Genomic DNA, 57,671 nt, shown 5'->3' on the forward strand with positions numbered 1-57,671 from the left:
CTGAATACAAAGCCTCGGTTTTCCCAGATAAAATTCGCATAGATACGATTCCAAGAGCGGGAGTTTGGTTGACTGCGACCGTTAGATTGATGGGAAATCCCAAGTACAAAGGCCATCTCATCGCCCCACAGCACGTTTTCATCATCTAAAAAGTTAATCCAAAAGATTTCTGGCTCATAGTTGGTTTCACGAAATGGCGAAGACACATCTTTGTTGTACAGCTGCCAATACGATTGCAGCGTAAAAGCAAAATAGATTGCCTGATCTTTATCCGAAAAGTTTTTATAAATAGGCGCTTTTAACGAGATTTGGTATTTGGCTTCAAAGTTGTCGATTGGCTCGCCGTCTTCATCGTCAATGGCTTTTAGACCGTCGAATGGTCTGCTGTTGACGTTGGTCATATAAGAAACTGGCAAAATATAGTTACGTTTATGTGGTGTTAATACATTACGGTTCTTTTCCGTTACACGTTCACGCGCCATGCGTTTATCTAATTGGCTTAAGGTTTTATCTGCATCAGCCTCGGCACATTCGGTACGGACCTGCTCTATGGTTTTATCTTTTTCTCCAGTTAATACCGCGTTTAGCACGCACTGTTTGACTAAATCGATTTCATCTTCCTGTTGGGCTTCTTGAGCGTAAAGTGGCAAGGTAAGTAAGGCCAAAGCCGGTATTGATAAGTGTGTAAGTTTCATCCTGTGTGCGCCGAGAGTAAGTACAATTGATTACATTATTAACCAATGATAATGAAAGGGAAATGAATCTAGAAGGTCAAAAATGTCAGAAAGAAAAATACGTACGGATAAGAAAAAGGTGGCGGCTATCGCCGCCATACCTTAGTAAGCGTTAAGCTAAACAAGCAGAGCTTATTTGCTTTGACTTACTCTCACGCAATAAAAGTACTCAAGTCAAAGTGTTTCAACTTGAGTAAAAAACTTATAAAGCTCAGTGCCTTGATTCACACTAGCAGAGGCAAAGTGCAAAATGGCGATGGCATCTTCGTCCAACTTGATCTCATTTAAAGGCGTTTCTGATAAATAGCGCTCCATTCTGAGAATTTTGGCGATGGTTTGGCCCGCCTTGATATGCTCTCCAAGCTTTGCCGTATATTCCACCATGCCTCCCATTGGGGCATAAAAGGCGCGATAATTTTCTAGTCGACAGACGTAACGGGTGATGTCTTGTGGCATAAAGTGCGCGTCTTGAAAGACCTGTTTATGGTTCAGGTAGCTCAAAATGCTATTAGCGTCATTCAATGCTTCCGCTAAATCAATTTTTTCTTGAGAGCCAAGCTCAACCGTAAACGCTTCGGTTAATACTGGGATCTCTCGGCCTACAGCCTGATAGGCTTGCTGTAAGTTCCACCATGGACAAAAACTGGCTTCATCCATTGCTCCATCAAAGTCATTTGGAATAAGTAACACATGTGGGATATCAAAATATCGAGCGCTGTCTTTTGCATACTCAGGACAATACAGGTGTTTTGCTGAAATTGGTCCCGTATGAAGGTCTAAAACAATGTCAGCCTCATGAGCTAGACGCTGTAAATTCAAGGCGATGCGCTTACCCGTTGTCAACCTATCTAAGGGCCCATCAAGTAGCGCTTGGGTGTGCTCAACTAATCGTTGGCGAAATTGCTGAGTGATTTCTGTAATTGAAAGCGTCGGATTTTGCTCCACAAACTCCGCAACCAACCCGGAATGGTTGATGTACATCCGATTCCAATTCGTGCCTGTAATTGGATCGAATCGACCTAAGGTAAACTCACCGGATTTCTGATTACAACCAATCGGGTTTGCGTAAGGCACTAAGGTGATGTCCGCTTTTAATGACAATTGCTTTAACTGTTCCAGCAGTTGATAAATTACTGCATTACCTTGCACTTCGGCGCCATGCATATTCGCTTGAATATACACCTTAGGCCCACTGCCATCGCCTTTGATGCGATAGACCGGAATAGTCAAGGGCAGGCCATTGGCAATTTCACCAACCTGAATATGTTGTTGTGTAATGGTATTCATGTTTACCTCAAATAACTTGAAGCGGGCTCTGCTTCACGGACACAGCTAATTTCTCCACCTGAGATGATGTACTCTGCTGGGAGCTCATGACATAAAAAGAACGGCATACTTTCGGTGTACCCGTAGGCGCCACACTGACTGAAAACAAGCCAATCGCCATCGGCACAGTCGCTTGGTAAGGCTAGAGTGCCTAACTTATCCAATGCTGTGCAAAGTGGGCCATGAATATGAAAATTTATGGTCTCAGCTTGAGACTGGCGTAACAATTCCGCTGGGAAAGCTTGTCCGGTAACGGCTGGACGCAGCAGATGATTGACACCACCTGCGACAATCAGTTGTTGTTCACCATAGTTTTGCTTTTGTTCCACCACAGGGTTGAGATAAAAACCACATTCGCCAACCGCATAGCGGCCTAACTCCATCCATAATTCTTCCACTTGCGTGGCGGATTTTATCAATGCGAGCGCGCCTAATAATTTCTGCCAATTGAGAGAAGGGCTTTGCCTATCATAGGGGATGCCAAGACCACCGCCTAAGTCGAGCACCTTTAGAGTAATACCTAAATCAGCAGCGAGCTGAACTAAAGGTGCAACCATAGCCTGCCAAAGTTCTGCTAGTGTATTGCTACAGAGCATGTTCCCCCATTGGAAAATATGCAGTCCGACAAAGTCTAGGTGGGTGTAGTCACTTAAGGTTAGAGCTTGCCACTGCTCAGCGCCAAGACCAAAAGGAGTCAGCGTATTGCCACCAAGTGGATTGTGCTCTGCTTTATCAAAGCGTAATTGCACTCGCAGTAAAACTTCAAATTGAAGCTCAAACTCTTCGGCCACTTGATTTAACCAGCGTATTTGATTGTGACTTTCAGCCACGAAAATACGTACGCCTTGTGTTGCAAAATGACGGATCTGATTTAGCGATTTGGCAGGACCGGTGTTGAGCACGCGTTCAGGTGCGATCCCTTGAGATAACACCTGATCAAGCTCGCCGCTAGATGCCACATCAAAGTTAAACCCTGCGTTATCTAGGGTTTGAATTATATGTGATAACGGATTCGCTTTTACGGCATACCAAAGCTTAACGATTTGCTGATCAACTAAGGGCTTAACATGCGCACTGAGCTTATCTAAATCGTAGCAAAAGAATGGCGTATCTTGATGCTGGATCAATGCCTCAGCTGCAGTTCGCTGTGACGTGCTCAACCAAGTCATTAGCGTAGAACCTCTTCCAGCGCCAGTGATGCATCACTTTGTTCATCACGATATTTTACGATAAGTGCACATGACATACTTAGTCCTTGCTCGCGTGCCCACTCACTTGAGGCTGGGCGGGAGCCTGGGATCACTATCGCGTTTTCAGGGATGGCTTCACCTTTGTCGAGCAAGCGCTCGTTCACGCAGTCATAGACAGGAATACTTGCTGAAAGGCGCACACCCGGTGCTAATACGGCACCGCGTTTAACAACAACCCCTTCAACCAATACACAGCCTGCACCAATAAAGGCATCGTCTTCAACAACAACAGGACTTGCTCCAACTGGTTCTAATACACCACCCACTTGCACTGCTGCGCTAAGGTGTACATTTTTACCAATTTGCGCGCAAGAACCAACCAACGCATGACTATCTACCATAGTACCTGAATCAATATAGGCACCAATGTTGACATAAGCCGGTGGCATAATGATTGTGCCCGCTGCGACGTAAGCGCCACGTCTTACACTGCTTCCGCCAGGAACCATACGAACGCCATCTTGTGCAGCAAATCCGCGTGGTGCTAAGTTGTCTTTATCAACAAATCCACCTGGGAATTCTGTATTTACGCCATTTCTAAATGCTTCAAGGATCCCTTGTTTTACTTCTACGTTAGCATGCCAATGGCCTTGCTCATCCTGTGTTGCAGCACGTACTGTGCCATTTTCTAAATCGTTTAGTAGGGTTAACCAGCTCATGTTTACTGCCTTAGTTCCAAGATAAAATCGTTTCGTTCGCGCGAGTAATCGCATCGGTATGGGTGAGTTCCAAATGTGTCAGTGGCGGGCGCAAGTTTGGACTTGTGAGCTTGCCTTGTAAGTGCATTAACACTTTGACCGGAATGGGGTTTGCCACTGCAAATAAGCTATTTGCAGCTTCTGACCAGATGGTAAATAAATTAGGAGAGGTGCCGCTTAACGAGCGCCTTACAAATTCCGCGGTTTGCTGTGGCCATGCGTTTGCTGCAACAGACACCAGACCCGTTGCACCTGCTTGTGCAAAGTAGGGCATTAAGCCATCGTCGCCACTATAGATTGCGACATCAGGCGCTGCCTGACGAAATGCTTCAAAGGTGGCAATATCACCACTGGCTTCTTTTAGTGCCCACAGATTAGGGTGGCAAGCTAGCTCGCCGAGTAGTTCAGGGGCGATAGCAACGGCACTGCGACCAGGTACATTGTAGAGCATGCAAGGGTTGTGGCTCTCATCTAGTAGTGTGCTAAACCAATGCGCCAGACCAACTTTGCCGGGCTTTGCGTAGATTGGTGAGCCAAGTAAGAGCGCATGAATGGGCTGCGTATTACAAAAGCGCACCCACTGTGTTTGCTGCTCAAGGTTACTGCCGCCAACGGCAACCATGAGCGGTACGCTTGGGGCGAGCTGGCAAACAAACTCAACGATTTGTTGCTGCTCTTGTTGGGTAAGCGCAAGGCCTTCGCCGGTACTGCCAAGTAAAAGAATACCGTTACGAGCTTGCTCTTGATCGCGTACAAGCGCCGTTAATGCGCCAAAATCAACCTGATTTTCAGCATCAAAAGGCGTTACTAAGGCCGTCCACAACGGATAGTCAGATAAGTTGAATTGTGATTTCATCTCTACCGAACTTAAATCATGTTCGGAGCTAGGAGGATGTCCAAACTTCGAACCGTTAAAATTCGAAGAGCAATGGACTTAAAAAGGATAAGGCAGCCAATGGCCTTATTTTTCTAAGACCAGAAGCTCTCCACCAAGTATGTTGGTGACAGTCGCTGGGATTCAGCCCAGTCGCCCGAAATGAGTATTAGCAAACAATACTCAATTTCTCGGCGTGTACTCCCCTCACTAAGCTGCAACGGAGTTTGCTCTCCTTCACTTAGCTACCTGAATAACGCACCTCTTCCAGCCCTCAGTTTGACACCGTAGCATCAAACTATCTAAATAGGGTGAATGCGCATTGAAACATTTTGGCCGTCTAGGTGTCAAGTATTGGACTGTAAATAATACGATTGTTAACTACACTTAACACTGCAACTGAGACAATGCTATGAGATGCAAAACAAAAATATGTCGTTAATAAATAAAGTTAAAAATCGTTATATCGGGGCATTACTAGCTATGGCTATATTGCTGTCGATGGCGATGGGGGTTATGCAGTATTTACTGTATCAGCAAAGCCAAGATGCACACATAATTAATATTGCGGGTATGCAGCGGATGTTGTCCCAGCGTATTGCGCTTTATAGTGCGCAAGGCAATCAAGGGGATAGGGAGGCGCTGCGTCAAGCCATTGATAAATTTGAGAGTAATCATGAGTTTTTAACTAAAACAGAGAATGGTGAGGCCATTTATCTGAATGAGGCGCTTGCAGCGCTTTATTACCAAGAGCCAGTGCAGTTGAATTTGCAAAGTAATACTTTTGTCACTTTATCAAGGTCTCAGTTACAGCAGCCAACTCCTCAATTGGTGACGCAAATTTTTACTGCATCTCAGCATTTACTTCCAAACCTGAATGAGGCCGTTTCACTATTCGAACAGCATGCGCGGAAAAAAGCAGAATTTGTGAGAAAAATAGAGCTGCTAATTTGGTTGCTTGGGTTGTCGCTATTGTTTATTGAAGCGAAATTTGTATTTCGCCCAATGGCGCGAGAAATTGCTGAAACACTTGATAAATTAGAGGCCGCAAGAAAGCTTGCGGATGAGGCACTACACTCAAAATCGCGATTTTTAGCACGTGTAAGTCACGAGCTAAGAACGCCATTGCAGGCCATTCAGGGGTATTTAGATGAATACCTGAATAACAAAGACATCCAGCAATTACAGCATGTGAAAAGCGCAGCAAATCAATTGGATGTATTGCTTTATTCCGTTCAAGACTTTAATAATCTTTCCGAGCAAGAAGTGGTAATTGAGCGCCATCAAGTCGCGTTGCGAGAAATAATAAAATCAGCCTGTATTGCCTTTCAATTAACCGCACACAAGAAATCTCTCGCTTTTAATTTGGCTTTGAGTAATGAGTTAGATGTGACTTGTTATTGTGATGGTAAGCGTGTTGGTTGGTTGATCAGTGAATTGGTCAACAATGCAATTAAGTTTACTGAGCGTGGCTGTATTCAGGTGTTTGCTGATCTGGTTGTGGATGAAGAAGTGCCATATTTAGAGTTTGTTGTTGAAGATACAGGACCTAGGTTTGACTATCAGCAGTTACGAGAATCTATGCATAGCGAACATTTTCAAGGCACGCAGTTAGGGCTGAAGCGTTGCCAATTACTCACCTCAGCGCTTGGAGGACGATTAGATTTTATTGCGAGGGAGCCAACCGGTACAAGAGCAACCTTGAGAGTCCCCATTGAAATTGACAATCAACAGACGCGGGCTCGTAAAATGGAGCCGGTGTCTGCTAGCATTTTACTGGTGGAAGATAATTTACTAAATGCGCGCGTGATTGAAAAAATGCTTCAGCCCATAGCCAAAATGGTAACGCATGTCGAACATGGTGAACGTGCCCTTGAAGTATATGAAGTGGGTAAGTTTGACATCGTGCTAATGGATTTAAATATGCCAGTGATGGATGGCTTTGAAGCCACTCAGCGCTTAAGAGCGCTAGATCCGACCATTCCTATTTTGGTCGTGACCGCAAATACTAATGCGGAGGATTTGGATAAGGTCTACGCACTTGGTGCAACGGCTCATTTGTATAAGCCGTTGCAACCGGATGTGCTGCATAGTAAAGTGGCGCTATTACTGAATGAGTGTGGAGATTTAGTCTCGTCTTAAACGAATATTTCCAACCCCGACTTCTGCATCGATGGAATACTGGCCTTGACCACGATAGCCTGTTGTCGAGCCAACCATACTCTTTTCGGAAGTTTCTACGTTGCCAAAACCAGACATTGCCGTTTTACCAACACCTGAATCTAAAGACACCTTTTTGAAATCGGTGGCGGTAGTCTCAATTTTAATTTTTCCTACACCTACCTCTAAATCAGCAGAGTTATTAAGATCTTGAATATCAATTTTGCCAACACCAACCTCAACATCTAAGGCTAAATTAACAGGCACCTTAACTTGCCAAGATAGTTCATAATCATCAGAATCGATCTCGAGTGATAATTTATCCCCTGATGTGTTGCTGTTTAGGGTAGCTTCACTCACATCTGGTTTACCAAACCAACTGTCTGACTCTTTCGGTTCAACCAAAATTTCGACCTCTATGGTGTCGCCGTTGTAAGTTTGTAGATCGATTTTACCTACAGCAATATCCACTTCTAACTCGGCTAGGCTATTGCTTGGAAATGATGCTGTAATGGTTTTTGAATCTTTTGCTTGTGCAGTCATTGCAGCTGCACTTAATGCTAAAACTAACGCTAACTTTTTCATTATTTTTACCTTCAACGAGAGTGTTTGAAAGGTAAGTCGCAAATAAAAATGAAAAGGTTTAAAAAGATTTTTATTTTTTAGGGCGTGTTGATGGAAGTACCTGTTTAACACGCCCACAAAGTAAACTACTTACCTCTTAGCAAGATAACGCTGAGCGTTATAGTCGGGTGACTGAATAGCCGTTATTTTTAAGTTGCTCAACAAGGCCATATTTTTCAACAAGATGTAATGCACCAACGGCAATAAACGTTGATTCATTAGGAAGCTGTTTTTTAAGCATTTGCACCCAGTTATTATTGCGTTCAATGATCATCAGTTGCTCGGCTAATTTGCCGTATTTATCATCCGAAAAACTTACCTGGTAGTAATGCGATAACTTCTCCAAATCGCCGCTTCGCCATGCGGAAACTAAATCCAAGAAGTAGGTATTCAAATCAGACATCTGTGCAAATGTTTCCTTGAGCATAGCGTCACTGTGAATACTCAGCTGACTGAACATTTCAAGCTGATATTCTAAGGTTTCAAATTCACCAATTGGGATCTTCTTTTCGTTTGCGTAGGCTATTACTTGTTTATCGATGCCATTGGTATCGGTAAATCCAAGCTTTTGATATTCCAGTTGTAGCATAGTTATCATCACGGCCCATGGCGCATAGCGTTCAAATAAGGCGATATCTATTTGCTTTTTGGAAAAGTAATCTTGTAGCTTCTGATAGATTTCTGCAGAGAGCTGGTCTTTTAGTGTTTGGTTGTTTTTTAACAGCATAAATGGCATGGAGCGCTGTTGGATCGCAAATGGAGAAAGTGCCTCTAAATTCACTTCAACCATGACTCTATCACTGCTCGCAATGGCGTTTTTTACCTTGGCTGGTAAACCTTGCATGTGTTTGTCACCGACGTGCACGGTACCAAATAAGTACGACGTTTTGTTGTCCTTTTCTATTTTCCACAGGCCAACTTCTGCGTTGGCGAGATTACTGAAAAGGCTTAAGCAAAGATAAATAAATAACAATGGTGAAAAGACTTTAACCATAGTAATGATCCCTGTTGGTTTTAAAGGGCCAGTCTGCGATATCGAAATGTGAATGTCACTAAAAAATGAAGTGTGTCGAGGCGGTAGAAAAAATTTCATATAGACAAATCGAGAAAGTAAATTTTTCGTTATATCGAAACTGAACCAATAGAAAATTCGCATTTTAAAATGTATGGTTGTTTTAATTCTTTAACTTTTGGTTTTTTGGTTTTTTTATGCGAAAAACTCAGGTTTTTAATTTTAAATAGCATAGTTTTTTGTGTTGACTTAAGTGTGCAAGGCGCGGTATTAATAGAAAAAGAGGCAGCACAGTGCTTACACTGAATGATTGCCAAGTTTAAATTTACGGAATTCAAGCAATGTTACTAACAGCAACTCTACTAGTCGTGATTATCAACGTGGTGATTATTATTACCGCGGGGGCTAGTTAGTGCTGTAAGAAAAGTATCAGCATAAACGCCCCCCGCACCAAAAGGTTCGGGGGGCGTTTTCGTTTTAGGGCATAAAAAAGGCAACTGAGAGCAGATCATGAGCAATTCAACAACCGGCGCACAACTTGTTATCAAGGTGCTAGAAGAGCAAGGCGTTAAACACGTATTTGGTTACCCAGGTGGTGCCATCATGCCCATTTATGACGCTTTGTATGGCGCGCCAGTTAAGCATTATTTGACTCGCCATGAGCAAGGTGCTGGTTTTGCTGCGGTTGGGTATGCTCGCAGTACGGGTAAGCTTGGGGTGTGTTTTGCCACTTCTGGACCTGGCGCGACGAATCTTATCACCGCACTTGCTGATGCCATGATGGATTCAGTTCCGCTATTGGCTATCACTGGGCAAGTGCCGACCGCTGCTATCGGTTCGGATGCCTTTCAAGAGGTGGATGTACTGGGCATGTCCTTGTCATGTACTAAGCACAGCTACATGGTTGAGCGCGCCGAAGACTTGGCTGAAGTATTACAAGAAGCCATGTACTTAGCGCAGTCTGGGCGACCTGGTCCTGTGTTGGTCGATATTCCCAAAGATATCCAGCTAGCTAAAGTACCTTTTCATCCTTTTGCTGCGCCAGAAGACGAACAGCCAAGGGTTTCGCAAACTGAAGTAGCAAAAGCCAATCAATTATTATGTGAAGCTAAACGACCTGTTGCCTACATTGGCGGCGGCGTGCAAAGCGCTGATGCGCAGTCACAGCTGATGCAATTTTTAGAAAAGACCCATATGCCGGCCGTATCGACGCTAAAAGCTTTGGGCAGCGTAACACCGGATTATGATTATGACTTAGGAATGCTAGGTATGCACGGTACTCAGGCGGCGAACCTGGCGGTTCAGCAATGCGACTTGCTGGTATGTATCGGTGCGCGATTTGATGACCGTGTTACGGGGAATTTGGCAAAGTTTGCTGCAGGGGCAAAGGTGATCCATTTAGATATCGACCCTGCAGAAGTGGGTAAACGAAAACCCGCAGCCGCTTCGCTTATTGCAGATTTAAAACAGTCATTGCCGCAACTTGAATGTGTGGTTACGAATACCGAATGGCTAGAGACCATCGAAGCACTGCAACGTCAACATGCGTGGCGTTATGACTATCCTGGCGAAAAAGTATTTGCACCGTATTTGTTAAATCAACTTAGCCAAAAGCTACCCAATACAGCGGTAGTATGCTGCGATGTAGGCCAACATCAAATGTGGGTGGCCCAGCACATGAAATTCAGCCATCCAAGCAATCACTTAAGTAGTGGCGGCGCAGGCACGATGGGATTTGGCTTACCAGCTGCAATTGGTGCACAGATAGCACGTCCAGATAACACAGTGATCACGGTATCTGGCGATGGCTCCATCATGATGAATATTCAAGAGTTGGCAACTATCCGCCGTAATAACCTGCCAGTTAAAATATTGATTTTAGACAACCAAAGGCTGGGTATGGTGAGACAGTGGCAGCAACTCTTTTTTGACGGTCGTTACAGTGAAACCGACTTGTCAGACAATCCAGATTTTGTCTCATTGGCTGCCGTGTTCGGTATTCCTGGGCAGACAATTACTCATGCAAACCAAGTAGATGATGCCGTTGACGCCATAGTGAATGCGCAAGGGCCCTATATTTTACATGCTTGTATCGACGATAAAGAAAACGTATGGCCGCTTGTTCCACCTGGTGCTGCCAATGATGAAATGATGACGGAGAGCCTTTCATGAAACACCATTTAACCGTTGCAGTAAAACAACAGAGCATCGCAGTGGAGCGCTTTTTACGCGTAGCCAGACATCGCGGATTTCGCTTAACGAATTTGGAATTACAAGGTCAAGATGACTTATTCCACGTCAAAATGACCGTAGATAGTGACAAACCTATCTATTTATTAACCTCACAACTGAGTAAGCTAGTAGAAGTGCAAGCGGTTGACTTGCATACACTACAGAAACAGGCAATTTAGAAGAATTAAGGTAGTTAACAATGACACAAACATCAGAAGTAATTTGGCATAACGGTGAAATGGTTCCTTATTTTCAAGCGACCACCCATGTGCTTAGTCATGCTTTACATTATGGCAGCTCAGTTTTTGAAGGGATCCGTGCTTACGATACGCCAAATGGTCCAGCTGTTTTCCGCTTAACCGATCATATTCAACGCCTCTTTGATTCTGCGAAGATCTACCGTATGGAAATTCCTTTTACTAAAGAGGAAGTAATCGCAGCGTGTAAAGAGACGATCCGCGCAAATGACTTTACCAATGCTTACCTTCGTCCATTTGCATTTTTGGGTCATGTAGGCCTTGGTTTAAATCCGAAATCGCACCGTGCAGACATGACCGTTGCTGCGATGGAATGGGGTGCATACCTTGGTGAAGAAGGCTTAGCGCAAGGTGTTGATGTGTGTGTTTCTTCTTGGAGTCGCCTTGCACCAAACACCATGCCTACTGCGGCTAAAGCGGGTGGTAACTATTTATCTTCACAGCTTATTTCTGGTGAGGCGAAGCGTAATGGTTATGTTGAGGGGATCGCGCTTGATGTTAATGGCTACCTGAGCGAAGGCGCTGGTGAGAACCTGTTTGTGGTGAAAAAAGGCGTACTTTATACCCCGCCAACCACAGCTTGTATTCTACCTGGGCTCACGCGCGACACTATCATCCATTTGGCGAAAAAACGCGGTTATGAAGCACGTGAAGAGCCGATCGCTCGTGAAGCGCTTTATCTTGCTGATGAGTTCTTTATGGTTGGTACCGCAGCGGAAGTAGTACCTGTTCGCAGCGTAGACAAAATTACGGTGGGGAATGGCGGTCGTGGTCCAATTACAGAAGAGTTACAGCAGGCGTATTTTGCTTTGGTTAAAGGTCAAACAGATGACGAAAATGGCTGGTTAGAGTACGTAAACGAATAATTTTATTAGTATCGGGGCCAAGCGTCCCGAACAAAAGCGCATTGTAAATTGTGGGAATGAGGAACTCGGCATAGCCGAGAAAAAGGTGAAGCATGGCTAAATTACGGAGCAAGACAACTACTGAGGGCAGACAACGCGCGGGTGCTCGTGCATTGTGGCGAGCAACGGGAATGACGGACAGTGATTTCCATAAACCGATCGTTGCGGTCGTGAATTCATATACCCAATTTGTTCCGGGTCATGTTCACCTCAATCAACTTAGCGCATTGATGGCTGATGCGATAACAGAAGCAGGAGGCGTACCTCGCGAATTTAATACCATTGCCATCGATGATGGTATCGCTATGGGTCACGGCGGCATGCTTTACTCGCTTCCGTCTCGAGACTTAATTGCAGATTCGGTAGAGTACATGGTTAACGCTCATTGTGCTGATGCCATGGTCTGCATTTCTAACTGCGACAAAATCACCCCAGGCATGCTACTTGCTGCACTGCGGTTGAATATTCCGGTGATCTTTGTTTCTGGCGGTCCTATGGAAGCGGGAAAAACTCGCTTAGCGGATATCGATCTAAAATTGGATCTTGTCGACGCTATGGTGAAAGGCGCAGATCCAACTGTGAGTGATGAAGACTCTGAGCAAGTTGAGCGCTCTGCTTGTCCTACTTGTGGTTCATGTTCAGGTATGTTTACTGCCAACTCCATGAACTGTTTATTGGAAGCGCTGGGCTTAGCGTTGCCTGGTAATGGTACGACACTAGCGACACACAAAGACCGCCAACAGCTGTATTTAGGCGCTGCAAAGCGCATCATGGCTTTATGTGATGAGTACTATGGTAAAGACAATGAGCAAGTGCTGCCACGCAACATTGCTAACCAAGCCGCATTTATGAACGCCATGACATTAGATATCGCGATGGGCGGTTCATCCAATACCGTGCTGCATTTATTGGCGGCAGCGCAAGAGGGCTTTGTCGATTTTGATATGAATGACATAGACCGCTTATCTCGTAGCACACCGTTTTTGTGTAAAGTTGCTCCGGCAACACAACAATATCACATTGAAGACGTTCACCGTGCTGGCGGCATTATGGCCATTCTCAACGAGCTGGCCAGAGGCAATAAATTGGACTTGTCGGTGGGACATGTTGCTGGCGGAAATCTAGGTGAAGTTATCGCACGCTGGAATGCCGCAGACCGTGATAACGAACGGGCACAAACTTTCTATCGCGCGGGACCAGCTGGGATCCGCACGACCCAAGCTATGAGCCAAGAGTATCGCTGGGACGAGCTTGATTTAGACCGTGAAGGCGGCTGTATTCGCTCCATCGAGCATGCCTTTAGGCAAGATGGCGGCCTTGCAGTATTGAAAGGTAACTTAGCGCCTGATGGTTGTATTGTGAAAAGTGCCGGGGTGGCCGATGAAATGCTGCGCTTTACGGGGCCCGCTGTAGTATTTGAATCTCAAGACGATGCCGTAGAGGGGATACTGGGTGGCCAAGTTAAGAAAGGTGATGTAGTGATCATTCGCTACGAAGGGCCTAAAGGTGGTCCGGGTATGCAAGAAATGCTGTACCCAACTAGCTATCTTAAATCGATGGGGCTAGATAAAGACTGCGCTTTACTTACCGATGGTCGTTTTTCTGGCGGTACTTCAGGACTTTCTATTGGCCATGCGTCTCCAGAGGCTGCCAGTGGTGGCAATTTGGCGCTGGTTGAAAACGGCGATGTTGTCGCTATCGACATCTATAACCGCAGTATTGACGTTAAACTGGACGACACCGAGTTGGCGCTGCGCCATGAAAAGCAACTAGCTCGTGGCAAAGAAGCGTACAAACCAGTTAACAGAGAACGTTATGTGAGTCCCGCGCTAAAAGCCTATGCACTGCTAGCAACGAGTGCAGACAAAGGCGCGGTACGTGACTTACAAAAACTAGAGGAGTTAGGCTAGCGATGGTTTCCCAAGAGCTTGATTACTTTAGAGCCATAATTCAGGCGAATGTGGCACCGCTCGTTGAGGTAACGCAAGTGAATCAATTAGAGCAAATGTCAGCCCAGCTTGGTAATCAAATTTGGCTAAAAAGAGAAGACCAACAGCCGGTCTATTCTTTCAAATTGCGTGGGGCGTATAACAAGCTCCGTCAGTTGCCGAAAGGAGCGCGGGTGTATACCGCTTCTGCGGGTAATCATGCTCAAGGGGTTGCACTAAGTGCAACACATCTAGGTCAGCACGCCACCATTGTAATGCCTGTGACTACGCCAGAGATCAAGGTCAACGCGGTTCGTAAGCTGGGTGGCGAAGTGATCTTACACGGCCATCATTTTGATGCGGCAAAGCAATACGCGCTAGATCTTTGTGCAGCGCAAAGTGGTGTTTTTGTCCCGCCATTTGATGATAAAGATGTGATCATCGGCCAAGGTACGGTGGCGCGAGAGTTAATTCAACAGCTTGATGAGCTAGACGTCGTATTTATTCCCGTAGGTGGTGGTGGTTTGCTTGCGGGAATGGCGGTGTATTTGAAGTCACTTCGCCCTGATATCCGTATTATTGGGGTAGAAGCTGAGGACAGCGCATGCCTTAAAGCCGCGCTTGAAGCTGGAAAACCCGTGGAGCTTGAACGAGTCGGTGGTTTTGCGGACGGCGTAGCGGTGAAGCTTATTGGCACAGAAACTTTTCGGTTAGCACAAAAGTTCTGTGATGAAGTAGTGACGGTTAATGCCGATGAAATTTGTGCGGCGGTTCAAGATATTTTTGTTGAGACGAGAGCAACTGCAGAGCCTTCTGGTGCTTTATCAACCGCGGGTTTGAAAAAATGGCTTACGCAAACGGGTGAAAAGGGGCTGAGTGTTGCGGCTATCTTGTCAGGCGCTAATTTAAACTTCGATCGGTTGAGATATATCGCCGAAAGAACGGCGCTAGGTGCTAAACATGAAGCATTGCTCGGGGTGACTATCCCTGAGGAAAAAGGCAGCTTTAAGCGTTTTTGTCACTCTCTTGGTGGCCGAGCGATCACTGAGTTTAACTATCGCTATGCCGGCTGTGGCGAAGCGCAAATTTTTGTTGGTGTCGGGCTTAGAAATGGCCAACAAGAGTTAACTGAGTTAACCTCCTCGTTGCATCAAAATGGCTATCTGTTTGACGACTTATCAGATAACGAACTGGCAAAGTTACATGTGAGATATATGGTGGGCGGCAAACCACCAAGCGTCATGAATGAACGTTTGCTGCGGTTTGAATTTCCTGAATATCCAGGCGCATTAGCGCGCTTTTTAGACATGCTCGGCTGTAATTGGAATATTACTTTATTTCATTATCGCAATCACGGTGCGGCACAAGGCAATGTGTTAGCCGCTTTTGAAGTTGAGCCCAGTGATTATGAGCGCTTTGATGAACATCTTGCAAAGTTAGCGTATCAGTTTCAAGAAGAAACAGATAACCCGTGTTTTACACGCTTTTTGCATGGCGAGCAGTTAGCAAAGCAAAAGGCTGGATAATAAGTACTGATTTAGGTACGCTGGTCATGAAAGTATCTAATTTTATCAGTGGATTACATGATTAGAAAAAGAAAAAACAAGGACATCTTCATAACGTTGGTTACAAGGCTTGTATTACTTGCGGGCTTATATTTTGGTGCGAGCGCGCTTTGGCCAGATCTGATCGAACACACACTTTTCTTGCCAATTGCGTTTGCAATTACAGTGATATCGGTCGTACTCCAAGGTGATATCGGTACCAACAGACGCCCAGAGCAAATGTTATTAAAAGAGGGCGAGAAGTTAATGCTCATCTACGGGGCAAATAAAATTATGATGCCAATAACGCAAGTTGAGTCTGTCGCTATTGATGATAATTACCTTGGGATCATCGAGAAGAACAATGGTAATGGCTATGACATTATGTGCAAAGGCAGCCAAGAGCAGATCTATCATCACCTTAAGAACATACTAGGTACACATATAGAGAATTGCAACGTACAACTGCTTTGAACCCTAGTCAGTTAAAGTAGTACTTTACTCACTGCCATATTCAATACTTACCCAATCTTAATGGCAGCTTGAGCACCTTAAACTATAGTTAGCTATTATTAGCTAAAAAAACGCAAGGATACGATGTTTCATTACTATGCTGCGTTATTACTTCTCTTGTTTAGCATACAAGTTGCCGCTCTTGAAAAAGTCACATTACAGTTAAAGTGGACGCATCAATTTCAGTTTGCTGGTTACTATATGGCAAAGGAAAAAGGGTTTTATCACAGGGAAGGGTTAGACGTTCATATTCTTCCTGCTGATCCCAATAATCCTAACGTTGATTTTCGCGTGTTATACGGGCAAGCACAGTTCGGTGTGTTTCACTCAGGTCTACTGAAACAAAGGCTCAACGGTAAACCCTTTGTGGCACTTGCTGCAATACTGCAGTCTTCTCCTTATTGTTGGGTGGTAAGAGCCGACAGCGATATTTATGTTCCCCGAGATTTTCAGGGGAAACGCCTCAGTCATTTAGGACACACAGAAAACGGTGAGTTGCTCATGATGTTGCAACGTGCCGGCGTCAATACACAAAACATGCGCTTGTATTCAGGCAGTGAGCCACTGAAAGACTTTATCGCGGGTAAATTTGATGCGATGCAAGTTTATAGCACCAATGAGCCCTATGCATTACAGCAAAGCGGTCTATCAATCCGTGAAATTTGCCCTAAGCAGTTTGGTTTAAACGTTTATGCTGATGTGCTCTTTACTACGGAAAGCGTACTAGAAAACCGTCCTGAGCTTGTTAAACGCTTTCGTCGTGCGAGCCTTAAAGGTTGGCGATACGCTATGTTACATCTAGAAGAAACCTTAGCGATAACTAAGCAGCAGTACGCTACCCAAAAATCCTTGGAACAGCTCGCATTTGAGGCAGAGAAGTTAAGGGAGTTCATAAAGGTGGCTAATATTCCAATTGGAACAATGTCGACGGCAAAATGGCAATGGATAGCACAGCTATATCACTTAGATGTGAGTCAATTTCATGAACACAAAGCGCGCTTTATTTATTCAGAAGTGAAGAATGAACAACCTAAGTTATCTTGGGTGTTGATTATTGCAGCGATTTTGACATTGGTTTGTATCCCTATGTATATCCACTTAATTTTTTCTCGTAAATATCATCAACAATTACGCTAGAATAAGGGTATTGTTTCCCTGACAACCGTGGCCATTGTGGAACCGAGCAAACGCTTTCAACTTCTAGATAAATTATTATTCGATACCCGACAATATTGGCAAGTCGTTGCTTTTGAGCATCTCACTATTCCTTGGCCACAACTGCAATCTGAATTATTGCGGTTAAGCGACGATGCAGTATCAACATTAGACAGTGACACTGATGCCCTTTTTACTTTTTTTAGTCGCTATATTCCCGAACTTGAACAACTTACGGTCTTAAGTGCTTTACCGCAAAAAGTGGGCCACAGAGATGAGTTACCATTTTGGCTGAGCAATGGTATAAAAGGACGTAAACTGGAGCAACTCCAAGACTTTGTTGCCGCAATAAACGAAACCAAAGCATCGGTACTAGAATGGTGCGCAGGTAAAGGCCATTTAGGTCGACTGCTTTCTTATCGTGGTGCGCCTGAAGTGAACAGTATTGAGCTTCAAGCGGATCTATGCCGACAAGGAGAGGAAAGCGCGAAGCGACAAAATCTAAACCTGCATTTTCATTGTGCCGACGTGTTGAAAGATGACACACATCGCCACTTTGTTGAAAATCGCCATGGCATTGCACTACATGCATGTGGCGAATTACATCGTGTATTTATGCACCAAGCGGTGGCGAATGGCATGAAAAAGCTATCGCTTTCTCCGTGTTGCTATCACTTATTTACGCCACCTAATTATCAAGCCATGAGCGTTGAAGCACAGCAAAGTCAGCTCAATTTGTCTCATCACGATATGAAGCTAGCGCTGCAAGAGACAGTTACAGCGCCCGGGAGAGTGGCACAAGTACGTAAAAAAGAGGTGAGTTGGCGCTTAGGGTTTGATGCGCTGCGCAGAGAACTTACCGCAGATAAACATTACGTGAGTGTGCCTTCGGTCAATAAGGCTATTTTTTCGGGGGCGTTTAGTGAATTCTGTTATTGGGCAGCTGAGCAGAAGCAGCTCGTTCTGCCTGATGGAATTGATTTTGACCGATATGAACGTATTGGGCGTGAACGAAAACAAGTAACGGACAGAATTGAGTTAGTACGACACGTGTTTCGTCGCGCGATTGAGATCTGGTTGGTCCTGGATAGGGTTTTATATCTGCAAGCAGCTGGGTATGATGTCACCCTTAGTACTTTTTGTGAAAAGTCACTCACCCCAAGGAATATTTTGATACAGGCTGAACGTCAGTCGGAGAACCATTAATGTGTAATACGAGCCCAAGTCCACTGAGTCACTTACTCGATAATAATAAACAGTGGGCAGATCGCACCAATGCCAGTGATCCTGAGTTTTTCAAAAAACTGTCGCAACAACAGAATCCAGATTATCTATGGATTGGCTGCTCTGACTCTCGTGTGCCTGCCAACGAGATTGTTGACTTAATGCCCGGAGAGTTGTTTGTTCACCGCAATGTTGCCAATGTCGTGGTGCATACCGATCATAATTGTTTGTCGGTCATGCAGTATGCGGTTGAGGTGCTCAAAGTGGATCACATTATGGTGGTCGGTCACTACGGTTGTGGCGGAGTGCAAGCCGTACTCGATAACGCTAAGTTTGGTCTGATCGATAACTGGCTGCGTCATGTCGCTGATGTGAAAGAGAAACACCAAGCGATTATTGAACAAGTGAGCAAAGAAAAGCAGTGTGCGGCGCTTTGTGAGCTAAATGTGGTTGAACAGGTGCGCAACGTGTGTCAGAGCAATATCGTTCAAGATGCTTGGCAGCGAGGTCAAGCTTTGACGGTACACGGATGGGTCTATGGCCTTGCTGATGGTCTCTTGAATGAGGTGGTGAACGCCGTAGAAGATATGCAGCAACTGTCACTTTGCTATGAAAAATCTCTGCTTGGTGTGAATCAGCGCTATTGCTAGGTTTAACAGAGCTTAGAGATTGCGTGCGCCACAAGCGCACGCTTTACTATCCGAAGCTTTGGTTGCTTATTCCTGCGAGTCGGATGCTTGGCTGGCAAGTTGTGCTTCTAACTGCGCTACTTTTTCTTCAAGTTCAACCAATTTTTCACGCGTGCGGATCAGCACTTTGCTTTGAATATCAAACTCTTCTCTGCTAACAAAATCCATTTCTGATAATTTGCTCTGGATCGCCTGTTTCGTTCTTGCTTCAAATGTTTCAGCAAGATTCTTTACGCCCTGTGGCATATTACTGGAAATTTGCTTAGCAATTTCTTCAATTTTGGCTGGATTAATCATCTTCTTACCTTAGCTTGCGAGTCAGTATACAAAGGCCATCTTACCTTATGCGCCGCAGACGGGAAAGGTTCGCTTCATAGTTTTACATGGATACGGTAAACTAGCGTGCTTAGTTTATAAGAATTCCTCAACCCCTCAGCACTGACAGTTGTTGCCAACATTGTGCCAAGCGAGAAGATAACCGGATTAGTTGCATGAAGCTCAACCCAAAACAAGACGAAGCGGTAAAATATATCAGTGGTCCATGCCTTGTGTTGGCAGGGGCGGGCTCAGGTAAAACCCGGGTTATTACCAATAAAATTGCCTACCTAGTGCAGCAGTGTGAATACAAAGCAAAGAATATCGCTGCGGTCACCTTTACCAACAAAGCGGCGAAAGAAATGCGTGAACGTGTGGCACAAACTTTGGGCAAGCAAGAAGCTAAGGGTTTGTGGGTGTCGACATTCCATACATTAGGGCTGGAAATCATTAAAAAAGAGGTCAAGACCTTAGGGTATAAACCAGGCTTTTCCTTGTTTGATGATCAAGACACAAATCAGTTGTTAAGTGAACTCACTGAAAAAGAGCTTGAGCGTGATAAAGACTTACTCAACTTGCTGAAAATGCAGATTGGCAACTGGAAGAACGAGCTTATTTTGCCAGAGCGTGCTATTCGAGAAGCGCGAGAGCCACAAAAAGCGCTATTCGCTCAGCTTTATGCGCGTTATCAAACGCAGCTGCGTGCTTACAATGCGTTAGACTTTGATGATCTTATTATGATCCCAACTTTGCTTTTGAATCAGTCGGTTGATGTGAGAGAGCGCTGGCAGCAACGATTCCGCTATTTGCTGGTGGATGAGTATCAAGATACCAATACCAGCCAGTATCAGTTAGTGAAACTGCTAGTTGGTGAGCGCGCACGTTTTACGGTGGTTGGTGACGATGATCAGTCTATCTATTCATGGCGTGGCGCTAAACCGCAAAACTTAGTGCTGCTGAGCAAAGACTTCCCGGGCCTAAGACTTATCAAGTTGGAGCAAAACTACCGTAGTGCAGGGCGGATCCTAAAGGCCGCGAATATTCTTATCGCCAACAATCCCCATGAATTTGATAAACAACTGTTTAGTGAACTGGGGTATGGCGACCCGATCCGTGTGATAGCGACCCGTGACGAAGAACATGAAGCGGAGCGTGTGGTCGCGGAGATCATTTCACACAAGTTTATGAAACGTACCAGCTATCGCGACTACGCATTGCTTTATCGTGGAAATCACCAAGCTCGAGTGTTTGAAAAGGCACTCATGACCAACCGCATTCCATACAAAATTAGTGGCGGTATGTCGTTCTTTGCACGCAGTGAAATCAAAGACATCATGGCTTATTTACGATTCTTAGTGAACCAAGATGATGACAACGCATTTTTACGTATCGTCAATACCCCACGACGCGAGATTGGCCCGGTGACATTAGAAAAGCTAGGTAGCTTTGCCAACGAACGCCATATCAGTCTATTTGCGGCGTGTTTTGAGGCAGAGCTCGCGGATCGCTTGGCGGGTCGTGGCTTAAATGCATTGATGGGATTTGCACGCTGGGTGGTTGAGCTTTCCGACCGAGCAACCCGCGGAGATACCTTGGAAGCGGTAAAAGATATGATCCGTGAAATTAATTACGAAGCTTATCTTTACGAGTCATCTCCCAGCGCTAAAGCGGCGGAAATGCGGATGAAAAACGTATCAGAACTATACCGTTGGATAAGTGATATGCTTACGGGAGATGCTGATAACCCCGCCATGACATTGCCAGAAGTGGTAAGTAAACTGACGTTAAGAGATATGCTTGAGCGCAATGAAGAGGAAGATGACTCAGATGCAGTACAGTTATTAACGCTGCATGCCTCCAAAGGTCTTGAATATCCGCACGTATTTATGGTGGGGATGGAAGAAGGGTTACTACCCCATCAAACGAGTATCGACGAAGATAATGTCGAAGAGGAAAGGCGTTTGGCCTATGTTGGCATAACTCGAGCTCAGCAAACCTTAACATTGACTTATACCAAGAGTCGTCGTCAATTTGGCGAGCAGATCACCCCAGAGCTGAGTCGCTTTGTACAAGAATTGCCGCAAGATGATTTACAAATTGAAGGGAAAAAGCCTGTGGCGACACAGGCAGAACGAATGGAAAAAGGAAAGTCTAACGTTGCGAATTTACGGGCAATGCTAAGACGGGACTGATTCGTTATCAAAACTCTGGATAAAGGCTACACGTTCATTGCCCTTATCCAGCATTTGCTGTTTGCCAAAAAACAACTGCAAGCCATGCTTTTCCAGCAAGCTTCTAAAGTTTAAAATCGCAGGACCTCGGGCGATAACCTTAATATTCTTCACCTTAGTAACGGCTAAAATACCTTGTAATTGAACCTCATAACTTGTTTGCTGTAAGACGCGTTTACTAAACGTCGAGCTTAATAAGACATAGGTAAAGTCAACTTGGCTAATTAGGGTTAGATCGCAGCGATCTTTACCAAAATTATTCAGCCCAATAGGGATCCCCATATCGGCCAAGGCTCTGAGATTTAATACTTGCTGACTAGAAGCAAAGCGAATTTCGCTTTCTTCGAAGAGTAAACAAAGTGTTTTGTCTTGCCGCTTAAGCTGCTGCTTTAGCGCGTCAAAGTGTGCGCTTTCTAGTAACATTGCTGAACAACCAAATAGCATATCTTCATCGCGGCTAAGGGCTATTTCTTGCGCTTTGTTAAGTAGGTGCAATTCAATTTCAAGCAGTTGAGATTTTTCTGCTGCAAACTTTTTCAGAATGTCAAAACTGGTGCTGCCTAACACTGGATGCTCGCCAAAGGCTTCCAAAAAGCCAATTGGCTGGGCGTTATCAGACCAGTTCACGATTTCCGTACAGCGGAAGTGGGTAGGGAGCTTATCTAAGTGATGCTGCTCTTGCTGCTTTTGAGCATTTGAGCTTGCGGTTAGCAATGGATGATAAAATTCATAGCGACCACGGCCAGCGTTTTTAGCATAGTACATTGCCGCATCGGCATCTCTGATAATTTCATCGGTGTTACGGTATAGCTTATTACTGTAGGTGATCCCTATGCTGGCACCGCTTTGCATGCATACTCCCTTCAAACAGAAAGGTTGCTGCATGACTTTGATAATACGCTTGGCGACATCTTCCGCTTGCTGACGATCGGTTAGGTGATCAAGTAAGATCACGAATTCATCACCAGCAAGTCGAGCTAATAAATCGTGTTCACGAATACACTCTAAGAATGACTGTGCCACCCACACCAAAAACTGATCGCCAGCTTGGTGACCTAATTCATCATTAATGTCTTTAAATTTATCTAAATCAATAAAAAGAACGGCAAAGTTATCTTCGGGATAACGATGATGTTTCTTCAGCGTCTTTTCAAGCTGAGTTAAAAACAAACTACGGTTTGGAAGACCCGTGAGTGAATCATGATGAGCATCATGATAAAGCTGTTGCTCAATCTTTTTGCGCTCTTCCATCTGCATTTGCAGGTGTAAATTGGCTTGTTGTAGCTCTTTAGTTTTTTCCGCAACTCGATGTTCTAACTGCTGGTGACTGATCTTAAGCGCTTGGTTCGCTAGATGTGTTTGTAATACAGAGGCAATCTGATTAGATACAAAAGAGATCAGCTCAACATCATCATAATTAAATTCGTGTTTGTGCTCATAAGCCTGACATGCGATCAGGCCGATGACGCCAGTAGCTGTTTTTAATGGTGCACCAAGCCAACTGGTTGCAGCAAGCTTGTGATTATAGCCTGCGGGGCGCTCTACTGTGCCCTCGAGTGCTAAGGCTTTGGCCCGGGTACTGTCTATTAACTGGCTTTGCTCAGTACGAATGACCAGCTCACTATACCCTTTTGCAAATGGACGAGGGTTATAACTGGTTTTTTCATCAACACTATACGGAAAGGTAAGCCAATTCGTCTCTTTATCGTAAAGCGCTATATAGAGGTTGTCGGCAAAAGTAATAGAGCGAATAATGTCGTGAACTTGTTGGTAAACATCGTCAATATCGGAGAACTGGGTTGCTAATTCAGAAATCTTAAATAAGATTTGCTGTCTTTCTAGCGCGCGCTTGCGGTTTTCTATCTCTTTATTAAGTGCTTCATTACTTTGCATTAGTGCCCGCGTGCGAATTTTTACTTCAGACTCTAGTAACTCACGCTTTTTAACGCGTTCAATCGCCGTGGCCAGATACAGAGACATTACTTCAAGCAATTCAACTTGATGATCGCTGTAGGATTGCTCTGCTTCGTAGCTTTGCGATACCATAACGCCAATAATTGCGCCGTCGCGATAGATAGGTACACCCACCCAATGCTCCGCTTGACTGCCCATTATCTTAAACTCGCCAGCATTGGCTCGCGATAGCATGTCATCTTTGGTGAGATAAACGGTTTCGCCGGTTTTAAATACAAAACCAGTCACACCATCTTTAAAGTGATGTGCTTCATGAAGTGGGACAGAAATACCGTCTTTCTCATCAACAAAATACGATAGTTCAAGCGCTTGAGTAAAGCGATTTTGCAGGACAACGTAAAAGCTTTTGCTAGGTAAATATTGAGATAGAATATTGTGGATTGCGGGATACAAGAGGGTAAGCTCAGCAACAGTGCTAGCCTGTTCTGATAACTGAATTAATGTGTATTGAAGTTGAGACTTTCTTTTATACTTTTTGAGTAAAGACTCTAATCTGGCGGTTCGCCGAGATAGTCTCCTAACCTGCTGTTGTGGCTCTTCCAATGACGAAACCAGTTCTTATTGTTGTTTAATTATTGAGCTTAATAGTTTCACTTTTAGCCGAGGCGGTCAAGTGTAAATTTCTCATTCCTGTTCGCTTTATAAAGCGATATCAAGCCAGTGCTAATCACGGCTTTTATGGCACTATATTGAGACGAAAATGCAGCGATAAACGCTGCACTGTCCAATAAGTCTTTCTACCCTAAATAGAGAAGTTGAAATACTTATTTGCTTGTCATGAAATCGATTGCTGCTGCAATCTCATCATCCGAGCAGTTCATACAAGTACCGCGAGGAGGCATTGCGTTAAAACCGTTAATTGCGTGGTCTAATAATACGTCTGAACCTTTCGCTAGGCGAGGTGCCCAATCGTCAGCTGTTTTTGGTGCACCTAGTGCGCCTGTGCCGTGGCAAGCGAAACATGCCGCTTGATATACCTGCTCACCTGAACGAGGTCCTGATGGCTCTGCTTCTGCTGCACTTTCAGCGCCAGCTAAATATACTGAGCCGATAGGCTGAAGACGTTTTTTAATCGCTTCTTCAGTTAGAGAATTGTCGTATGGTTGCGCAACTGCGGCTGTTGATAGCAATAAAAGTGCTGCTGAAAGTTTTTTCATTTACCTTGCTCACTTCGTTTGAACGTGTTCAATCACGATAATGGATGACGGAATTATTGGGATTATAACGTCACCTGTTCATTTATAAAACGTAAACTTGAGTATAAATGGTTAAAACCATTAATTTATTGCGTTAGGGCAAGCTTTTTTGCCTAAATTTGCAATAACGTTAGGCCGAAATGTGAGTCGATCGGCCCTAACGCTTTCTTCTACTAATACGAGGAAAAGCCTGTATCGATCGCTTTTAGGCCATTTCGATTAACTTCGTCACCGCCTTTTCGATGCCTGTCGCGGCTTCAAGAATGGATGACGCCAGCATATATGCCGGTGTACTAATCACTTTTTCATTGTCATCAACGACGATCTCGGTCACTTCACAATCCACGTGCTTTGCACCAAGCGTATTAACTGCCGCTGCGGTATCAACATCATTACCTATGGTCGCGAGTGTACCCGGTGTATGGATATGGGCAATGAGTGCTGGCGCAATGCATAAATAAGCGATAGGCTTTTGCTGGTGATTGAACTCACGACATACGCGCTTTACGCTTTCAAGAATCGTAGAGTCTGCGCCTTTAAAAGCAAAATCAGAAAGATTCTTTGCTACACCAAAACCTCCTGGTAATACCAAAGCATCGAATTCGTCAGCACTTAATGTTTCCAGATCTACAATTTCTCCGCGTGCAATGCGGGCGGCTTCAACAAGAACATTACGACGTTCATCTTGTTCTTCACCGGTGATGTGATTGATCACATGGAATTGATCAATATTAGGTGCAAAGCACTGATAGCTTGCCCCTGCTTTTTCAAGATTGAGTAGTGTTAATACTGACTCGTGGATCTCGGCACCGTCGAATACTCCACAGCCACTTAAAATTACTGCTACTTTTTTCATTCATTTCTCCCTTCAATGTCACATCATGCGCGCTATATGCATAAAAAGAATTATGCACGAATTAAAAAATTATAAAGGATCTTCTATGATCTTTGATCAATTGTGTTAGTATACTCCTCCGCTTGAGAAAATCAGGCTATTTTTTACTCACCCAGTTTGTTAAGCGTGACTAAAAAAATTCTTTATCCACAAAGCGGTAAAGATAATAACAATAAAAAAGGCACAAAAAACGCAAGTAAATCAAGGTTTTAATTCTCACTCTAACTTTTAAATCAAAGTTCAGGAGCGATTTTTCGTGTTTGTCTACAAAGTTATCCACAGGTGCAGCACGATTTATCTAAATGATGAGATAACGCGAAACTCGTTTTATCTTGTGCCTTGTGGCATCCTTACATTCTACTCCACAAAAGACTAATTTAGGATCCAATATTTATGTCTCAGATCCCTCAAAATCCGTTGATCTTGGTTGATGGTTCTTCCTATTTATTTCGTGCTTATCATGCGCCACCACATTTAACAAATTCAAAAGGTGAAGCAACTGGTGCGATCTACGGTGTGATCAATATGCTTAAGAGTTTGCTTAAGCAATATCAACCAAGTCATATGGTAGTAGTCTTTGACGCTAAAGGGCCCACTTTCCGCAACGAAATGTATAGCGAGTATAAAGCGCATCGCCCGCCTATGCCGGATGATCTGAGAACGCAAATTGAGCCGATCCACGAAATAATTAAGGCAATGGGCTTGCCACTGGTAAGTATAAGTGGTGTCGAGGCCGATGACGTGATCGGTACATTCTCTAAAATAGCGTCAGAGCAAAGTCGACATGTGCTAATCAGCACTGGTGATAAGGATATGGCGCAATTGGTCAATGAACATGTCACGTTGATCAACACAATGACGAATACGATCTTAGACCCTGAAGGGGTAGTGGATAAGTTTGGTATTGGTCCTGACTTGATCATCGACTATCTCGCGTTAATGGGAGATAAGGTCGATAATATTCCGGGCGTACCTGGCGTTGGTGAAAAAACGGCATTGGCGATGCTACAGGGGTTAGGCTCTATCGATTCGCTCTACGAAAACTTAGACAAAATTGCTGATTTAGGTTTTCGTGGCTCAAAAACCATGGCGAAAAAACTAGAGGAACACCAAGAGCAGCTAAAACTGTCGTATGAATTAGCCACCATTAAGCTGGATTGTGAAGTAGAGCAAGACTTAGAGCAATTTAAAATAGCTGAGATGGATAAAGATCGCTTAATCGAGCTATATGGTCAGTGTGAATTTAAGCGTTGGTTAGCTGAATTGCTGGATGGTCAGTCACAAGCTGACATCGTTGATGTGGAGGCTGAAGGGTCGGCACCTGCAGCGGCGCAGGTCGACACCCAATACGAGACCATTTTGACAAAAGCACAGCTTGATGACTGGGTAACTAAGTTAAAAGCAGCCCAGCTCATCGCTTTTGATACTGAAACCACCAGTGTTAACTATATGCAGGCGGATCTAGTTGGAATGAGCTTTGCGGTTGCACCGGGCGAAGCGGCTTACTTACCAATCAATCACGACTATGTGGGAGCACCTGAGCAGCTTTCTCAAGACATGGTGTTTGAGATCATGGCACCGCTACTTGCTGATCCTCAGATCAAAAAAGTGGGCCAAAATTTAAAATATGATCAAAGTGTGCTTGCCCGTGCCGGGCTTGAACTGCAAGGGATCGCTTTTGATACCATGTTGGAGTCTTACGTATTTAACAGCGTAGGAACTCGTCACGATATGGACTCCTTGGCGCTAAAATATTTAGGCCATAAAACCATTAGCTTTGAAGACATCGCAGGCAAAGGTAAGAACCAACTGACCTTTAACCAAATTGAGCTAGAAAAGGCGGCGCCTTATGCAGCGGAAGACGCTGATATTACACTGAGATTGCATCAACACCTCTGGCCGTTAATTGAAAAAGAAAATCGCCTTAAGCAGGTATTTACAGAGATTGAATTACCGCTGCTGAGCGTACTTTCTCGCATTGAACGCACTGGTGTGCACATCGATGGCGATATGCTAGCGAAGCAAAGTATCGAGATTGAAAAACGCTTAGGTGAGCTTGAACAACAAGCTTTTGAAATTGCAGGTGAGGAGTTCAACCTGAGTTCAACAAAGCAACTACAAGCGATATTGTTCGACAAACTTGAGCTACCAGTGATTAAGAAAACGCCAAAAGGCGCGCCTTCAACAGCCGAAGAAGTGCTACAAGAGTTGGCGCATGATTATCCACTGCCAAAACTTATTATTGAGCACCGTGGCTTGGCTAAGCTGAAATCAACCTATACCGACAAATTACCAAAATTGGTTAATGCGGATACCGGTCGCGTGCACACTTCTTATCATCAAGCCGTTACTGCAACGGGCCGTCTAAGCTCAAGCGATCCTAACTTGCAAAATATTCCGATCCGTAATGAAGCGGGACGTCGTATTCGTCAGGCATTTGTTGCCGACAATAATAAAAAAATCGTCGCGGCGGATTACAGCCAAATCGAGCTTAGGATCATGGCACATTTGTCACAAGACAAAGGGTTGTTGAGTGCCTTTGCTGAAGGTAAAGATGTACACAGTGCAACAGCGTCTGAAGTGTTTTCCGTGCCGCTTGAGGAAGTGACTTCTGATATGCGCCGAAAAGCCAAAGCGGTTAACTTTGGTCTGATCTATGGCATGAGTGCGTTTGGTCTGTCACGTCAGTTAGATATTCCAATAAATGAAGCGCAACATTATATGGATATGTACTTTGAACGCTTCCCAGGTGTATTAGAGTATATGGAGCGCACGCGTGAAGAGGCTGCTGATAAAGGGTATGTAGAAACCTTATTCGGTCGCCGCTTGTATCTACCGGATATCAATGCGCGTAATGGCGCTCGCAGAAAAGCAGCAGAACGTGCAGCCATCAACGCACCGATGCAGGGCACTGCGGCGGATATCATCAAAAAGGCGATGATTAAAGTGGATGAATGGCTACAAAGCTGTGATAGCAATGATATCCAATTGCTCATGCAAGTGCACGATGAATTAGTGTTTGAAGTACACAGTGATAAAGTTGCCGAATACAGTGAAAAAATCTGTGAGTTGATGAGCGCTGCGGCAGTACTTGATGTACCGTTATTAGTTGAAGCTGACAGTGGTGATAACTGGGAACAAGCACACTAGTCGATATTAAAATCTACCCGAGTTGCACACTAGTGCAACTCCATTCATTCTTGTTTGCAAGTATACACTAGCAGCATAGCGTCTTAATTTTGTAGCTTCTGTTAATCCCTAGTAACAAAAAACAAATTAACGTTGAAAGTTTATCAAATTGGCTCAAGTTTTGCCTTTTGGTGTTTATTTCTGGACGTCTATTTGTTAGAGTTCGCGCCGTCCTCATCCTGTAGGACATCCTGTTGATGATGTATCTCTCGAAAGAGGATACAGTGTATTGATAGCTTCTCCCCAGATTGCTATAGCGGCTCGTAATTTTTACGGGCCGTCTTTTTCTTCTCTTCTCAAAGATGATACCAATTGATGTAATTCCCCAATCAATGTGCAGGTGAAACCCCTATTATCTTCGTTAAAAATTTTTTGTTTAGGATAACTAAATCGCAAAATTTTTGCTTGGCTACTAAAGCTATTTTCCCGCTGTAAAATGATTACAATGAGCGTAAAAGTATTCCAACATAACGACGAGTTTATGATTAAAGGTTTATTTAATTTGCACTGCGTTTTACACTGAGCGCTCAAATGCAATTCACTCTCATTTAATAAGGAAGTCGTCATGCTAAAGTACCTTCTTTTAGGTAGTGCACTTATTTCTTCTCAGGCGTTCGCTGCTTGGCAATTTAATCAACAACAAAGCGATGTTAGTTTTGTGTCTGTGAAACAGACTAGCGTTGCAGAAGTACATCATTTTAAAACGATAGATAGTACATTATCTGCTAAAGGCGAGCTTGAAGTTAATATTGATCTGGCCAGCGTTGAAACGATGATCCCGATCCGTAATGAACGCATGCAAAAGATGCTGTTCAATGTAGCGCAACACCCAAAGGCTAAAGTCAACGCTGATGTTTCTGAAGTGCTTGCTAAACTCAAAGCAGGTACACAAAAAATCAATGATGTAACAGCAACATTGACACTGCATGGTCAGATCCAAAAGATCAGCCTAGACTTATTGATAACGAAAAGTGCTAATGGCTTGGTGGTTACACCGGTACATGCATTTATTCTCGATTCTAAGCAGTTTGGGTTAGATAAAGGGATTGAAGCGCTACGAGAAATCGCGGGTCTGAAGACTATCGCGACTAGCGTGCCTGTTAGCTTCAACTTGGTTTTTGATGAACAAAATTGATGCGTTAATCAAACAGTATGTTACGACTCATGCGCCGACCGAAAATTGGTCGGCGCCGTCGTGCGGTTTTTCTGACATCAAAATTGCGGCGGATGGCCGTTGGTTTCATCAAGGGCGTGAAATTAAACGGCAATCGCTTGTTGCCTTGTTTGCTAGTGTTTTAACCTTTGATGGTCAACAGTATTGGTTAAAAACCCCAGCAGAAAGTTGTGAGATAGAGGTGCTTGCTCATCCTTTTATTATCGAGCAATGGCGTTACTGTGATGAAGCATCGGCTTTGGAGTTATCACCTTGTATTATCGCGATAGATAATTTAGGCCGTGAATGGCCCATTTGTGATGTGTTTCCATTAGCCCTTGAGCATGTTAATGGGGGAGATATTCCATTTCTCACACTCAATTATGGTTTAACCGCTAGAATTTCACGAAATGTCTATTATCAGTGGGCTGAACTGCTCGAGGAAGATGAAAAAGGCTTTTATCTGAAGTCGGCAAAGACGCGCTTTTATCTTAGCTAAGCGCGCCTTACGTTAGCGCTTAGGTTACTCGCTCGCTTCTTCTTGAACTTCTTTCACAAATGGACCTAAGTACCAATCGTCCAGTTTCCACGCCAATTCGTTTAACCCGATGCCTTTCAAAGAAGAAAACGCGTGAACGGTGATATCACCGTCTATTTCAGCTAGCGCACGGCGTACTTGTAGTACTTCTGCTTTGCGCTTACCTTGTTTTAGCTTATCGGCTTTAGTCAACAACGCCAATACTGGTATATTGCTGCCAGTCGCCCAGTTGATGAGATCCATATCGAGATCTTTAAGAGGGTGACGAATATCCATTAATACCACAATCCCTTTAAGACATTTTCGGCGTTGTAAATATTCACCTAATGCCTTTTGCCATTTCTTCTTCATCTCTAACGGGACTTTTGCAAAGCCATAGCCAGGTAAATCAATCAAACGCTGATCTTCACCTAGAGAAAAAGTATTAATAAGCTGAGTCCGGCCAGGTGTTTTACTGGTGCGCGCCAGTTTTTGGTCTGTAAGCGTATTGAGCGCGCTCGACTTACCAGCGTTAGAACGACCCGCAAAAGCAACTTCAATTCCAGTGTCTGGTGGCAGTTTACTGATATCTGGGGCACTTGTGATAAATTGTGCCTGATTGTATTTAACGCGAGATTTTAGCACGCTGACTCCTAACTGATTAAACTTTCGCGGATGGAATTGCGTATTTTATAACAGTATGACGGAAACCAAAAGCATTGTGAGGTTTGTTCTAAACGACGCTTTTGTCGCTAATTGGTCGAAGCGTCCGTCCCAATATTAATTAATCTAGGTCAAGTCCCTATAAATTATAAGCTTAATATGGGCAGAAAACGTGCCAGAGAAAGTAATATCGTGTAGAATGTAGAAATTGCAATGTCAATCTAAAGTGTATACCTATCAGTAGTCACTACTGAGCAAGGCGTATTTAGATGGATCGGTGCTGTTTGGCGTTATATTTGCTAAGTTTGCATGTATGATTCATCTGATTAACATAACAACCTAATTAGTACTGATTGGTATTATTTGCCCGAGCAATGAAGAGAGCGACTTTGTTCGCGAGGGTACAAATTACAGGGTCGGAAACAGAGAATTTACCATGAAAAAAATAGCATTAACTTTAACAATGTTGCTTGGTACGTTGTCAGCAAGCAACGCATCGGCATTCGATGGTGACGCGGAAGCAGGTAAAGCAAAGTCTGCAACGTGTGCAGCATGTCACGGTCCAGATGGCAATGCCCCTGTGACTATGTATCCTAAAATCGCAGGTCAGCATGCAGATTATATCTATAAGCAGCTACAAGAGTTTAAGCTAGGTATGACGTCTGGTGGTAAAGAAGGGCGTATGGATCCTGTGATGAGTGGTATGGCTATGCCGCTGTCAGATCAAGATATGAAAGATTTAGCCGCATATTTCTCTTCTTTATCTATGTCTGCTGGTTCAACGCCGGAAGATGTTGTTGCTGTAGGTCAGAAGCTATATAAAGCCGGTGATGCTGAGCGTGGTATTCCAGCTTGCGCTGCGTGTCACGGTCCTCGTGGTAACGGTACTTCTTTAGCTAAGTTCCCTAAAGTGTCATTCCAGCACCCTGAGTACATCAAATCACAGCTTGAGAAGTTCCGTGATGGCACTCGTAACAACGACATGAATGGTATGATGCGTGATATTGCGCAGAAGCTTACAGACAAAGACATCGAAGTATTATCTAAGTACTTAGGTGGTCTACACTAAAGTCGTATAGTGAGTTTACCTCTCTCAGTGTAAACTCTTACTATTGAAAAAAGGGCAGCATAGGCTGCCTTTTTTTGTTGTTGAGGTTGTGAGATATATCTCACTTTTAATGTAAGATATTTGCTCGTTCAATATGTGAGTTTTAGCTTATTTTTAAGTTCTTGTTCAGTGTAAGTTTATGTAATTCATCTTTTTTCTGTTTAATTAAAAAAATTAAGGTAAGAAATTTGTTATTAAACAGTTGTAACTCAAGCTCAGGAGCGTAGATTATTCGTTGTCGCCAAGCAATACAAAAAAAGGGACAATTCGATACGGAAGCGTAGGTGGCAAAGTTATGTATCTAGTTGGATACGAAGGACTATCAAGAAAGCGTCAGGAAGACCGAGAATAAGAAAATCACGGAAGTCTCATAATAAAAACAATATGGAAAGTGTCATGGAAGTCTAAAATAAAAACAATACGGACGACAATAAAATAAAAAGAATAACAATAAGACTTAAAAGTCGAAGGGAGAAGTGTCCAGTTGTGACGCTCAGATTAGTAGGCGGTAGAGAGTGATCTCTGCCGCCTTTTTATTTGGTTGCCTCTATTATACCTGATACAATAGCCGCCTTATTAAGCAATCACTGTTGACCATTGCAAGATTCAACTCTATTCAGTTGTGGCCTGTGCCAAGGTAATCAGCTTGAAGCCTACCATCAAGACAAGTATCGACTGTACTGGCAATGTCAAACCTGCCAGTTGGTGATGGTTGATCCCAAGTCGAGATTAACACCAGCTCAAGAAAAGGCCATTTATGATAGCCATGAAAACGATCTGGCCGATGAAGGCTATCGTCGCTTTCTAGCACGAGTGGCGGATCCACTGTTGGCACGTTTGGTGATACCAAGCCAAGGCTTAGATTTTGGCTGTGGGCCTGGGCCGCTGCTTGCGAAAATGCTTGAAGAAGCTGGGCATCAAGTTGCTTTGTTTGACCTGTACTATGCTAATGATGCCAGTGTACTTACTCGTCAGTACGACTTTATCGTCAGTACAGAAGTGGTGGAACATTTAGCAGAACCTGCAAAAGTATTAATGCAATTGTTAGCATGCTTAAAAGTGGGAAAGCCGCTGGCATTGATGACCAAGCTCGTCATTGATAAAGCACGCTTTGCGAATTGGCACTATAAAAATGACCTAACGCATATTTCATTTTTTAGCCGGGAAAGCTTTGCGTATTTTGCCGCGCAGCAGGATTGTGAATTAGAATTTATTGGGAATGATGTCATCATTCTCACCAAGCGTAGTTAACGCGAGAATTTTGGATAACCAATTATGACCAGAAAGAAAAAGACACGTAAAGTTGCAGCCAATGGAACACCAAGGCTGAGTAAAGAAAAGCTCCAAGCATTACGTGCACTCAAAGAGCAGCGTAGCAAAAAAACCAAGGGTAAAAAGCCGGGTTCTAGAAATGCACCAGAGATCCTAGTGAAAGAGCAATCAAACACGACGACCAATAAAGATCCGCGTGTTGGTAGCAAAAAGCCCATTTCTTTGGTCGCAGAGCCACAGCCGACTAAGTCGAATACACAGCCAGAGATGAAGCGCCATCTGCAGCCGCAAGTTAAGTTAACTACAGCGGTAGAGACGTTAACTCCAGAGCAAGAGCTTGAGCAGTTAGAAAATGACGAACGCTTGATGGCGCTACTTGAACGCCATGAACGCGGTGAACTGCTAACAGGTAAAGATGCGAAATACTTCAATCGCGGCATTGCGCGTCATCAGGAGCTATGTGAGATCTTAGGAATTGATGATGAGTTTGAAGAAGGCGATATGCTAGAAGATGATCCAATGGATCAGTTTATGAGTAATGATCTAGCAAATGAATGGTTAGATGACGACTTTGAGGAAGATGATAAGTAATGAATACTGCATGGATCATCGCAATCATTATTGGTGCCCTGATTATTGCTGGACTGGCGTTTTATGCTGGTAAATTACTATGGCAACTGAAGGTGCAAAAAGAGCAGATTGCCAAACATCGCGAGCAAAAGGCTGCTGAGCTTGAAAAGTCACGACAGCAGCGCAATGGAAAAATTGCGGATAGCGTTAACTTGATCGCGCGTGCGATGAAGGAAAAACAATGTGAATATTCTGAAGGGTGTTTACGAGTTTGGGTACTCATCTCGCAATATAGCTTTGACGAGGAAGTTGACTTACAACAAAGTTATCCTGGTGTTTATCAGATGTATGATGAAGTCAAAGAAATGCCAACTCATGACGCGCGTAAGAAGTATTCTAAAAAAGAGATCTTCAAAATGGATAGCCAGCGTTGGCGTGCTGAAGAGCGCCTAGAAGCGGAGATCTTACAGGACTGTGAAAAGCTGATAGCGCGCTTTAAAGCGGCTGCTGGCAGTGAAAATGTTGTGTTTCAGTAAGCTGACTTTTGAAAATGGGTAAGTGAATCTTTATCCAAACTTCAGATTAAACGCCCCTAGTGGGCGTTTTTAGCTCTAAATGAGAAATTTTTAACGACGCTAATATGGTATTTCACCCTTCAAGTTGAGTTAGTATTAAGTCAAATAGATATGATTTTACTGTGCGATGTATTCACACTCGGTCAGCACTAAGGCGTCTTTGCATTGGTAATATACTTCCACTTGTTGTCCTTCGCCTAAATCCTTGTGTAGTGTTTCCATCAAAGTGAAAATAAGTTTTTTATCATCAAACTGAGTCAGCTTGACGGCATCAAAGCCAAAGAACTTTTGCACCGTGCTATAAAGTGCCTTAAATATGCTTTCTTTGGCCGAGAAAATAACAGTCAATGGGCAGTGCACTTGCTCGCCGAACAGTGTAAAAATTTCAGCTTCTTCAGGATGTAGAATTTGTCGTTGCAGTTCGACTTCCTGCTTCGGTTTCATATCTCTTTCGATATCAATGCCTAAGCCTTTCACGGCGATATCATTTGTAGCAATCGCAGCCGCGATCCCTCGAGTATGTGTGATACTGGCAACAATATTAGCAGGCCAGATAGGCGCCCGATCGGAGCCATTAAGCAGTGTAAAGTCACCTTGTCCAAATTGCGCTAGGCAAGTCTTGGCACATATTCGTCCCGCTAAAAACTCGGCTCGCCTTTTCGCTACCGCTTTATCAAGTGAAGCGGGTAGGAGTATATTTTGCTGTTCAAAGGAAAGCGCGTCAAAGCTGTCAGGATCAAACTGAATGCAATGAAAATGGTGTGAGAGATAGGGGGTAAATAGGTGACTCTGAGTGCTTTGCAAAGCTGACTCCCGTTATTCGTATCCATTATTACAAGGCTGATATTGCGCCTCTAATTCGCTTTGGACGCTTAGTGTGCATGAGCTAAGCGTCCATAGCAAGATATGAACGAGAGATTGAAAGTTATTTTAACTTACTTGCAACTGACACCAGTTGCAGAGCGAGGCTTGATACTTTTTCGGCAAGTTCTGGGTCTTTAATTTTACCTTGGTCATCAAATACATTGAATGCGCTAGGTACAGCCAATTGGTCTGCGAGTACTAAACTGCCAATGCCAGATAACACATCGCGGACATGGTTTAGGCCGCGTAATCCACCTAAGCCGCCTGGTGAGGCTGCATAGAGTGCCACTACTTTGTTTCTAAATGCTGGCACTGCACCTTGTTCTGTTCTAGACGCCCAGTCTATTGCGTTTTTGAGCACTGCAGTGAAGGAGCCATTGTATTCTGGGCTTGCCAATAGAATACCATCGGCATCGCGCAGCTTGTCTTTTAAAAGTTGAGCACCTTTTGGTGTGCCTTGCGCTTCAAGATCTTCATCGAACATTGGAATATCTAAATCTTGTAACTTGATCACTTCTACTTCTGCGCCACTTTCTAGTGCAAAGTTTGCCGCGGCTTGGATGAGTAATTGGTTGTAGCTGTCTTTTCTTAAACTGCCTGCTAGTGCGATAATTTTTGCTGTAGTCATCTTGCTGATACCTTATTTTGTTTCGTTAAAGTGATAGTAGCAAAATTTTACTTGCACAAAACCGAAATAAACGCAAAGCTTGTGTGCATATATGCACAGAGGCGGTTATGGATAAATTCACAGATTGGCAGGATCTAAAGGTCGCTTATACGGTTGCCAAGCTTGGCACCTTATCAGCGGCGGCTGAGCATTTAGAGATCCATCATAGTACGGTACTGAGGCGAATAAATAGCTTAGAAGAAGCATTGGGAACGCGGTTATTTCACCGTCATGCCCGAGGTTACCAGGTAACACAGGCAGGAGAAAAGTTACTAACTACGGCGAGCCAAATAGACGAGCGCTTGATGGAGTTGAGTACTTCTATTGTTGCCTCGGACTGTCAGCTTAGGGGTAAGTTATTGGTGACAACGGTCAGTGGCTTTATGGATATGCTGTCGGAGCCTTGTTTGACTTTTCAGCAATTACACCCACAGGTACAACTTGAAGTCATTCTCGACCAAAAGCGTTTACGCTTAGATCACGGACAGGCGCATGTCGCGGTGAGGGCAGGACCAAAGCCCGATGAGCCCGACTACATAGTTCAGCATCTAAATACTTTAGAAGCTGGCTTGTATGCCTCTTCAAGCTATATCAAGCGTATGGGGATCCCCAAAACACTTGAAGCGTTACAGGCGCATTACTTTGTCTCTGGTGTGGCCGGATTTAATGCAAGAGTGCCATATTTCGCTTGGGTAGATGAACATATCCCTGAGACACAAGTGACGCTTAGAGTATCTGAAACGTCAGACGCATCGCGTGCCATTGTTAATGGTTTAGGTATTGGTGGGCTACAGCATGATGTAGCGAAACGTTATCCAGATTTACAGCCGGTGTTGCGTGATGAGTTAAAATGGTTGAGCCAAGTTTGGCTAGTGACACATGTACTGGTTCACCGAACGGCCAAAGTACAGGCATTATGTGACGTGTTAAAGCGCCATTTTGCTAACCTGAACTGAGGTTATGAGAATTACGGCTGGCGTTATTTTTCCAGCTTTTTGCAGCTCACTTTACTGAGCACGACATAAGTATCCTTTTTCGGATAGTAAAGCACACACAGGGTATCGCGAAGCTGCAAGATGAAACTCTCATAAGCGAGATTATGGGCGCCTAAAATTGGACTGCCATTGCCATCTAGGCTTTGGCCATGCTCAAGCAGTAGTGTTGGACTACGTTGAAAAACGGTGCTTGCGAGAGTTGGTGGTACGCCGCCTTTGAGTTTTACTATAGCTTGCTTGAGTTGTGATAACACTTCGGGCGAAGAAGCCGAGAGTACAGCCTCATTAACCGAAGTTGATGCAGGCACGCTATTGCACGCTTGCATCAATAAAGCCAAAGCGATGATTTTCACCGCTTTTAGCAGCGCCATTATTGCGGCTCCTTAGGCTTCATTAAAATTGCATTTTCCCGCATTGGATAGACTGGGAGCGTAACCGCATGCTCCTTATTTTGATACTGTGGCTGAGCGGTAGGTGCAAATTGCGCTACATTTGGGCAACGACCGGTATCTATATGCGTCAGTGCTGCGGCGAAAAGATCTTCCTCTTGATTGCCAAGCGGTGCTGAGAAGTCATCTGCGACAATACAACCTGGTACTTGTGCGCTTAGACCAATTTCACCGCTGCTTGATGCTCCTGAAGGGGTAAAGCCATCAGCATAAGCATCAAAGCCCTTCGCATTTTCTGAACCAAACTGAATGGTATAGTAAACCGTGCCGCAGTTTTGCGCGGGCACAAAGCCATAGGGCTTACCTCGAGTGGTACCACCGATCAAAAAGACTTCAACATCAATGCCACGCAGGCCATTAATTACATTTTCACTGGCAGAGGCCGTGCCTCGTGTTGAGAGGATATAAACTCTAGGTAAGGTTACTGTGGGCAAAGTGGTTGATGTAAACTTGTTTTCAGCCCAGTTTATTGCTCTAGACTCAAATTCTGTTCGTTCTTCTTCAGCAGTACGCTTGTCATTTAAGGTGCTATAAGTGAAGGTTTTATTTAGGCTGCCGTCGCCCACAACCATATAACCTAGTTGCGCTGCCATAATGACGCGACCACCACCGTTGTAACGCATGTCGAGTACTAAGTCGTCTATTTGTTGTGTTTTAAATAGATTAAAGGCTTCAATTAATCCTTCTTGCGCTGTTGGAATAAATTGATTGAACTGCACATACCCAACCAGCTTGCCGCCATAGTTAATGACTTTAGCGTTTTGCACCGGTGAGGTTTCAATATCGACTGAAGTCAGGGTAACGGATTTTTCGTTGCCTGATTTATCTTCAAATACAAAGTTATGTGGCTCGCTTTGCTCTGGTGATAGGCCTGCATTTAGCGCAGCAGTATTATCACTTGAAATAAAGTCGACGCCATCTATCGAGAGGATCTTATCTCCACGTACAATCCCAGCATTCGCGGCTGGTGAATTGGGCTCTACTGCGGCGACAGTAAAATTACGTGGTGGTGATGTGGATATGGCCGCCCAACGAATGCCATAACCGGTTGCAACGCCCGACTGCGCTTCTTTTTGGAAGCTCTCATAAGATTCGTAGAAATGAAATTGATCTTTGGCATTGCCTGACGCCGTCGTTTGGTTTGTTTTTAATTGCTCGAAGTAATCAATAACGGTATCGAATTGTGTTGGGTCGTTATCTAGTACTTCGTCGTACCAAAGGTAGGTTTCGTTCGTAAAAGAGCGGAGCCACATTTTTTCATGCATCGCCGTACCAACCTTATCAGGATAAGGTTGGTTGTTGTTATATTTGTCAGTACCCGTTCTTGGGGAGGCGCAATAGTTAATAAACTGACTTGATGCAGGATACTGATTAAACCTCCAAGTTGGCGGCTCGGTTTGTCCCGTGTTATTACCAGGGTTATCGGTGCCTAATGAATCGCTGCCACCGCCACCACAAGCGGCTAATAACAAGCTCATTGCTGTTGATGCGAAAACTAGAGTAATACGTTGCATCGTATTCACGTTCCTGTTTTAGTTGTATGACTAAAAACTAGCACCGCTTGGATTATCTCGCAATCACTGTTTCTGCCAAGCCGTGAATAATTTCCGCTGCTGTGAGGAGATTTTTAGCCCGTAGGTTTTTTCCATGTAAAAATACGCATCAGCGATGCGTTTTCTTGCATACTCTGGTGGTTCAATTCGGCGTAATTTAAAGTCTATCTTGACCGGACACGCGCCATAGTTTGCTTCAGTACTTGGTAACATGCCAAAACGAAAATTAGACCGATCCCCATTGATTTCACCAATCGCTGGAGCAAGATTGTGAATATCTGCTTCCATCCTCCTAAATTGCTCACTGACTTTACGGCAGTGCTTTCTGCCCCCATCTTGCCAGCACTGCAACTGATGTCCAAATTCCCACGCGGGCACGATGTGCTCCCACTCAATGCGGTGAGCACGGGCGTTTTCTTTGCCATTGCGAGTGTAAGGTAACCTCGGGGTATAACCACAACTTGCGGGATCTGGGACCAGCTTTTTGCCTTGCTTTTTGATATTACAATTACAATAAAGCGTGCGGGTATTGTCAGTAACTTGTTGTGATAAATGTTTCTTTGCTTTTGAGAAAGACGTGAACTCTTGAGCGTTAGCTGTTACTACAAATAAGCTAAGCGCTAAGATATAGCAATATCGTGACATAACCTCTCACCAAATGGTGGAATACAGGAAATGTCACTATATCAAAAAAATCATCAATACCAACAAGAGTATACGGTAAGCCCCTTTATTTATGCAGTGCCGGGCGACGTTTTCGCCAAGGTGGAGATTGCAATAATAACAATATCCCTGTTAGACAAAAGAGCACACTCGTAGCAGCGAAGGAAATGAGCAAGGGATTATTAAAATCCTCACGTTCGTCGTAATCCATAATGTGTAACATCCAAAAAAAATCAAAGATGCGCCACAACGTGCTACGAACCGTCACAACTTCACCGCTGGTTGCGCTTAGGTACAGCGTGGTGGAGAGGATATCGTTATATTCGACTCGCCAAACATCTTCCTTGTAACCTGCTTCTCTGGGGGCTGTGGCAAGTCGTTCAATATGGCTCACATCCGCTGCAATTAATAAGTGTTGGTTGGCCTGTTGTATTATTTGCTGTTGATTTGGAGTGGTAAAAGGTGCGCCTGTTATCCCGTTGAAAATGAGCTGCTCATCTTGGTTGAGTTTGATGATGGGAGTATCGAGAAAATGGCCGAACTGGATTTGACGCACTTGCACTGTGTTTTGTACTAACTGATTGAGATCAGCTTGGTACGCTGCGGTGGGAAAGGGGTTGTCTAAGCTTCTATGCGCTAAGTGTTTACCGTGGATCTTTGCCAATGGGATCGCGCTCATGACCAGCCCACCCAATAGCCAAGCAAAGATCTGTAAAAACAGTAAATAGCCAAGGTACTTGTGGAGTTTACGTGCGGGTTTTAGCAGTTTTTTAATCATCACAATATGTTATTCTAGTTGTTCGTGAGTATGATAACTATAACGCACGGTGCTTAGAATGTGACAAATTGTCGCATTGTCCAATAGGTAATGCCCTTATCATACTGATAAATAAGTCATTACTAGATTTAGCTTTACAAGGTAGCTTTTAATACATGTCTGAAATTCAATTTTTAAATGTCGATTTGGAACTGGAGTCAAAGCAAGATATCAGTGCGTTAGTTTCGGATTTAAAGAAAAATGCTATCGTGCTGCATTACGATCAAGACGACTATCGTCAATTGGCTCGCATCGAAGCAAATACCAATGAATTAACCCCTGATAAAGCGATTAACCAACTGTGTGAGTTAATTGAGTCTTGCTCTAAAGCGGCACTTAAGCAATGGCTAGGTTGTACGAAGCGAACTTTTGACATTGGCTTTAACTCAGGCAAGTCACCCAAGTGCTTTTCGCAAGCACTACAGGCAGATACATTGCTTAGGATCTCTGCAATAGGTGCTGGAATAGAAATTACTATCTACCCAATAGAAGAATAAAAACTCTAAAAGCTAGATTAAATTGTTTTATATGTTAACATTGTTAACTTATTGATAATTTGTTTTTGTTGTTTTATCTTGTTTATTCCACAACACGGATTATTTCTAGGAACGCAAGATGAAACAACATGTAACCCTCTCTACCCTAATGATAGCCATGCTCGGCGGAATGTCTTTCGCAAGTTCTGCGGCAGACAAGGCTAACCTTAATACCTACAGTTCACTTAAGCAGCTTGATAAATTTAACGCTGCACCAGTTCAAGTTGCTGATATAAAGAAGCAAATTGCGAAAAAATTAGCGCTATCACTTAATCACGTAGGTCCCCAAGTTCAAACTCAACTTAGCCAGTATCGGGATGCAGTTTCACTGGAGCAGCTACAAGTTCAGGGGGCGACTAAGCAGCTCATGACAGAAGCGAGCCAGTATACTCGTTCATTAAAAGGCTTGACTGACTATAGCTCTAATCTATATCAGCTGCGTATTGCTTCTAGCGAAATGCTAACAAAGTGGCAACAAGGTGAAGCGCCATTAATTGCTTTTGCGCCTAAAGGTGATGATAAGCACTGGCAATATGTAGAGGCCTTTGATGAGCACGGCCAATTGCATTTGCTTGACGCACACACAATGCCAGAGCGACCCGTGCTGATCGTTGAACTGGATAGCAATAAGGTAAAACAAGAAGGCATTCAGGTAATGAAGCAAGTGTTTGCCAAGCAAGGCCTAGCAATGCCATCAACAGCAGTGCAGAGCAACGATGAGGCAGAGCCGATTTCAACCAGTGTATTGAAGAAAATCAGACTAAATGACGATGAAGAGCCTTGGGTATCTGGGGCTGCGGAAGTTTACGGCATTGTAACTGGCGTCAACCCATCCCGAGATGAACCCGTCCTAGATATCGTGGATATGCCATATTTGGATCACGATGGTACGGACTATACGCCTAACCAAATTATCATTCACTGGGAGCGATATCGTTGGCAAGCGGCAGATCTACTGCTGATGGAGCAAGACGACAATACTAACTATCAAGACTTAGCAACAACACTTTTGGATATTGTGACGCAAGTGATGCGCGCTATTCCTGATCCCAATGTTCAAGGTTATGCGATTATCCCGCAACTGACCAATCAATTGATCAAAGCAATGCCAAGCCATTGGTTTACTAACGATGATGACTATGTTGATGTATTTTACACCTTGTTTGAAGGACAAACTTACAACGGGCATATGGGCGCAAGTGGTAATGCGAAAGTGACGATTGAGCCACTTACAATTAACCCTCGCTAAATATTAGCCAAAGTGATGTTATTGAAAAAAGGCCAGTAACTGGCCTTTTTTATTTATAGTTACCAAATTGCTTCGACGAACTCTGGATGGTCTACAAATGGATTTCGGTTACCCTGAAATTCGTAAGCCGCTTGGTTGCGCGCTTGCTCTAGGGCATCGACAGGATCTTCGTTATGCCATCTTTTTAGCATGTTGATGACCCAAGTTTCGAAGACTTGCTGTTGGGTGCCATTGAGTACCGCATTGCTGTAGCTGGTATTATTTTGCCAATTTGCAATCACATCTTGATAACGCGTTGCCATATAGAAGTAGGCACGAGCAAAATCTCCTTTGAAACTATCAATAGGCTCAAATACGCTACCGCTGTAGTTGATACCAGATGCTGAACCTAAGCGACTACCATTACTTGAGGTATAAGAAGCGCTCCCTACTTCACCAAATGGATAGTTACTGCGCTTAGAATTTACATAACCATCGGAAGCAAAAATATGATGGATATCTGAATTCATCGGTTCTACTTGGCCACCAAACCAAGATTTAGGGAAGGAGTGTTCTCGGTTATAGCAATCGCCCTCGCCGCTGTAACTGCCGCATTGTGATCCGGTAGAGACATAAGTAACACTATCATTTGCCGTTGGCTTTTCAGAGTAGCGATCTAAGATACTGTTATCTTTTTCAAAATAGCGGTCGCGCTCGTTCTGATCGATAAAGCTCCAAATAGCAGAATATCCTTGTGATTGGTGGTTACGAATAATCTGGTGTAACTCTGTTTTCAGTGCATAACCGCTCAGTCCAGCAGCAGAGGCATAGTAACCATCGCCTGAAGGGGGAGGTGTAGTTGTGCCAAGCGTAAAGGTATGATCTTGACGATTGCTGAACTGGCCGCCGGAAGCGAGCGTTGTCCCAGCGTGCGTTAAGGTATACTGGCCATTACCATTGGTGCAACAAATTCCGTCGCCATAGCTGTCTAAAATCGTAAAGGTATAACTACCGTCGTTAAGGCATAAGTTTTCATTTATCGATTGATTATTGCTATAGCCACTACCACTAGCAACGGTTGTGTTTGCTGTATTAGTGATCTGCCAGCTTGTTTCGCTACCATAATTATCGGTCATCAAAGCGAGAGTGACACTATTATTTTGACAGCTCTGAGGCGGCTCTGGTGTGGTAGAAGTTGGACCAAAGCCGTCAACGTAGACAGTTTCATTACCGTCAAAACCACTGCCATCGTAAAAACGTAAGCCAACATTAATCGCAGTGGTTGCAGTTGCGGTATAGGTATAGCTAAGTTGTTGCCACTGCCCGACATTGAACTGATCTGAATAACCATGATAGCCGTCCACCACTAATCGTGCTTTGACACCACCTTCCGTGTGATAGACCCAAGTGCTAAATTGATAGCTTTTACCCGCTTCAACGTTTACTTGCTGTTGTAAGTCTGTGCTACTTTGTGTTGCAGTAGTTACCTGCACCGCTGCTGCAAGATTACCGTCTTTTATTGGTGTCGTAACCGAGCTAAGTGTGATGCCCGAGTCTATCGTCGTCCATCCACTAGGGACTTGACCGCTCCAGCTCTCGAAACTGCCATTTGTCACCTGTGCGGTAGCGTTAATACTCAGTAAAGCGCAGCATGATCCGAAGAGCAGACCTTTATATTTCCCGTGTTTCATTATTACTCTCATTATTTTGATTATCTATATTATAGTTTGTCTGTATATGACAGTTTGATTTTGCATCAAAACTGTTACGGCAATGTTAAACTTTTTGGCGGTTAAATATCGAACTTCTTTTAATCTGTTTTCTTTGGACTTTTCTATCTTCAATAACTAAAAGGAATATAAAAGCAGATTCTATTCTTTTTGATCTCTCAATTTGCCACGTATGCTTCACGCTAATAAAAGTAGGCTACGCTGCGTGCGAGCCAGTTATGCAATGAGCAAGCAAAACCTTTTGGGTACGGGGATCCATGATGTTGTTAAGTCAACTTAATGCTGCAGCAAGTCCGCTGACACATGAACAACTGCAAAAACTACAAGGCTTAGTTGGAGAGTTAAATCCAATCCAACAGGCGTGGGTGAGTGGCTATTTAGCTGCAACCGCAAATTCAGCTGCATTATCAGGTATTGCTGGACAAGCAACAGCGGGCGCTGACGAGTCTGCACCTTTGACTATTTTATTTGGCTCACAAACCGGTAACGCAAAAGGGGTTGCAAACCAAATTAAAGCTCAGGCTGAAGCGCGTGGCTTGACGACTAAGTTGGTCAATATGGCTGACTACAAACCGGCTAACCTGAAGAAAGAGAAGTTCTTAGTGATTGCTGTCTCTACTTACGGAGAGGGTGAGCCACCAGAAGATGCAGAAGCATTGCATGAATTTTTAGCTGGTAAGAAGGCGCCTAAACTTGAAGGTGTAAAGCAAGCTGTAATTGGCCTTGGTGATTCAAGTTATGAATTCTTCTGCCAAACAGCTAAGGATTTTGAAGCGCGCTTGGCAGCCCTTGGCGCTGAAGTTGTTGTGCCGCGAGCTGACTTAGATGTGGATTATGAAGCTGAAGCCGAGGCGTGGATAGCACAGGCGCTAGATGCGTTGGAGCCCGCGCTTAAAGCTCAGCAGCAAGCGGGTGGTGGTAACGTTATCAGCATGCCATTTGGTGCTCCTCAGGCTGCAGCAAGTCAATATACAAAGCAAAACCCCTTCGCGGCCGAGCTTAGTGTGGTACAAAAGATCACTGGCAGAAACTCAAGCAAAGATGTGCGTCACATTGAAATTTCGCTTGAAGGTTCTGATATCACTTATCAGCCGGGTGATTCACTTGGCGTGTATTTCTTAAATGACCCACAAGAAGTGGCGGCGGTGATCGATGTCTTAAAACTCGACAAAGCACAAACCGTAAAAATAGGTGAACTCACCGTTTCATTAGAAACGGCGTTGATTGAACATCTTGAGCTAACACAGTCGTATCCTGGCTTTGTTGAAAAGTATGCGATTGCGACTGGGAATGAGGAACTAAGCGCACTTGCAAACGATAAATCGGCATTGCGTGCTTATATTGAAGAACGCCAAATCTTCGATGTGATTAAGCAAAACCCTGCCAACATTGAGGCGCAAGCGCTAGTTGATTGCTGTCGCAAATTACAAGCACGCTTGTACTCTATTGCGTCAAGCCAAGCAGAGGTAGAAGAAGAGGTGCATTTAACCGTAGGTTTAGTTGAATTTGATACCTTTGGTGAAAAGCATTTTGGCGGCTGCTCAGGTTATTTAGCGAATCGTGCTGAAGAAGGCACGAAAGTGAAAGTATTCAGTGAGCACAACGATAACTTTAGATTACCTGTCGACAATGCCACACCTGTGATCATGGTTGGCCCAGGTACAGGTATCGCACCGTTCAGAGCCTTTTTGCAAGAGCGTGAGGCGCGTGACGCTGAGGGTGAAAACTGGCTGTTCTTTGGTAATCCACACTTTACAGAAGATTTCCTTTATCAAGTAGAAATTCAAAATTACGTAAAGTCGGGTTTATTAACACATGTAGATTTGGCATTTAGCCGTGATCAGGCAGAAAAGATTTACGTGCAAGATAGACTGCGCGAGAAGGGCGAAGCTGTATTTGCATGGCTTGAAAAGGGCGCCCATTTTTATGTCTGTGGTGACGCTAGCAGAATGGCCAAAGATGTACACCAAGCACTTATCGACATCATTAAAACCCATGGAGGGAAAGATGATGAACAAGCTGAGCAATATCTTAAAGCATTGCGTAGCGCAAACCGTTATCAGAAAGACGTTTACTAACGCGTCTTGTTATACCGTCAGCCAATTTTAATGTAGGAAAGACAATGAGCAACTCTGAAATCAAACCGAATAGTAAGCTCGATGCAAACGCAAAGTTTTCTGATAATGAGCGTTTGAAGTCACAAAGTGCCCACTTACGCGGCACAATTTCAACGGATCTGACCGATCAACTAACCGGCGGCTTTACTGCGGATAACTTCCAATTGATCCGTTTCCACGGTATGTATCAGCAAGACGACCGCGATATCCGCCCAGAGCGCACTAAGCAACGCCTTGAGCCACTGCATAACGTGATGCTTCGTGCTCGTATGCCTGGTGGTATCATTAAACCACATCAGTGGTTGGCTATTGACGAGTTTGCAGCGGATAAAACCATGTATGGCAGCATTCGTCTGACAACGCGTCAAACTTTCCAGTTCCACGGTGTACTGAAGCCAAACATCAAAGGGATGCATCAGCTGCTGAATAGCGTAGGTATCGATTCTATTGCGACGGCGGGGGATGTAAACCGCAATGTGTTATGTACAACTAACCCGGTCGAGTCTGAGTTACACCAAGAAGCGTACGAGTGGGCGGCTAAAATTTCAGAGCACTTGCTACCAAAAACTAAAGCTTACGCTGAGATCTGGCTGAATGGTGAAAAAACCGAGACAACGGCAGAGCCGATTTTGGGTGATACGTATTTACCACGTAAGTTCAAAACCACAGTTACTATTCCCCCAAACAATGAAGTCGATGTGCATGCCAATGACCTCAACTTTGTTGCTATCGCAGATGAGGGCAAGCTAGTTGGCTTTAATGTGCTTGTGGGCGGTGGTTTGGCGATGACCCATGGTGACGTTAATACCTATCCACGTAAAGCAGATGACCTTGGCTTTATTCCGCTTGAGCATACACTTGCCGTTGCTGAGCATGTGGTTTCTGTGCAACGTGACTGGGGTAACCGAGTAAACCGTAAAAATGCAAAAACTAAATATACGCTAGATACATTTGGTACTGAGGCGTTTAAAGCGGAAGTTGAAAACCGTGCCGGTATGACGTTTGAGCCAAGCCGTCCTTATGAATTCACTCACCGTGGCGACCGCTTTGGTTGGGTTGAAGGTATTGATGGTAAGCATCACTTAACGGTGTTTATCGAAAATGGCCGTATTTTAGATTTCCCAGATAAACCACTTAAAACAGGTTGTCGCAAAATTGCAGAAATCCACAAAGGGGATTTCCGCATGACTGCAAACCAAAACTTAATTATTGCTGGAGTTGCAGCTGAGGATAAAGCGCAAATTGAACAAATTGCCCGCGAGCATGGTTTGATAGATAGCAAGCATTCAGAGCAGCGCAAAAACTCGATGGCGTGTGTATCGCTACCGACGTGTCCACTTGCGATGGCTGAGGCGGAGCGCTATTTACCTGAGCTTGTGACAAAGGTAGAAGGGTTGCTCGCTAAGCATGAGGTTGCTGAAGAGAATATTATCCTTCGTGTAGTTGGCTGCCCTAACGGCTGTGGTCGAGCGATGCTAGCCGAAGTTGGATTTGTGGGTAAAGGACCTGGTAAATACAATATGTATTTAGGTGGTAACCGTGCTGGTACTCGCATTCCTAAGCTGTACTTGGAGAATGTCGGCGAAGACGTATTCCTGCCAGCGCTAGATGAGTTGATTGGTCAGTGGGTTAGTGAGCGCAACGAAGATGAATGTTTTGGTGACTATGTCATCCGCAAAGAAATCGTTGCGGAAGTAAAAGTGTCAAAAACTGATTTCCACGCTTGATTTAGAACGGGCAGCTACGCTGCCCATTGGATGAGAAAATGAGTGATTTTAAGCAAATATTGACTCTGGACAGCGCAACTCAGCAGATGCTACTCGCGGATGCTAATGCCCTACTGAGTGATAAAACTGCCGAGCAGAGAGTGGCTTGGGCACTGGAAAACTTACCGGATACTCACTTTTTGTCTTCTAGTTTCGGTATTCAAGCTGCGGTTATGTTACACCTTTTGACTCAGCAGCAGCCTGATATCCCCGTGGTACTTACCGATACGGGCTATTTGTTTCCTGAGACGTATCAATTTATAGAGTCACTGTCAGAGCGTTTGGCGCTCAATCTTAAGATATATCGTGCTAAGCAGAGTCCTGCTTGGCAAGAGGCAGTGTATGGTAAGTTATGGGAGCAAGGCGAAGAAGGTATTAAAAAATATAATACGCTGAACAAAGTTGAGCCGATGACTCAAGCGTTACGCGAACTTAGCGCAGGCACTTGGTTCAGTGGCTTACGTCGCCAACAGTCTTCAACGCGTGCGGATAAGCCAATCGTTGAGCTCAGTCGCGGCACTGTCAAGTTTTACCCTATTATTGACTGGCATAATCGTGACGTGTATCAATATCTTACAAAGTTTGATTTGCCTTATCACCCGCTCTGGGAACAAGGCTATGTTTCTATGGGGGATGTTCATACCACCCGTAAGCTTGAACCTGGCATGACAGAGGAAGAAACACGCTTCTTCGGTCTAAATCGTGAGTGTGGGTTGCATATTGATGGTGATGGTATTTAGATCCGCAATGTTCATTTAGTAGGTTTGAGTGTGGCTGGTTTTTTGACTTGGAAATTCCCAGCGATCGGTCATACTTAGTCTATTATTTGTTCAAGGTCTTGGAGGTGGCTTTGATCTACTTTCCAAAGACGATGTTACTATTGCTACTTAGTTGTACCTTGTCTTTTGCTGGCCACGCTAAAACAGCGGAAGAAAGCAAAACGTTTATCAACTTTGCAGTACAGTATTATCCTCCCTTTATAATCGAACATGCCCAAGAGCAGGGTGTGCTTATTGATATTTTCGAGCTGTTTGCAGCACAGTATCATTACCAACCAAATTACCCAGTGTATCCAGAAAAGCGTTCGTCTGTAGAGATCGAGCGAGGGAATGTTGATGTGCGGATGGAGTCTGAACATTGGTATCGTGGCACGATGCAAATGTGTTGGAGTGAGCCAATTTACACAATTGAAGATGTATTTGTTACACACAAGCAGGCTGAACAATTTGATGTAAATGGCTTAAATGAACATCTATTTTTAGGTCGATTTGGCTATACCTATCCTCAGTTAGAGCCGTATTTTGACAGTAATTTGCTGCAGCGCAAAGACTACTACTCAGAATTTGATATCTTGTCCGTGCTTGCAGGCGGAAGTGACAAAAGTCTCGCTTTTTCTATTGTTGGCGAACCAACACTGCGTTGGTTACAGCTGAAATATCCAGTATTAAAAAGTACGATCAGCGTGCGCGGCGTTTCTGATGTGGCGCCGTTACAATTGCAGTTTGGTCGCACTCAAAGAGCGAAAAAATTGTGTGATGACTTCAATCACTTTTATGCTGACTTTAAAAAAACGGAGCAATTTAAGCAGATACTGTTAAAGTATGGGCTCTAAGGAAAGTCAGAGTATGAAGATGAAAGCCGCAAGTTACTTGATGATTATGATAATGCTGGTGGCGTTAGCCAGTTTATTTGTATTGAAGCGCCCTGATGGAAAGCCGTGGTTAAATGTAAATTCGTTGACCAACAAGGTTGAGCAGCAGGTAACAGCATTAACGTATCAAGGTGTGACGGCGCTTGATAAAGTGAAAACCCACACGAAGGAGCTTGTAAGTGATGACACTCAACAGCCTGCACCTGGGGTACAAGTGTATCGTTGGCGCGACGCTAAAGGACAATGGCATTACTCAGATAAACCCAATCCAAATGGCGAGTCGCAGCACTATCAATTAGATGAACGCAAAATTACCGTGATAGCAGCCGAAGACACAAGCATTCTGAATAAACAGCCAGAGCAAGCCGTAAGTAAAGAAGCAGCTTCGGCATTACCAACGGCATTAAATCCAAAAGCGGTAAAACAGGTGATGGAAGATGCGAAAAACATCCCACAGCTGATGGATGATAGAACGAAGCAGCTTGAAAAGGCGCTGGAGGAAAATCAGCGCTAAAGTCGTTGTTCAATATATTCTGCAATGGCGAGACTTGCGGTCAGTCCCGGTGACTCAATCGCCATTAAGTTAACAAAGCCTGATATTCCATGGGTTGCCTCGAACTGAATTACAAAGTCGCTTTGCTTTTCTTTGCTTAATTTGGGTCTTATCCCAGTGTAATCCGCTGTGAGCCTATTCTCATCTAGAGTCGGCCAGTATCGCTTTATTGCGGCGACAAAGCGCGCTTTTTGGGAGTCATCAAACTGATAATCAATGTTTTCAATATAGTCGGTATCAGGGCCAAACTTGAGTTGTCCAGCTAAATCTAATGTCGCGTGTACGCCTAATCCATGCGCGTTAGGTAGAGGGTAGATGAGCTGTTGAAAAGGATGCTTACCTTGATAGCGATAGTAACGGCCACGACAATAATAGGCGATGGCTTTGTCGCTATCACCGGTAATTTTATTGAGCACATCGGGTGCGTTCAGCCCTGCGCTGTTTATCAGCTGGCTACAGCCCATTTCGAACTGCTCGCCATCGCAGCGCATCGCAACAATAAAATCACTGCCTAATTGCTGTGCGTGCATAAACTCACTTTGCGTTGCAACAATCCCCCCATTACTTTCAATCTCAGCGATGAGTGACAGCATAAATTGGTGGCTGTCTAAAATACCGGTGGAGGGAGAGAATAGTGCGCTATGTATTTTCAAATAGCTGAGCTGTTGCTCGATGGTCTTGGGTGAAGCAAAGTCAATATCCGTGACAGAGTTAGCATGGGCACGCGTCTTAATTTGTTCTAGGCTTTGCGCTTCCTCTTCGTTTGTCGCAACAATGAATTTGCCGAGTCGCTGAAAGGGAATGTTTAGCTGCTCACAGTGTGTGTAAAGGAGAGCTTTTCCTCGAACGCATAGCTGGTGCTTTAAACTACCATAAGGGTAGTAAATACCCGCATGGATCACTTCACTATTACGGCTACTTGTATGCTCACCAACACGAGATTCTTTATCGATAACAATAACGCTGCGGCTCTGGCTGAGTTTTGCTGCTATCGCTAAGCCTACAACGCCAGCGCCAATAATTAGGGTGTCGACCTTTTCCACAAACTCTGAGTACCTTCATAAACGTAGACGCTCAGGGTGCAGTAAAACCAAGCAAATATCAAGCTAGTATAGGCTAATCTCGGTGCTCTCGACGCATTAGCAAAATGGTCAGATATATTTTAGTCGGTAAAGAACAAATGAGACCGAGCGCGACACAGCTCGCACCAATTATAAAACCGCTCGGACCAAGATCATTCAACCAGTCGCTCGTTAACATGGTGTGGCCCGTGAAAATTAAAATCAATCCTGCCACAATGAGCATATGCAGAGGCCAAAGCTTTTGAGTTGACACAGTACCACCTCACTATTCTTTGTGTTGCAATAATAATGAGGTGGGTTTGCGTTTTTGTAGTTGTGATAGATCAAGTTTTAGCGTGATACTACGGCGGCGGTCATTCTGGAAATGCAGCACAGTTCATTGCGACTGTTAGTGATGCGGATCTCCCATACAGATGAACGTTTACCGAGATGTACAGGCTTAGCAATGGCTGTGAGTATGCCTGTTCTTGATGCTTTTAAATGATTCGCATTGATCTCTTGCCCAACACAGTAGAATTGTTCGGTATCTACAACAAAGTTTGCTGCGTAACTTGCAACGGTTTCCGCTAAAGCAACGTTTGCGCCGCCATGAACCATACCCATGGGATTATGATGCTCAGGAATGGCAGGCATAGTCGCAACCAAGTAGTCGTCACCCACCTCGCTGATTTCTATTCCTAACGTTTTCATGAGTGTGCCTTTACCTGTCATGCCGTCTTCCAGTTTTTTGCATAACTCTACACTTACGGGTTTGAACCAGATTGCCATACTTGTCTCTCTTTTGAATACATATGCTTACATTTTTTTACTATGGCGGTTTTTTTTCACAGTTACAATCGTTGCCTTTATATGGAGGGGGAAAGTATGAAGGCATTATCGCTGATAGGACTGTTATTTTATTCAGGCTTCAGTATAGCCAACTCTCACGAAGTAAGTGTTGGCTTCGGAGAGTTTTTGGAGATTGAGGATGGATTCTTAGGTGTTCAGTATCGACACTATCTTACTGAGTTAAAGAATGATGGCACACCCTATGGTTTACAGGGATACCTGCAAAAGAGTAATAACTTCTCTGTAGGTGGTTTTAAAAATGATGATTGGCATCTTTATCAAGCTGATGCTGAATTCTTTATTGGGCGCGATTGGCGAGTTGCTGTTGATGTAACCCAATTTAGAGATGACTCTGCACTTTTTACTGCGACGCGAGATACGATAGCGCTGGTACAAGTGGGACGTTTTGTTAGTGAGAATATGCAGCTTGGCGTTACGCTCGTCGGTGAGCGCTCAGAATTTGACAACTACACAATGGATGAACGAGATACAGAAATGGCAATAGCGCCATTTTTTCGTTATACAGAGATTGATAACGGTGTTGGATGGGATGTAAAAATGCAAAAAGTCGCAGCCGATATCGATTTTTGGCAGATCCATGCGGGCTATTATTTGGCTAAGGACTGGCAGGTGTCTGTATCAGCTCGATTACGTGAAGATGATTTTGATCAATCGGTAGTGGAATTACAGACCGATTATTGGTTTAGTTCACAATCGGCGCTGAAGTTTGGAATTGGCAGTGCGCTTGATGATGGTGGCATCAATACAATTACGCTGATTTACACTCGCAGGTTTTAAAAAAGACGGCCGGTGCCGTCTTTTCCATTAAAGTATTGCCAAAAGAGGCTTATAGCATTTGTCTTAAGACGTACTGTAAAATCCCGCCATGTTGGTAGTACTCCCACTCTTTGGGTGTATCGATCCGAATATCCGCCGAAAACTTAATTTCTTTGCCATCCGCATTTGTTGCCGTGACTATCACTTCGGTTGATGTGTCGTATATCCCTTCAATTTCAAACTCTTCTTCGCCAGTTAACCCCAGCTCTTCGTGGCCATCATCCGGTTTAAATTGCAGCGGTAAAACCCCCATACCAATAAGGTTAGAACGGTGAATACGCTCGTAGCTTTTAGCAAGTACGGCTTTAATCCCAAGTAGTAAAGACCCTTTAGCAGCCCAGTCTCGTGATGAACCCGTGCCGTACTCACTGCCCGCGAGTACAACGAGTGGCGTATTACGCTGCTGATATTGCTCTGCCGCATCGAAAATACTCATAAGTTCGCCCTCAGGTAATAGGCGAGTAATACCACCTTCGGTACCCGGAGCCAATTGATTGCGTAAACGTACGTTTGCAAACGTACCTCGCATCATGACTTCGTGATTACCACGACGCGAACCATAAGAGTTAAAATCAGCTTGCTTCACTCCTTGTGCTTGTAAATACTCCCCAGCTGGTGCCGAAGCTTTAATATTACCTGCTGGAGAAATGTGGTCAGTCGTCACTGAGTCGCCCAGTTTAGCGAGACAGCGTGCGCCTTTGATACTTGGGATCCCTGGCGGCTCTTTACTCATATCATCAAAGAAAGGGGCTTTTCGAATATAAGTAGAGCTATCTTGCCAATCATAGCGTTCACTCTGATTTACCGCGATTTGTTGCCAATGTTGGTCGCCTTGGTAAACGTCAGCGTAGTTCTTCGCAAACATGGCTTGAGTCACTGTCTGAGACACAAGTTCACTGACTTCAGAAACAGATGGCCAAATGTCTTTTAAGAACACATCCTGGCCATCATCGGTTTGGCACAATGGCTCATTATAGACATCGATATCAGTGCGACCTGCAAGTGCATACGCAACGACAAGTGGCGGCGAGGCGAGGAAGTTCATTTTTACATCTTGGTGGATCCGTCCCTCAAAGTTGCGGTTTCCTGATAAAATGGAACTGACAACCAGCTGATGTTTAACGATGGCTTCGTTAATTTCTTTTAGTAATGGACCTGAGTTGCCGATACAAGTCGTACAGCCATAGCCCACTAAATTAAAGCCTAGCTCAGCAAGTGGTTCCAATAGGTCGGCTTGTTTTAGGTAATCGGTAACCACTTTTGAGCCAGGAGCCAATGAGGTTTTCACCCATGGTTTGGATTTTAGGCCGAGCGCTTTTGCCTTTTGTGCAACGAGGCCTGCGGCGAGAATAACGCTAGGATTTGAGGTGTTTGTACAGCTCGTGATCGCTGCAATAACACACGCACCGTCGACTAATTCAAATTCTTGCCCTTTTAATTTTACCTTAGCTACACCAAGCGTTGCGGGCTCATCTTGGTCGACCCGAGAAGTTCCGCCTTCACCAACGGTGCGAGCTTCGTCTGGATCCGATACGGCATTCTTTTCACTGCGCTCATGTTGGAACTCGCCCAAGTGGGCTTGAATTGTTTTACCCGCATCATTAAGAGGGATTCTATCTTGTGGGCGTTTTGGGCCAGCAAGGCTCGGAACCACTGTCGCTAAGTCTAGTGTAAGTACATTTGTATAGAGTGGTTCATCACCAGGCTCACGCCACATGCCTTGATGCTTGGCATAACCTTCAATCAATGCAATTTTTTCTTCATCGCGATTGGTCAGTCGCAAGTACTCCAAGGTTTCGTTATCAATGGGGAAAATACCGCAGGTTGCGCCGTATTCAGGCGCCATGTTCGCAATGGTTGCACGATCGGCAAGTGGTAAATCAGCTAAGCCATCGCCAAAGAATTCGACAAATTTACCCACCACGCCGTGTTCACGTAGTATTTGTGTGACTGTGAGTACCAGATCGGTTGCGGTTGTGCCTTCAGGCAGCTGTCCTTCGAGTTTAAAGCCAACAACTTGAGGAATGAGTAGTGAAATTGGTTGACCAAGCATGGCCGCTTCGGCTTCGATACCGCCTACACCCCAACCTAAAATACCAAGGCCGTTGATCATTGTTGTATGAGAGTCGGTACCAACTAACGTATCAGGGTAGGCGAATGGCATACCGTCGATTTCTTTTTCGAATACGACACGTGCTAAATACTCTAGGTTAACTTGGTGCACGATCCCGGTTGCGGGTGGCACCACTTTTAGATTGTCAAACGCGCCTTGCCCCCAGCGCAAAAATTCATAGCGCTCTTTGTTGCGTTGGTACTCTAACTTGGCATTAAGATCAAAGGCACCATCGTGGCCATACTCATCAACTTGCACTGAATGGTCTATGACCATTTCAGCAGGTGATAAGGGGTTGATTTTGTTTGGATCGCCCCCAAGTTTTGCCATGGCATCACGCATCGCTGCAAGGTCCACGATAGCTGGCACACCCGTGAAATCTTGCATTACGACGCGCGCGGGCGTAAAAGCAACTTCTTTACTGGGTTTATCTTCCGGCTTCCAGTTGAGTAAGGCATCGATGTCTTGTGCAGTCACGTTTTTGCCATCTTCATGGCGCAGTAAGTTTTCTAATAAAATCTTAAGCGAAAACGGTAATCTTCTTGCCCTATCGCTTAAAGCTGGAAGTGAGTGAATATGGACCTGACGCTCGCCGACGGTAAGCTGAGTCAGGGTGTTATATGAATTATTCATGCTTGACCCTTTCCTTATACCAACTGCACTTAAGATTTGCTCTATATAAAAGGGAAAGTAGAGCATCCAATTAAATGAATTGGTTTTGTTCTAAAAACGCAAAACAAGGTGCATAGAATGTACCAGTTTCAGATTTGCCACTTTTTTGTACCACTATAGTCCTAGTGTTGATTGGACACTTTTTCAAGGGGGAGGTGCACTTTAGCGAGGCATCGGTGCACTAAAAAGGTGAGCATTTTTGTAATTAAATACGTCACAGTGTGGGATTGCTAGCCAAAGGAAATGGGTTTTCGGCCTGTATTTTTGTCCACTTGTGTGTAAGATTTTCCTGACTTTTGTCGTTTTTTCTTACTAGGTGTTGGTGCCGTTTCGGCGCGTGGAGTGGCAACCGCGCGCGGTTGCGGCGTTGCATCAGGTGCTAAGGTTAAATGAAATTCATCACCATCAAAATGCAGAATATCGCCTGAATAAATCTTTTTACGTTTTTGCGTACATATTTCATCATTGACTGCTACATAACCATCAGTGATCAATAGCTTAGCATGTCCGCCAGTTTCTGCTAAGTCCAGCACTTTCAGAAGGTTACACAATTCTATCGGCTCTTCTTCGAGCTCAATTTCAATAAACCCATCTTGCATTTTAATAACCTCAACATGCCGTATTTACCTAACACAGCCAGTGTCTTATTGCCTTATACGACAGTATATAAAATTACTGCGGTGAATGACGAAACTTTTTCGTTAAATCCGGGGTCTTTAACATTACTGAAGCATTTGGTGTGTATCTTGCATGCCGACCACGCGATTTGTTTTTATCAGTATTTTATGGAGGCAACGATGGGTATTCGCACAGCATTAAGAAAAGAGCTTATGAACGTAGATAAGACTGATTTAATGACCGCGGATGATGTACGTCACTATGTCAATGAGTCTCTCACGCAAGCCAAGGATAAGCTTTCTGTCATCTCTCGATTTAATGAGCATCATAGTCAGGTGCAAGCAGGGCTGCCAAGTCAGGAGCAGCATCTACGTCATCAACAGCATCGATTGTTTAAAGATATTCTCTACCCAAAAGCTTCTGTTGAAAATTGGTTGTCTAGATGTTAATTTGAAGTATTAATAAGACTGAGGTCGAAGTGTACTTCCCAGATTAGGTGCATTTCAAACCGAGGCGTAACACCAAGGATGACGATGCAACGTATTTTCGCAATTGCTACTTTATTATTGAGTGGCTGTAGCACCCAAACTTTACATATCTTTGAATCCGGTCTCGATGAAGGTACTAGAGCTAACTTAGTTCAAGCGTTAGAAAAGCGAGATATTCATTATCGTTTTACCGAGCTTCCCGTACCGCTACAATATGAGAGCGCACAATTAAATATTCCACCGATGACTTCAGGCGACAAGTGGCTTAGGGATATCGAATATGTGGTGAAAAAGATTGGTTTTGATACGCTGACAATTTCAGAATTTAATATGGAAGGACACCGTTATACACCGAATAACGCGGGGTTGTATCTGGTGCAAAACAGAGCTGCTCAAGCATTGCCAGATCTATTGTTTGCCCACCAATGTAAAGATGATTCTATCCAATTGCAGCTGAAACCCAATGGTCATTGGCAGCAGGTTGGCACTGAGTATCGGGGGCGTTGGATCTATAAAAGTAATTCTCTTACGCTCACGTGGCATGAGAAATCCGAGCAGCACCCCTACCAGCAAGTGTATGCCGAGCGCGAACATACAGTGCAGACATTACAGGGGCCCAAGCCTGCAAAAACATTTACCCGCCAGCAGCTTTTCGATGGAC

At 44.2% G+C, this 57,671-nt stretch carries 53 protein-coding genes and 1 riboswitch (2 of these 54 running past the window's edge); of the genes, 29 read left to right on the forward strand and 24 right to left on the reverse strand.

From position 1 onward, the window contains the following. From JJQ94_RS06500 to dapA, 5 genes are all read right to left on the reverse strand, one after another. A protein-coding gene (locus JJQ94_RS06500) for a phospholipase A (protein ID WP_010607757.1) crosses the window boundary here: on the reverse strand, positions 1 to 695 show its 5' portion. Its footprint begins 328 nt before the window's first position; the window shows 695 of its 1,023 coding nt (coding positions 1-695); the start codon lies at positions 693 to 695; the stop codon falls past the left edge of the window. Between the two features lie 213 nt (positions 696 to 908). Further along, positions 909 to 2,021 carry a succinylglutamate desuccinylase/aspartoacylase family protein gene (locus JJQ94_RS06505; RefSeq protein ID WP_099031129.1) on the reverse strand — a complete coding sequence of 371 codons (1,113 nt, stop codon included), beginning with the start codon at positions 2,019 to 2,021 and terminating at the stop codon, positions 909 to 911. Positions 2,022 to 2,023: 2 nt separating this feature from the next. Then, entirely contained in the window at positions 2,024 to 3,229 is a 1,206-nt protein-coding gene (locus tag JJQ94_RS06510; protein WP_099031130.1) for a PLP-dependent decarboxylase, read from the reverse strand. Beyond that, positions 3,229 to 3,969: a 2,3,4,5-tetrahydropyridine-2,6-dicarboxylate N-succinyltransferase gene (locus JJQ94_RS06515; protein WP_010376345.1), complete on the reverse strand. Its 741-nt coding sequence runs from the start codon at positions 3,967 to 3,969 to the stop codon at positions 3,229 to 3,231. The genes JJQ94_RS06510 and JJQ94_RS06515 overlap by 1 nt, the downstream gene beginning before the upstream one ends. A 10-nt stretch (positions 3,970 to 3,979) precedes the next feature. Further along, on the reverse strand, positions 3,980 to 4,864 hold the full coding sequence (gene dapA / locus JJQ94_RS06520) for a 4-hydroxy-tetrahydrodipicolinate synthase (RefSeq protein ID WP_099031131.1): 885 nt from the start codon (positions 4,862 to 4,864) through the stop codon (positions 3,980 to 3,982). Positions 4,865 to 4,979: 115 nt separating this feature from the next. Continuing rightward, positions 4,980 to 5,157: riboswitch (Lysine riboswitch) on the reverse strand. A gap of 157 nt (positions 5,158 to 5,314) precedes the next feature. Between dapA and JJQ94_RS06525 the strand changes: the two genes are divergently transcribed. Next, positions 5,315 to 7,024, forward strand: a complete 1,710-nt coding sequence (locus tag JJQ94_RS06525) for a response regulator (protein WP_236596553.1) — start codon at positions 5,315 to 5,317, stop codon at positions 7,022 to 7,024. Here the strand turns inward: JJQ94_RS06525 and JJQ94_RS06530 are convergent. After that, the gene (locus JJQ94_RS06530; RefSeq protein ID WP_099031133.1) at positions 7,010 to 7,627 is read right to left on the reverse strand and encodes a hypothetical protein; all 618 of its coding nucleotides are present in this window, start codon (positions 7,625 to 7,627) and stop codon (positions 7,010 to 7,012) included. The two genes, JJQ94_RS06525 and JJQ94_RS06530, sit on opposite strands and share 15 nt — an antisense overlap. A 157-nt stretch (positions 7,628 to 7,784) precedes the next feature. Further along, positions 7,785 to 8,660 carry a TraB/GumN family protein gene (locus tag JJQ94_RS06535; protein ID WP_099031134.1) on the reverse strand — a complete coding sequence of 292 codons (876 nt, stop codon included), beginning with the start codon at positions 8,658 to 8,660 and terminating at the stop codon, positions 7,785 to 7,787. A 528-nt stretch (positions 8,661 to 9,188) separates the two neighbouring features. Between JJQ94_RS06535 and ilvG the strand changes: the two genes are divergently transcribed. The 9 genes from ilvG (at position 9,189) to can (ending at position 19,086) form a co-directional block, all read left to right on the forward strand. Further along, entirely contained in the window at positions 9,189 to 10,850 is a 1,662-nt protein-coding gene (gene ilvG, locus JJQ94_RS06540) for an acetolactate synthase 2 catalytic subunit (RefSeq protein ID WP_099031136.1), read from the forward strand. Further along, positions 10,847 to 11,089: an acetolactate synthase 2 small subunit gene (gene ilvM / locus JJQ94_RS06545; protein ID WP_010376329.1), complete on the forward strand. Its 243-nt coding sequence runs from the start codon at positions 10,847 to 10,849 to the stop codon at positions 11,087 to 11,089. The genes ilvG and ilvM overlap by 4 nt, the downstream gene beginning before the upstream one ends. 20 nt (positions 11,090 to 11,109) lie before the next feature. Continuing rightward, entirely contained in the window at positions 11,110 to 12,033 is a 924-nt protein-coding gene (locus JJQ94_RS06550) for a branched-chain amino acid transaminase (RefSeq protein WP_099031137.1), read from the forward strand. A 92-nt stretch (positions 12,034 to 12,125) separates the two neighbouring features. After that, positions 12,126 to 13,982 carry a dihydroxy-acid dehydratase gene (ilvD, locus tag JJQ94_RS06555; protein WP_099031138.1) on the forward strand — a complete coding sequence of 619 codons (1,857 nt, stop codon included), beginning with the start codon at positions 12,126 to 12,128 and terminating at the stop codon, positions 13,980 to 13,982. 2 nt (positions 13,983 to 13,984) lie between these two features. Then, on the forward strand, positions 13,985 to 15,526 hold the full coding sequence (gene ilvA / locus JJQ94_RS06560; protein WP_099031139.1) for a threonine ammonia-lyase, biosynthetic: 1,542 nt from the start codon (positions 13,985 to 13,987) through the stop codon (positions 15,524 to 15,526). 57 nt (positions 15,527 to 15,583) lie between these two features. Beyond that, complete coding sequence (locus tag JJQ94_RS06565; protein WP_099031140.1) at positions 15,584 to 16,018, forward strand: hypothetical protein; 435 nt, start codon at positions 15,584 to 15,586, stop codon at positions 16,016 to 16,018. A 123-nt stretch (positions 16,019 to 16,141) separates the two neighbouring features. Continuing rightward, positions 16,142 to 17,194 (forward strand): ABC transporter substrate-binding protein, encoded by a 1,053-nt coding sequence (locus tag JJQ94_RS06570; protein ID WP_099031141.1) that lies wholly within the window; start codon positions 16,142 to 16,144, stop codon positions 17,192 to 17,194. A gap of 27 nt (positions 17,195 to 17,221) precedes the next feature. Continuing rightward, positions 17,222 to 18,418 (forward strand): methyltransferase, encoded by a 1,197-nt coding sequence (locus JJQ94_RS06575; protein ID WP_099031142.1) that lies wholly within the window; start codon positions 17,222 to 17,224, stop codon positions 18,416 to 18,418. Then, positions 18,418 to 19,086: a carbonate dehydratase gene (gene can, locus JJQ94_RS06580; protein WP_099031143.1), complete on the forward strand. Its 669-nt coding sequence runs from the start codon at positions 18,418 to 18,420 to the stop codon at positions 19,084 to 19,086. The genes JJQ94_RS06575 and can overlap by 1 nt, the downstream gene beginning before the upstream one ends. A gap of 66 nt (positions 19,087 to 19,152) precedes the next feature. On the opposite strand, the gene ubiK is transcribed toward can, so the two are convergent. Continuing rightward, the gene (gene ubiK / locus JJQ94_RS06585; RefSeq protein ID WP_010376312.1) at positions 19,153 to 19,422 is read right to left on the reverse strand and encodes a ubiquinone biosynthesis accessory factor UbiK; all 270 of its coding nucleotides are present in this window, start codon (positions 19,420 to 19,422) and stop codon (positions 19,153 to 19,155) included. Positions 19,423 to 19,616: 194 nt separating this feature from the next. Here ubiK and rep point away from each other — a divergent pair, with 194 nt between their 5' ends. After that, the gene (gene rep, locus JJQ94_RS06590) at positions 19,617 to 21,632 is read left to right on the forward strand and encodes a DNA helicase Rep (RefSeq protein WP_099031144.1); all 2,016 of its coding nucleotides are present in this window, start codon (positions 19,617 to 19,619) and stop codon (positions 21,630 to 21,632) included. Here the strand turns inward: rep and JJQ94_RS06595 are convergent. From JJQ94_RS06595 to elbB, 3 genes are all read right to left on the reverse strand, one after another. Continuing rightward, complete coding sequence (locus JJQ94_RS06595; RefSeq protein WP_099031145.1) at positions 21,618 to 24,188, reverse strand: sensor domain-containing diguanylate cyclase; 2,571 nt, start codon at positions 24,186 to 24,188, stop codon at positions 21,618 to 21,620. The two genes, rep and JJQ94_RS06595, sit on opposite strands and share 15 nt — an antisense overlap. A gap of 221 nt (positions 24,189 to 24,409) precedes the next feature. Further along, positions 24,410 to 24,802 carry a c-type cytochrome gene (locus tag JJQ94_RS06600; protein WP_088529636.1) on the reverse strand — a complete coding sequence of 131 codons (393 nt, stop codon included), beginning with the start codon at positions 24,800 to 24,802 and terminating at the stop codon, positions 24,410 to 24,412. Positions 24,803 to 25,046: 244 nt separating this feature from the next. Beyond that, positions 25,047 to 25,697, reverse strand: coding sequence for an isoprenoid biosynthesis glyoxalase ElbB (elbB, locus tag JJQ94_RS06605; RefSeq protein ID WP_099031146.1), 651 nt, complete (start codon positions 25,695 to 25,697; stop codon positions 25,047 to 25,049). Positions 25,698 to 26,129: 432 nt separating this feature from the next. Here elbB and polA point away from each other — a divergent pair, with 432 nt between their 5' ends. From polA to JJQ94_RS06620, 3 genes are all read left to right on the forward strand, one after another. Next, positions 26,130 to 28,886 carry a DNA polymerase I gene (gene polA, locus JJQ94_RS06610; protein WP_099031147.1) on the forward strand — a complete coding sequence of 919 codons (2,757 nt, stop codon included), beginning with the start codon at positions 26,130 to 26,132 and terminating at the stop codon, positions 28,884 to 28,886. 604 nt (positions 28,887 to 29,490) lie between these two features. Then, positions 29,491 to 30,060: a YceI family protein gene (locus JJQ94_RS06615; protein WP_095729025.1), complete on the forward strand. Its 570-nt coding sequence runs from the start codon at positions 29,491 to 29,493 to the stop codon at positions 30,058 to 30,060. Beyond that, entirely contained in the window at positions 30,047 to 30,577 is a 531-nt protein-coding gene (locus JJQ94_RS06620) for a DUF1285 domain-containing protein (protein WP_099031149.1), read from the forward strand. The genes JJQ94_RS06615 and JJQ94_RS06620 overlap by 14 nt, the downstream gene beginning before the upstream one ends. A 24-nt stretch (positions 30,578 to 30,601) precedes the next feature. On the opposite strand, the gene yihA is transcribed toward JJQ94_RS06620, so the two are convergent. Beyond that, positions 30,602 to 31,240 (reverse strand): ribosome biogenesis GTP-binding protein YihA/YsxC, encoded by a 639-nt coding sequence (gene yihA, locus JJQ94_RS06625; RefSeq protein ID WP_099031150.1) that lies wholly within the window; start codon positions 31,238 to 31,240, stop codon positions 30,602 to 30,604. Between the two features lie 454 nt (positions 31,241 to 31,694). Between yihA and JJQ94_RS06630 the strand changes: the two genes are divergently transcribed. From JJQ94_RS06630 to JJQ94_RS06645, 4 genes are all read left to right on the forward strand, one after another. Beyond that, positions 31,695 to 32,327, forward strand: a complete 633-nt coding sequence (locus tag JJQ94_RS06630) for a c-type cytochrome (RefSeq protein ID WP_039494612.1) — start codon at positions 31,695 to 31,697, stop codon at positions 32,325 to 32,327. Positions 32,328 to 32,963: 636 nt separating this feature from the next. Continuing rightward, the gene (locus tag JJQ94_RS06635; RefSeq protein ID WP_099031151.1) at positions 32,964 to 33,617 is read left to right on the forward strand and encodes a class I SAM-dependent methyltransferase; all 654 of its coding nucleotides are present in this window, start codon (positions 32,964 to 32,966) and stop codon (positions 33,615 to 33,617) included. A gap of 24 nt (positions 33,618 to 33,641) precedes the next feature. Next, positions 33,642 to 34,229: a Der GTPase-activating protein YihI gene (gene yihI / locus JJQ94_RS06640; protein ID WP_010607784.1), complete on the forward strand. Its 588-nt coding sequence runs from the start codon at positions 33,642 to 33,644 to the stop codon at positions 34,227 to 34,229. Next, positions 34,229 to 34,744 carry a DUF2489 domain-containing protein gene (locus tag JJQ94_RS06645; protein WP_010376294.1) on the forward strand — a complete coding sequence of 172 codons (516 nt, stop codon included), beginning with the start codon at positions 34,229 to 34,231 and terminating at the stop codon, positions 34,742 to 34,744. The genes yihI and JJQ94_RS06645 overlap by 1 nt, the downstream gene beginning before the upstream one ends. 156 nt (positions 34,745 to 34,900) lie before the next feature. On the opposite strand, the gene JJQ94_RS06650 is transcribed toward JJQ94_RS06645, so the two are convergent. After that, a complete protein-coding gene (locus JJQ94_RS06650; RefSeq protein WP_099031152.1) occupies positions 34,901 to 35,587 on the reverse strand; it encodes a 4'-phosphopantetheinyl transferase family protein in 687 nt (228 codons plus the stop codon). A 121-nt stretch (positions 35,588 to 35,708) separates the two neighbouring features. Continuing rightward, positions 35,709 to 36,275, reverse strand: a complete 567-nt coding sequence (locus JJQ94_RS06655) for an NADPH-dependent FMN reductase (RefSeq protein ID WP_010607787.1) — start codon at positions 36,273 to 36,275, stop codon at positions 35,709 to 35,711. A 107-nt stretch (positions 36,276 to 36,382) separates the two neighbouring features. Here JJQ94_RS06655 and JJQ94_RS06660 point away from each other — a divergent pair, with 107 nt between their 5' ends. Beyond that, on the forward strand, positions 36,383 to 37,270 hold the full coding sequence (locus JJQ94_RS06660) for a LysR family transcriptional regulator (RefSeq protein ID WP_099031153.1): 888 nt from the start codon (positions 36,383 to 36,385) through the stop codon (positions 37,268 to 37,270). A 23-nt stretch (positions 37,271 to 37,293) separates the two neighbouring features. Here JJQ94_RS06660 and JJQ94_RS06665 read toward each other — a convergent pair whose 3' ends face one another. The 4 genes from JJQ94_RS06665 to JJQ94_RS06680 all read right to left on the reverse strand — a co-directional run bounded on the left by JJQ94_RS06665 (position 37,294) and on the right by JJQ94_RS06680 (position 40,752). Beyond that, positions 37,294 to 37,680 carry a hypothetical protein gene (locus JJQ94_RS06665; RefSeq protein ID WP_099031154.1) on the reverse strand — a complete coding sequence of 129 codons (387 nt, stop codon included), beginning with the start codon at positions 37,678 to 37,680 and terminating at the stop codon, positions 37,294 to 37,296. Then, positions 37,680 to 39,272 (reverse strand): S41 family peptidase, encoded by a 1,593-nt coding sequence (locus JJQ94_RS06670; RefSeq protein ID WP_099031155.1) that lies wholly within the window; start codon positions 39,270 to 39,272, stop codon positions 37,680 to 37,682. Before JJQ94_RS06670 ends, JJQ94_RS06665 begins: the two co-directional genes overlap by 1 nt. A gap of 63 nt (positions 39,273 to 39,335) precedes the next feature. After that, positions 39,336 to 39,956, reverse strand: coding sequence for an endonuclease (locus JJQ94_RS06675; RefSeq protein ID WP_099031156.1), 621 nt, complete (start codon positions 39,954 to 39,956; stop codon positions 39,336 to 39,338). A gap of 85 nt (positions 39,957 to 40,041) precedes the next feature. Next, the gene (locus JJQ94_RS06680) at positions 40,042 to 40,752 is read right to left on the reverse strand and encodes a hypothetical protein (RefSeq protein ID WP_099031157.1); all 711 of its coding nucleotides are present in this window, start codon (positions 40,750 to 40,752) and stop codon (positions 40,042 to 40,044) included. 155 nt (positions 40,753 to 40,907) lie between these two features. Here JJQ94_RS06680 and JJQ94_RS06685 point away from each other — a divergent pair, with 155 nt between their 5' ends. Continuing rightward, positions 40,908 to 41,288, forward strand: a complete 381-nt coding sequence (locus tag JJQ94_RS06685; protein WP_099031158.1) for a hypothetical protein — start codon at positions 40,908 to 40,910, stop codon at positions 41,286 to 41,288. 118 nt (positions 41,289 to 41,406) lie between these two features. Beyond that, positions 41,407 to 42,576, forward strand: a complete 1,170-nt coding sequence (locus JJQ94_RS06690; RefSeq protein ID WP_099031159.1) for a DUF3103 family protein — start codon at positions 41,407 to 41,409, stop codon at positions 42,574 to 42,576. A gap of 59 nt (positions 42,577 to 42,635) precedes the next feature. On the opposite strand, the gene JJQ94_RS06695 is transcribed toward JJQ94_RS06690, so the two are convergent. Beyond that, positions 42,636 to 44,246, reverse strand: a complete 1,611-nt coding sequence (locus JJQ94_RS06695; protein ID WP_099031160.1) for an endonuclease — start codon at positions 44,244 to 44,246, stop codon at positions 42,636 to 42,638. A gap of 299 nt (positions 44,247 to 44,545) precedes the next feature. Between JJQ94_RS06695 and JJQ94_RS06700 the strand changes: the two genes are divergently transcribed. From JJQ94_RS06700 to JJQ94_RS06720, 5 genes are all read left to right on the forward strand, one after another. After that, positions 44,546 to 46,363, forward strand: coding sequence for an assimilatory sulfite reductase (NADPH) flavoprotein subunit (locus JJQ94_RS06700; RefSeq protein WP_099031161.1), 1,818 nt, complete (start codon positions 44,546 to 44,548; stop codon positions 46,361 to 46,363). Positions 46,364 to 46,407: 44 nt separating this feature from the next. Continuing rightward, positions 46,408 to 48,129 carry an assimilatory sulfite reductase (NADPH) hemoprotein subunit gene (gene cysI, locus JJQ94_RS06705; protein WP_099031162.1) on the forward strand — a complete coding sequence of 574 codons (1,722 nt, stop codon included), beginning with the start codon at positions 46,408 to 46,410 and terminating at the stop codon, positions 48,127 to 48,129. Positions 48,130 to 48,167: 38 nt separating this feature from the next. Next, entirely contained in the window at positions 48,168 to 48,908 is a 741-nt protein-coding gene (locus JJQ94_RS06710; RefSeq protein ID WP_039494589.1) for a phosphoadenylyl-sulfate reductase, read from the forward strand. A gap of 104 nt (positions 48,909 to 49,012) precedes the next feature. Next, the gene (locus JJQ94_RS06715; RefSeq protein WP_236596554.1) at positions 49,013 to 49,780 is read left to right on the forward strand and encodes an amino acid ABC transporter substrate-binding protein; all 768 of its coding nucleotides are present in this window, start codon (positions 49,013 to 49,015) and stop codon (positions 49,778 to 49,780) included. 13 nt (positions 49,781 to 49,793) lie between these two features. Further along, positions 49,794 to 50,333: a DUF4124 domain-containing protein gene (locus JJQ94_RS06720; protein ID WP_099031164.1), complete on the forward strand. Its 540-nt coding sequence runs from the start codon at positions 49,794 to 49,796 to the stop codon at positions 50,331 to 50,333. Here JJQ94_RS06720 and JJQ94_RS06725 read toward each other — a convergent pair. The 3 genes from JJQ94_RS06725 to JJQ94_RS06730 all read right to left on the reverse strand — a co-directional run bounded on the left by JJQ94_RS06725 (position 50,330) and on the right by JJQ94_RS06730 (position 52,222). Beyond that, positions 50,330 to 51,415 (reverse strand): NAD(P)/FAD-dependent oxidoreductase, encoded by a 1,086-nt coding sequence (locus tag JJQ94_RS06725; protein ID WP_099031165.1) that lies wholly within the window; start codon positions 51,413 to 51,415, stop codon positions 50,330 to 50,332. The genes JJQ94_RS06720 and JJQ94_RS06725 overlap by 4 nt on opposite strands. Before the next feature lie 73 nt (positions 51,416 to 51,488). Beyond that, positions 51,489 to 51,707 carry a hypothetical protein gene (locus JJQ94_RS24130; RefSeq protein ID WP_010376257.1) on the reverse strand — a complete coding sequence of 73 codons (219 nt, stop codon included), beginning with the start codon at positions 51,705 to 51,707 and terminating at the stop codon, positions 51,489 to 51,491. 77 nt (positions 51,708 to 51,784) lie between these two features. Then, positions 51,785 to 52,222 carry a PaaI family thioesterase gene (locus JJQ94_RS06730; protein ID WP_010376255.1) on the reverse strand — a complete coding sequence of 146 codons (438 nt, stop codon included), beginning with the start codon at positions 52,220 to 52,222 and terminating at the stop codon, positions 51,785 to 51,787. Positions 52,223 to 52,318: 96 nt separating this feature from the next. Between JJQ94_RS06730 and JJQ94_RS06735 the strand changes: the two genes are divergently transcribed. Then, positions 52,319 to 53,080: a hypothetical protein gene (locus JJQ94_RS06735; protein ID WP_099031166.1), complete on the forward strand. Its 762-nt coding sequence runs from the start codon at positions 52,319 to 52,321 to the stop codon at positions 53,078 to 53,080. A gap of 49 nt (positions 53,081 to 53,129) precedes the next feature. Here JJQ94_RS06735 and acnA read toward each other — a convergent pair whose 3' ends face one another. Both acnA and JJQ94_RS06745 read right to left on the reverse strand, forming a co-directional pair. Next, positions 53,130 to 55,865: an aconitate hydratase AcnA gene (gene acnA, locus JJQ94_RS06740; RefSeq protein WP_099031167.1), complete on the reverse strand. Its 2,736-nt coding sequence runs from the start codon at positions 55,863 to 55,865 to the stop codon at positions 53,130 to 53,132. 269 nt (positions 55,866 to 56,134) lie between these two features. Next, entirely contained in the window at positions 56,135 to 56,503 is a 369-nt protein-coding gene (locus tag JJQ94_RS06745; RefSeq protein ID WP_099031168.1) for an RNA-binding S4 domain-containing protein, read from the reverse strand. 15 nt (positions 56,504 to 56,518) lie between these two features. Here JJQ94_RS06745 and JJQ94_RS24135 point away from each other — a divergent pair, with 15 nt between their 5' ends. Then, positions 56,519 to 56,971 carry a hypothetical protein gene (locus tag JJQ94_RS24135; protein ID WP_236596555.1) on the forward strand — a complete coding sequence of 151 codons (453 nt, stop codon included), beginning with the start codon at positions 56,519 to 56,521 and terminating at the stop codon, positions 56,969 to 56,971. 84 nt (positions 56,972 to 57,055) lie between these two features. Further along, positions 57,056 to 57,671 carry the 5' portion of a hypothetical protein gene (locus JJQ94_RS06755; RefSeq protein WP_099031169.1) on the forward strand. Its footprint extends 47 nt past the window's final position, so the window shows 616 of its 663 coding nt (coding positions 1-616); it begins with the start codon at positions 57,056 to 57,058; the stop codon falls past the right edge of the window.

Source organism: Pseudoalteromonas sp. GCY (assembly GCF_016695175.1).
In the GTDB taxonomy this organism is placed as follows: Bacteria; Pseudomonadota; Gammaproteobacteria; order Enterobacterales; family Alteromonadaceae; genus Pseudoalteromonas.

Coding starts and splice junctions, on each gene's coding strand:
- JJQ94_RS06735 (WP_099031166.1), top strand. CDS start 52,319: ATGAAGGCATTATCGCTGATAGGACTGTTATTTTATTCAGGCTTCAGT.
- ubiK (WP_010376312.1), bottom strand. CDS start 19,422: ATGATTAATCCAGCCAAAATTGAAGAAATTGCTAAGCAAATTTCCAGT.
- JJQ94_RS06685 (WP_099031158.1), top strand. CDS start 40,908: ATGTCTGAAATTCAATTTTTAAATGTCGATTTGGAACTGGAGTCAAAG.
- JJQ94_RS06720 (WP_099031164.1), top strand. CDS start 49,794: ATGAAGATGAAAGCCGCAAGTTACTTGATGATTATGATAATGCTGGTG.
- JJQ94_RS06515 (WP_010376345.1), bottom strand. CDS start 3,969: ATGAGCTGGTTAACCCTACTAAACGATTTAGAAAATGGCACAGTACGT.
- polA (WP_099031147.1), top strand. CDS start 26,130: ATGTCTCAGATCCCTCAAAATCCGTTGATCTTGGTTGATGGTTCTTCC.
- can (WP_099031143.1), top strand. CDS start 18,418: ATGTGTAATACGAGCCCAAGTCCACTGAGTCACTTACTCGATAATAAT.
- JJQ94_RS06505 (WP_099031129.1), bottom strand. CDS start 2,021: ATGAATACCATTACACAACAACATATTCAGGTTGGTGAAATTGCCAAT.
- JJQ94_RS06660 (WP_099031153.1), top strand. CDS start 36,383: ATGGATAAATTCACAGATTGGCAGGATCTAAAGGTCGCTTATACGGTT.
- JJQ94_RS06600 (WP_088529636.1), bottom strand. CDS start 24,802: ATGAAAAAACTTTCAGCAGCACTTTTATTGCTATCAACAGCCGCAGTT.
- JJQ94_RS06730 (WP_010376255.1), bottom strand. CDS start 52,222: ATGGCAATCTGGTTCAAACCCGTAAGTGTAGAGTTATGCAAAAAACTG.
- elbB (WP_099031146.1), bottom strand. CDS start 25,697: ATGAAAAAAGTAGCAGTAATTTTAAGTGGCTGTGGAGTATTCGACGGT.
- ilvM (WP_010376329.1), top strand. CDS start 10,847: ATGAAACACCATTTAACCGTTGCAGTAAAACAACAGAGCATCGCAGTG.
- JJQ94_RS06695 (WP_099031160.1), bottom strand. CDS start 44,246: ATGAAACACGGGAAATATAAAGGTCTGCTCTTCGGATCATGCTGCGCT.
- cysI (WP_099031162.1), top strand. CDS start 46,408: ATGAGCAACTCTGAAATCAAACCGAATAGTAAGCTCGATGCAAACGCA.
- JJQ94_RS06615 (WP_095729025.1), top strand. CDS start 29,491: ATGCTAAAGTACCTTCTTTTAGGTAGTGCACTTATTTCTTCTCAGGCG.
- JJQ94_RS06745 (WP_099031168.1), bottom strand. CDS start 56,503: ATGCAAGATGGGTTTATTGAAATTGAGCTCGAAGAAGAGCCGATAGAA.
- JJQ94_RS06690 (WP_099031159.1), top strand. CDS start 41,407: ATGAAACAACATGTAACCCTCTCTACCCTAATGATAGCCATGCTCGGC.
- JJQ94_RS06630 (WP_039494612.1), top strand. CDS start 31,695: ATGAAAAAAATAGCATTAACTTTAACAATGTTGCTTGGTACGTTGTCA.
- acnA (WP_099031167.1), bottom strand. CDS start 55,865: ATGAATAATTCATATAACACCCTGACTCAGCTTACCGTCGGCGAGCGT.
- JJQ94_RS06620 (WP_099031149.1), top strand. CDS start 30,047: ATGAACAAAATTGATGCGTTAATCAAACAGTATGTTACGACTCATGCG.
- ilvG (WP_099031136.1), top strand. CDS start 9,189: ATGAGCAATTCAACAACCGGCGCACAACTTGTTATCAAGGTGCTAGAA.
- yihI (WP_010607784.1), top strand. CDS start 33,642: ATGACCAGAAAGAAAAAGACACGTAAAGTTGCAGCCAATGGAACACCA.
- JJQ94_RS06530 (WP_099031133.1), bottom strand. CDS start 7,627: ATGAAAAAGTTAGCGTTAGTTTTAGCATTAAGTGCAGCTGCAATGACT.
- JJQ94_RS06675 (WP_099031156.1), bottom strand. CDS start 39,956: ATGTCACGATATTGCTATATCTTAGCGCTTAGCTTATTTGTAGTAACA.
- JJQ94_RS06655 (WP_010607787.1), bottom strand. CDS start 36,275: ATGACTACAGCAAAAATTATCGCACTAGCAGGCAGTTTAAGAAAAGAC.
- ilvA (WP_099031139.1), top strand. CDS start 13,985: ATGGTTTCCCAAGAGCTTGATTACTTTAGAGCCATAATTCAGGCGAAT.
- ilvD (WP_099031138.1), top strand. CDS start 12,126: ATGGCTAAATTACGGAGCAAGACAACTACTGAGGGCAGACAACGCGCG.
- JJQ94_RS06510 (WP_099031130.1), bottom strand. CDS start 3,229: ATGACTTGGTTGAGCACGTCACAGCGAACTGCAGCTGAGGCATTGATC.
- JJQ94_RS24135 (WP_236596555.1), top strand. CDS start 56,519: ATGCCGTATTTACCTAACACAGCCAGTGTCTTATTGCCTTATACGACA.
- rep (WP_099031144.1), top strand. CDS start 19,617: ATGAAGCTCAACCCAAAACAAGACGAAGCGGTAAAATATATCAGTGGT.
- JJQ94_RS06565 (WP_099031140.1), top strand. CDS start 15,584: ATGATTAGAAAAAGAAAAAACAAGGACATCTTCATAACGTTGGTTACA.
- JJQ94_RS06550 (WP_099031137.1), top strand. CDS start 11,110: ATGACACAAACATCAGAAGTAATTTGGCATAACGGTGAAATGGTTCCT.
- dapA (WP_099031131.1), bottom strand. CDS start 4,864: ATGAAATCACAATTCAACTTATCTGACTATCCGTTGTGGACGGCCTTA.
- JJQ94_RS06665 (WP_099031154.1), bottom strand. CDS start 37,680: ATGGCGCTGCTAAAAGCGGTGAAAATCATCGCTTTGGCTTTATTGATG.
- JJQ94_RS06570 (WP_099031141.1), top strand. CDS start 16,142: ATGTTTCATTACTATGCTGCGTTATTACTTCTCTTGTTTAGCATACAA.
- JJQ94_RS06710 (WP_039494589.1), top strand. CDS start 48,168: ATGAGTGATTTTAAGCAAATATTGACTCTGGACAGCGCAACTCAGCAG.
- JJQ94_RS06645 (WP_010376294.1), top strand. CDS start 34,229: ATGAATACTGCATGGATCATCGCAATCATTATTGGTGCCCTGATTATT.
- JJQ94_RS06525 (WP_236596553.1), top strand. CDS start 5,315: ATGTCGTTAATAAATAAAGTTAAAAATCGTTATATCGGGGCATTACTA.
- JJQ94_RS06700 (WP_099031161.1), top strand. CDS start 44,546: ATGTTGTTAAGTCAACTTAATGCTGCAGCAAGTCCGCTGACACATGAA.
- JJQ94_RS06670 (WP_099031155.1), bottom strand. CDS start 39,272: ATGCAACGTATTACTCTAGTTTTCGCATCAACAGCAATGAGCTTGTTA.
- JJQ94_RS06535 (WP_099031134.1), bottom strand. CDS start 8,660: ATGGTTAAAGTCTTTTCACCATTGTTATTTATTTATCTTTGCTTAAGC.
- JJQ94_RS06680 (WP_099031157.1), bottom strand. CDS start 40,752: ATGATTAAAAAACTGCTAAAACCCGCACGTAAACTCCACAAGTACCTT.